The sequence below is a fragment of the Nocardioides zeae genome (assembly GCF_010686755.1).
Taxonomy (GTDB): domain Bacteria; phylum Actinomycetota; class Actinomycetes; order Propionibacteriales; family Nocardioidaceae; genus Nocardioides; species Nocardioides zeae.
In genome coordinates this window covers 152,746-209,169 of record NZ_JAAGXA010000003.1, presented here as the reverse complement: position 1 = coordinate 209,169, position 56,424 = coordinate 152,746, and the positions used below count along the sequence as shown (strand labels likewise).

The following is a 56,424-nucleotide window of genomic DNA, read 5'->3' as shown; positions in this document are numbered from 1 at the left end:
AGGGCGGTGCCTGGCGGGTCGGGCAGGTGGCCGGACGTGGCCGCGGTCGCGGTCGCCGCCTGCGGTTGCCGGACGTCATGCAGTGCGGCGCCTCGGGCGACCGGGGCGCATGACGTCCCGAGTCGGGGGGCGCCGGACGTCATGCGGAGCGGTGCCGCGGGCGGCCGGGGCGCATGACGTCCCGAGAGGGGAGAGCCGGGATCCGATTTCGGCCGCGCGCCCGGCGTCCGCTAATGTCTCCCGCGGTGGCGTGTCCGAGCGGCCTAAGGAGAACGCCTCGAAAGCGTTTGTGGGTGCAAGCCCACCGAGGGTTCAAATCCCTCCGCCACCGCCAGCACGGAAGAACCCCCGCCGAGACCCTCGGCGGGGGTTCTTCGCGTTGCGAGCGCCGCGCCAGCGGCAGCCAGACGGCGTGCCCCCTTCGCTGAAGCGTGAGACCGTGACCCTCGTCGATCTGATCGCCGGAGACCTCGCGCCCCTCGCACCCCCGTGACAGGGGGCGACGAGGTCTCCGGCCCGACCCGTGTTCCGGTGCCGACGAGGTGATGTCGCGACGAGCGCCGGATCCACAGGCGGGCACGCACGTCTTTCGATGGCCCGATCCGGTGGATCTCGACCCGCTGCCGACATCACGGAGTCATGGGGAGACGACGGACGTGGGTGATCGGTGTCGCGGTGGCGACGCTCGCCGTGGCACTGGTCGCGGGAGGGGGCGGCGCGGTGGCCACTCCGGCCGCGGTGGAGCGCCCACCGGTGCGCGGCGGGGTGGGGACGGCCGAGGCTGCGCTCGTGGCGGACCTGGCACGTGAGCCGGAGGGACGGGTCGTCGGCAACCGCGTCCACCGGCCGGACGGCACGGTGTTCGTCGCGGTGGACGTCGGCGTGTCCTCGTTGAGCCAGTGCGAGAGCGGGTGGTTCTGCCTGTGGAGCCAGACGTCCTACCAGGGCTCGTTCTACTACCGGTCGGTCGTCGGGGTGTACGACCTCTCCGGGACGATCCGCTCGGTGTGGAACAACCGCACGGCTGCGGCACGCCTCTACTCGAACACGGGGGCCTCGTCCCTTTGCTACCTTGCGGGCCAACGGTCGGCGTCGCTGAGCGCCTCGTACACCACCCCGCAGAAGGTGGCGCTGCTGTCGGGCAGCTGCTGAGGGTGCGCGTCACGGGCACAGCAGGACCGACGTCCGCCTGTCCGTCGTCGGAGGAGCCAGCCCGGAGTGGACGCTGCCTACTTCGAGGTGTTCTACGCCGACATGCGACCGAAGATCGCCCGCTTCATCCGCGCCAGGTTCCCCTTCGACCTCGCGGAGGACCTGGCCAACGAGACCATGCTGACGCTGTGGCGCAAGGACGCGCGGACGCCCACCACCGAGACCGAGGTCCGGCAGCTGCGGTCCTTCGCCTACGCCATCGCGATCGGCCACGTCCGCAACGCGGAGCGCAGGCTGGCGACGGAGGGGAAGCTGAGGGACGAGCTGGCTGCCGCGGCGGTCACCGGGGGCGTGCTCCGGATCCACGGTCCGGACCGTGACCCGACCTTCGAGGCCGTCGTCCCGAGCGGTGCAGCCGCCGCGATCCGGACGCTGCGCGCCGACGACCGGCAGGCGCTCAACCTCCTCGTCGCCGGCCTCACGACGGCGGAGATCGCTGACATCCTGGGCATCACGCCGAAGGCGGCCTCGATGCGGCTCAGCCGCGCCAAGGAACGACTGCGGAGCACGATGGCCGGCGCGAAGGAGGTGGTGGGCGATGCCTGAACGACCCGACCCCAGCGACGGGAACCGACCCGCCACGGACGCCGCCGGGCACGAGCACGCGGCGTACGACGCCGTCGAGTCCGAGCTGACCGCCCTCCTCTCCGAGCAGCTCGGCGTGCCGCGGCACGACCTCGGCCTGTCGCCCGAGCAGCGCGAGCGTTCCGAGCAGAACGCGGCGGCGGCGCTCGCCCGCATCACGGCGACCCCACCCACGGCGACCCCGGCGGTGCCGTCCGCCACCGTCCGCCGCCGGTCCCGGTGGGTGCCGTCGTGGAGGTCCCGGTGGACCTGGGGCCTCGTCGCGGCGCTCGTGGCCGTCGTCGTGGCGGTGTCCGTGACGATCGTCGACGTGCCCGGCACGCCGACGCCCGCGGCGTACGCCGCGACGCCCGCGCTCCTGGAGGTGCAGGCATCCCGGGAGGACGACTACCCCCTCACGGGCACGGATCCCTCGGCGGCGCTGGAGCGTCTGGCGACCACGGCCGCAGCACAGCCCGGTTTCGGCACCGGGGACACCCAGGTCGTCACCCGGGTCGGCTGGTGGCTCGACGTCGCCGCGGACCGTCCGGGCCGGCGGGTCGTGGTGCCCGTCCGGTCGGAGGTGCGCCAGCTCCCCGACGACACGACCCGGATCGTCGTACGACGCGGGGAGGCGCTGCGCGCCGGTGACACGACCGTCGACCCGGGCGACGGGCCGGTCACCAGCGACGAGGTCTTCCCCCGCGACCCGGGTTCGCCGCTCGAGCACCCCGAGCGCCTGCCGACCGACCCGGCGGCGCTCGCCGCGGTGCTCCTCGGCTCCGAGGACGCGTGCGTCGGCTTCCGTGCCTACTGCCTCGCGGAGATGGTCAGCACGCTGAACCTGGGCTTCGTGCCCTCCCCGGAGCTCGAGGCCGGCCTCATCCGCACCCTCGTCGGCAACGACGACATCACCTACGCCGGGACCGCCCGGGACCGTCTCTCCCGGGACGTCGACGTGTTCGCCGTCGAGGACCCGGACGACCAGCGGCAGTACCTCCTGATGTTCGACCCCCGCACCGGGTACTTCGTCGGACGGGAGACCGTGCTGCTGGTGGGCGATCCCGCCCTCGAGGACGTCGAGCCACCCGCGGTCGTCGAGTTCGACGCCGTCGTCGACCGCCGCCGGGACGACGACTCGGCGGGCTGAGCGCGGCACCCCCGCCAGCGCTTCACGCGCCGCTCGCGAGGGGTTCGCCACCGCGTCACCCGCACGCACCACGCTGCGCGGGGCGAGACGGTGCTCGGGCCCGGCCACGCCACGACCAGGCCGTTGCCCTCGAAAGGTGATCCCTCTCCGATGACGACCCTCCGAGCCCGGCGGCCGCGTGCCTCCGGGCGCATCGTCGTGACCAGTCTCGCGCTGCTCGCGCCGTTGACCTCCGCCTCCGCGCTGTCCAGCGGCGATGCGTCCGCCCGGACCCCCGACCGGTCGGCGAGTGCCGCGCTCGCCGCGGGCACCTCGTCCCTCTGGACCGACCCGGTCGGCGACGCCCGCCTCCTCACCGACCCCTTCCTGCAGGCACCGACCGCCGACGGCGTCTCCGTCGTGTGGTTCACCGAGTTCGCCGGCTCCGACCACACCGTCCTCGTCGGTGACGGCGTCAGCCGTCTCGGCGTCGCCGACCTGGCGGCCGCGTCGCGGGGCACGACCTACCCGGGCGTCACCGCGTTCGACGCCACCACCGGGACGCTCTCGCAGGTCGCCGAGGACTACCAGTCGAACATCCCGGTGAAGCCCGCGCAGTCCGACGGCATCGTCGACCGCGACGTCTGGCGGCACGAGGGCGTCGTCACCGGCCTCGCGGCGGGCGAGCGCGTGCCCTACCGCGTCGTCAGCCGTGACGGCGAGAAGGTGGCCGGGTCGGGCACCTTCAGCCTGAAGCCGGCCGCGCAGCCGGGCGAGGACCTCGACATCCTCCTGACCAGCGACCACCAGGCGATGGTCAACACCCCGGCGAACCTCCAGGTCGCGGCCGACACCATCGGGGACATCGACGCCGTCTTCCTCGCCGGCGACCTCGTCAACATCCCCGACCGCGCCTCCGAGTGGTTCGACGACACGCGCGGCTCGGGCTTCTTCCCGGTGCTCCAGGGCAACGGCGGCCGCACCTCGACCGGCGGGGTCTCCTACGCGGGCGGCGAGATCGTGCAGAACGCCCCGCTCTTCCCCGCGGTCGGCAACCACGAGGTCCAGGGCCGCCGTGCCGGCGCGACCGCGTTGGGCGCGTCGTACAACGCCCCGGTGCCGCGGGACGTCGCGACCGCGGCGTACGAGCGTGTCGCCACCGAGGTGAACCCGGGCAACGACCCCGCCGTGCGCGATCGGTGGATCCGGGACAACTCGTTCTCGACGACCACCTACGAGGAGATCTTCTCGCTCCCCGACTCCTCGCCGGGCGGCGAGACCTACTACGCGACCACGGTCGGCGACGTGCGGCTCATCTCGCTGTACTCCACCCGCATCTGGCGCGGCACCGGTGCCGTGCCGGACCCGGCGGCGCGCACGAGCACGACCCGCTACCAGGAGTCGCGGCAGGCGCTGGCCGACCCGCTGGCGCAGGGGTACGGCGAGCACGTCTTCGAGGCCGTCGACGCCGAGAGCCCGCAGTACGCGTGGCTGCAGGACGAGCTCGCCAGCGACGAGTTCGCCGCCGCGCGCTACCACGTGGTGATGCTGCACGAGGGGCCGCAGGGCCTCGGCGACAACGTCATGCCGCAGTTCGTCGACCCGCAGCGCATCGAGGAGCGCGACGCGGCGGGCAACGTCGTCGGCGTCCGCTACGAGTACCCGCCGAGCGAGAACAAGCTCCTCACCGACCTGCAGCCGCTGCTCGAGGACGCGGGCGTCGACCTCGTCCACAACGGCCACAGCCACCTCTGGAACCGGTACGTCGCCGCCAACGGCACGACGAACTTCCTCGAGACCTCCAACACCGGCAACTCGTACGGCGCGTACCACCCCCTCAGCGGTCGCAGCCGCCCGCTGCCCCCGGCGCCGTGGGACGCCTCGCACTACCTCGCGCAGGGCAACCCGGGCGGGCTGGAGCCGGTGGTCCCGAACGTCGCGCCGTACACGGACGCCCAGGGCACGCCGCTGCCGTTCGTGCAGGACAACAACCTCGCGGTGTTCACGAAGCTCGACACGGGCTCGGGCGAGATCACGACGTACTCCTACGACGTGCGCACCCCGAACGTGCGACCGAAGGTCATCGACGTCTTCACCATCGGCGACCCCGACGACTCCGAGGCGCCCGCGGTCACCCGCCAGCCGGGGCACGTGACGGTGACCGCGGGGGAGACGGCGACCTTCACGGCGGAGGCCTCCGGCGTGCCCGCGCCCGAGGTGCGCTGGCAGCGCCTGGTCGACGCGGAGTGGGTCGACGTGCCGGGCGCGACGGCGACGACGCTGCGGCTCCCGGCCGTGAGGACCGCGCAGAACGGTGAGCAGTACCGCGCCGTCTTCACCAGCTCCGCCGGCTCGGTGCCCACCGCGGCCGCCGTGCTCACCGTGCGGGCCGCGCCGGTGCCGCCGACCGAGCCGGGGCCCGGCTCGATCGGTCTCGGCAGCCGGGTGGTGCCGGGTGCGCCGTCGGCGTACGGGCGCATCGGCAGCGGGAAGCCGATCTCGACCTTCTTCGTGGGCGACGACGGGCGCCGGGTGACGGGCACGACCTACGTCAGCATCCGCAAGGCCGGCACCGGGAACGTGACCGCCACGGCGTGGGCGTACGTCGGGCGCACGACCACCGTCGCCACGCCGCGCATCCCGAGCAAGGGCAGCTGGCGCGTCACGGTGACGTTCGTGCCGGACGACCCGCGCTACCGCCCGACGACGCGCGCGTGGTGGCTCTGGGCGACGCCGACGGGTCGGTGACTCCCCGTCGCCGCGGGGGCGGTCAGCGCGTGCCGTCCGCCTCCGCGGTGACGACGGGTACCTCGCCCGTCGTGCCGAGCCGGTCGTCGACCCGGTCGTCGATGCGCTGGTCGACCTGCTCGCCGAAGTGGTCCTCGAAGTTGGCGACGAGGTCGCTCGTCACCGTCTCGCCGACCTCGTCGGCCAGCACCTTGCGGCGGGCCTTGAGGTCGAGCCGCCTGATCTCGGTGTACTCCGCCTTGAACGCCTTGTAGAGCGCGACGCACATCGCCACCATGATGACGCTGAACGGCAGCGCGGTCAGGATGGCGCCCGTCTGCAGGGCGCCGAGGCCGCCCGCGACCAGGAGGCCGATCGCGACGAGCGCCTCGATGACGCACCAGAGCACCCGGCTCCACCGCGGCGGGTCCGTGTCGCCGCCGGAGGCCAGCATGTCGACGACCAGCGAGCCGGAGTCGGACGAGGTCACGAAGAAGATGGCGACGAGCACGATGGCGAGGCCCGACAGCAGGGTGCCGCCCGGCAGGTCGCCGACGAGCGTGAAGAGCACCGACTCCGAGGTGACCGAACCGTCGGCGTCCAGCAGCCCGCCGTCGCCGAACTTCTCGCGGTAGATCGCGGACCCGCCGAGGATCGAGAACCAGACCGCCGAGACGGTGGTCGGGACGAGCAGCACGCCGGCGACGAACTCACGGACGGTGCGGCCGCGCGAGATGCGCGCGATGAAGACGCCGACGAACGGGGCCCACGACATCCACCAGCCCCAGTAGAAGGTCGTCCAGAGGCCCTGCCACTCCTGGCCCTCGGCGCCGAAGAACGCCGAGGTGTCGAAGCTGTTGGGCACGATCGTGAAGAGGTACTCGCCGATGTTCTCCACGAACGAGCGCAGCACGAAGAGCGTCGGACCGAGGAGCAGCACGGCGACCGCGAAGATCCCGGCCATCCCGAGGTTGATGTTCGAGAGCCACTTGATGCCCTTGTCGAGGCCGGAGACCACCGAGGCGGTGGCGGCCACGGAGATGACGACGATCAACCCGACGAGCAGCGGGGTGCCCGCCTCGTCGACGACGCCGAGGTGCTCGAGGCCCGCGGCGATCTGCGAGACACCGAGCCCGAGCGACGTCGCCACGCCGGCGATGGTGCCCACGATGGCCACGACGTCGATCGCGTCGCCCAGGCCGCCCTTCACGCGGTCGCCGAGCAGCGGCTCGAGCACCCAGCGCAGCGAGACCGAGCGGCCCTTGCGGTGGATCGCGTACGCCAGGGCGAGCCCCACCACGACGTAGATCGCCCACGCGTGGAGGCCCCAGTGCAGGAACGTCTGGCTCATCGCCTCGTGGGCGAGCTCGACGTCGTCGCCCTCCACGCCCGGCTTCGGCGACGTGTAGAAGTTGAGCGGCTCGGCGGCGCCCCAGAACACGAGGCCGATGCCCATGCCCGCGGCGAACAGCATCGAGAACCAGACGAGGAACCCGTACTCGGCGCCCTCCTCGTCCGGCCCCAGCCGGATGTCGCCGAAGCGGCCGACGGCGACCCAGATCGCGAAGATCACGAAGCCGGTGACGATGAGGCTGTAGTACCAGCCGAAGACGCCGATCACCTCCTCCTGCGCGGCGGAGAAGGCGTCGCCCGTGCGTTGGGGGAAGGCGATGCTGACGACCACGACCACGGCGAGGATCGTCAGCGCGGGCCAGAAGACGGTGGGGCGGACGGACTGCAGGCGCCGCCGGGACGGCGGTGCGTCGGCGGTGCTGGGGGTGTCGCTCACGGGTGGGGTTTCCCTCTCCAGGTCTCGACGGGGGACCCGCCACGCTCTCCTCTTCCGGGAGCGTGAGTCAAAGCGGGGGTTCCGCTCAGGTCGACCTCGCGCGCGCCGAAGAGGGACGCAACGGACTCGACCTGACTCGGAAAGTGGTGCTCACCGATGCGCACAGTGCTCAACCGCCGCAGGGCCTCGGCCCTCGTCTCGGCCGTCGTCGTCACGGGCGGCCTCGCCCTCGCGGCCCCGGCCCCGGCGCAGGCGGCCTCCGGCCTGTCCGTCGTCGGCGTGCAGTCGTTCTACTACGCCGGCGACACCGTGTTCGACACCGAGCGCGGGCTCACGGTCGTCAACTGGAACGACGCCACGCCGGACACCTCGCACACCTACCGCCTCAAGCTGGACCCGACCGGGAAGACCAGCACCTTCGACCCGCGTTCGCTCAGCGAGGACGTCGACGGTCCGTGGGACGGCTTCTACACCGACTACACCATCGGCCGGCACATGCAGCCGGGCGGCACCTACCAGATGGTGCTGGAGGAGTGGGACGGCAACCGCCTCGTCGAGTCGAGCCCGACCTTCGACTACACCTTCACGGAGGTGCAGGCGCCGAGCGCGATGACCGTGGGCACGTCGCTCGTCGGCGGTCGTCAGGCGGTCGTCGCCGGACGCTCCACCTCGATCGGGTTCACCGGTCAGTGGGAGGCGGGCACCCGCTACCGCACGATCGTGGGCGTCGAGGGTGCGACCGCGGCGAAGGACTTCGTCCTCTGCCAGGCCTCGGACTGCGTCGACGCGGGCCTCGGCACGGTCGGGGACTCGGCCACGCCGGTCACCTCGTTCACGGCCCCGTCCTCGCTCGTCGGCACGACCCTCCGCATCCAGGTGACGGGGGTGAAGGACGGCCGCCTGCGCAGCACGTTCGACGTGGAGTACCCCGTCGTTGCCGACCCGGACATGCGCACCGTGCCCGGTGGTTGGATCGTCTCCCCGGGCAAGAAGTCCGGCGTCGTCCAGACCGGGAAGACGGTCGGCGTGAGCGCGCCGGTCCTCACCGCGACGGCGAAGCAGGAGGGCGTGAAGACCTACTACCAGTGGTTCGCCGACGGCAAGAAGATCCCGGGTGCCACCACGTCCACCTACGTGATCCACCGCAGCCTCAAGGGTCGCAACCTGACCCTCGGGATCCAGTTCTCGGCGCCCGGCTACAAGCCGCTGACCGGCGGCTTCGGCTTCGGCAAGGTGCGCTGAGCCGCACCTCTCCTCGCAGCGCCAGCCTGACGGCGCCCGGTCGGACCACCCCGACCGGGCGCCGTCTCGCGTTTCGTCGGACGCGTCCGCTACGGTGGTGCCGACCCAGTGACCTGGGTCACAACAGGTGAACAGATCGACGGTTCCGGTCGGCGCCCACCCCCGCGCCGCGACGACCCGTCACGACGAGCCCGAGCGCGGTGACCCCGCGCTCGTCGCGAGGAGCGTGCGATGACGATCCTGACCGGGGCGCCCACCGCCCACGAGTCCGCCGGGTGCGAGCCCGACTACGTGCAGCTGCTGACGCCCGAGGGCCAGCGCGTCGAGCACGACGACTACCACTTCGACGGCGACGACGACCTCGTGCGCACGTTCTACCGCGACATGGTGCTCGCCCGCCGCGTCGACACCGAGGCCACCGCGCTGCAGCGCCACGGCGAGCTCGGCATCTGGGCCCAGCTGCTCGGCCAGGAGGCCGCGCAGATCGGCGCCGGCCACGGCTCCCGCCCGCAGGACTTCATCTTCCCGACCTACCGCGAGCACGGCGTCGCCCTCGTCCGGGGCCTCGACCCGGGCCGGCTGCTCGGTCTCTTCCGCGGGGTCGACCACGGCGGCTGGGACCCCGCCGAGCACAACTTCGGGCTCTACACCGTGGTCATCGGCGCGCAGACGCTGCACGCGACGGGCTACGCGATGGGGCTCACCGCCGACGGCCTCGTCGGCTCCGGCGACGTCACCCGTGACGCCTGCACGATCGCGCACTTCGGCGACGGCGCCTCCAGCCAGGGCGACGTGCTGGAGTCGTTCGTCTTCGCGGCGACCTACGACGCCCCCGTCGTCTTCTTCTGCCAGAACAACCAGTGGGCCATCTCGGCGCCCATCGAGCGCCAGTCCCGCACGCCGTTGCACTGGCGGGCGCCCGCCTTCGGCTTCCCGGGCGTGCGGGTCGACGGCAACGACGTGCTCGCGACGTACGCCGTGACCCGCGCCGCGACCGACCGCGCCCGCGCGGGGGAGGGGCCGACGTTCATCGAGGCCTACACCTACCGGATGGGGGCGCACACGACGACGGACGACCCGACGCGCTACCGCTCGGGGGCCGACGTCGACGCCTGGCGCCGCAAGGACCCGATCGCCCGCGTCCTGGCCTACCTGCGCTCCCGCGACGCCGTCGACGACGCGTTCGTCGCGGCCCTGGAGGCCGAGGCCGACGACCTGGGTGCCCACCTGCGGCGCCAGTGTCGGGAGATGCCCGACCCGAGCCCGCTCGCGATGTTCGACCACGTGTACGCCGAGGCCTCGCCCGAGGTGGAGGCGCAGCGGGAGGGGTACGCCGCGTACCTCGCCCAGTTCGACCTGACCGGTGCGGAGGGGGAGCGATGAGCAAGGTGACGCTGGCGAAGGCGCTCAACGCCGGTCTGCGGACCGCCATGGAGGCCGACGACAAGGTCGTGCTGATGGGGGAGGACGTCGGCCGGCTCGGCGGCGTCTTCCGCATCACCGACGGCCTGCAGAAGGACTTCGGCGAGCGCCGGGTCATGGACTCGCCCCTCGCGGAGTCGGGCATCGTCGGCACCGCGATCGGCATGGCGATGCGCGGCTACCGGCCCGTGGTGGAGATCCAGTTCGACGGGTTCGTCTACCCGGCCTACGACCAGATCGTCACCCAGCTGGCGAAGATGTCCTACCGCTCGCAGGGCAAGGTGCGGCTCCCGGTCGTCATCCGCATCCCGTTCGGCGGCGGCATCGGCGCGGTCGAGCACCACTCGGAGAGCCCCGAGGCGCAGTTCGCGCACACGCCCGGCCTCAAGGTCGTGGCCTGCTCGAACCCGGTCGACGGCTACTGGATGATCCAGCAGGCGATCGCCTGCGACGACCCGGTGATCTTCCTCGAGCCGAAGCGGCAGTACCACGGCGACAAGGCGGAGCTCGACCTCGACGCCACGCCCGACCCGCTCTTCACGTCGACGGTCGTGCGTCGCGGCGAGGACGTCACCCTCGTGACCTACGGCCCGATGGTGCGCACGGCGCTCGCCGCCGCGGAGGCCGCGGTCGCCGACGGCCGTTCCATCGAGGTCGTCGACCTGCGCAGCCTCTCGCCGCTCGACCTCGGTCCCGTGATCGCGTCCGCGCGCCGCACGGGCCGGGTCGTCGTCGCGCACGAGGCGCACGTCAACCTCGGCCTGGGCGCGGAGGTGGCGGCGCGCGTCACGGAGGAGTGCTTCTACTCGCTCGAGGCGCCCGTGCTGCGCGTCGGCGGGTTCGACACGCCCTACCCGGCGGCCCGCAACGAGCACCACTTCCTGCCCGACCTCGACCGCGTCCTCGACACCGTCGACCGCGCCTTCACCTTCTGAGGAGGGACATGCCCGAGTTCAAGCTGCCCGACGTCGGCGAGGGTCTGACCGAGGCGGAGGTCGTGGCCTGGCACGTCGAGGTCGGCGACGTCGTCGAGGTCAACGACCCGATCGTCGACATCGAGACCGCCAAGTCCGTCGTCGAGCTGCCCTCGCCGTTCGCGGGCGAGGTCACCGCGCTGCTCGTCGACGTCGGCGTGACCGTCGAGGTCGGCACGCCGATCATCCGCATCGGGGAGCCGGCGGCGGCGCCTGCGCCTGCTCCGGAACCCACGCCCGAGCCCGCGCCGGCCGCCGCGGAACCGACGCCGGCACCGGTTGAGGAGGAGCACAAGACCCTCGTGGGGTACGGGCCGCGTGCCACCGGCACCACCCGTCGTCCCCGGCGGGCCACGGCGGAGCCCGCGGTGGCCCCGGCTGCCGGCCCCGCAGCCGTCGGGGTGCTCGCCAAGCCGCCCGTGCGCAAGCTGGCGGCGGACCTCGGCGTCGACCTGGCGACCGTGCCGCCGACCGGTCCCCACGGCAGCGTGTCGCGCGCGGACGTGGAGCAGGCGGCGGCCCCCGCCTCCGCCGCACCGGCGGCCCACGTCGAGGCCCCCGTCGTGGCCCCCTCCGTGGCCCCCTCCGTGGCCCCCGTCGGGACCGCCGGGGCCGAGCGCCGCCAGCCCGTCAAGGGCGTCGGCAAGGCGATGGCGCAGGCGATGGTCGCCTCGGCGTTCACCGCCCCCCACGTGACGATCTGGACGACGGTCGACGCCACCGCCACGACGCGGCTCCTCGACGGGTTGCGCGGGCGCGCGGCGTACGCCGACCTCCGGCTCTCGCCCCTCGTCGTCGCCGCCCGGGCGGTGACGCTCGCGCTGCGGCGCTCGCCGCTGCTCAACGCGCGGTACGACGCGGGCACCGCCGCCGACGGCGGCGACGAGCTCGTGCTGCGCGACGAGGTCAACCTCGGGATCGCGGCGGCCACGCCGCGGGGGCTGGTCGTGCCCAACGTGAAGGGCGCGGAGCGGATGTCCCTCGCCGAGCTCGCCGGCGCCATCGGCGAGCTGACCGCGACGGCGCGGGAGGGCCGCACGGCACCGGCCGACCAGGCGGGCGGCACCTTCACCATCACCAACGTGGGCCCGCTGGGGATGGAGGGCGGCACGCCGATCATCAACCCGGGCGAGTCCGCGATCCTCTGCCTCGGCGCGGTGCAGCGTCGGCCGTGGGTGGTGGGCGAGGGCGCCGACGAGCGTCTCGAGGCGCGCGACGCGGTGACGCTGACGCTCAGCTTCGACCACCGGCACGTCGACGGCGCGACGGGCGCGGCGTTCCTCCACGACGTCGCCCAGGTGCTCGCCGACCCGGTCAACGCCCTGCTGCTCTGACCCCACCCGGGACGTCATGCGCCCCGGCGGGCGGGGCGACCGGCGCGCATGACGTCCGCGGTGGGATCAGCCCGCCTGCTCCTCCGCCGGCCGGATCACGCAGAACTCGTTGCCCGCCGGATCGGCCAGCACGACCCACCCCTTGCCGTCCGGCTGCCGCAGGTCGTCGACCACCGTGGCGCCGAGGGCGAGCACCCGCTCGACCTCGGCGTCGCGGCTCGCGCCGACCCGCGTGGGGTCGACCTCGGGCGGGGCGAGGCAGAGGTGCAGGCGGTTCTTCACGACCTTGTCCTCGGGCACGCGGAGCATGATCAGGTCCTGCCCCGTGGGCAGGGCGATCCCGACCTCCTCGTCGCCCGACGCGCTCCCCGGGTCGACCGGCAGGTCGAGCGCGGCGCTCCAGAACGTCGCGAGGGCGAAGGGGTCGGCGCAGTCGATGCAGATGTTGGCGATGGCGAGGCTCACCCCGACCACACTGCCACCCCCACACCTCCGGAGCACGTGTTGAGCGGTTCCGATCGGTTGGGCACCGCGGTCTTTCGTCGGGGGGCGGCCCCTCCTAGCGTCGAGGACGTCACTGCTGATCAGGCCCGCCCGGCCCCATCTCTCGAGGAGCGAAACATGAACGCGCAGTCCACCCCCAAGCGCAAGATCACCGTCCAGTCGAGCGGGTCGCGTGCCCGCGGCGAGCTCCGCGTCGCCGGCGAGACCCGCGAGGCCAAGGTCGTCTCGCCGGAGCGGAGCTTCTCCTACAGCTCCTACTGAGCCGCCGACGCACCGAGAGCCGGGAGGGCAGAGCCGCCTTCCCGGCTCTTCGCCGTCCTGACGAGGACCGATCCGAGGGGGAGCCGCCGTGCGGGTGGTGATGACGGCCCTGGGGGAGCGCACCCACGTGCTCCCGCTCGTCCCGGTCGCCTGGGCACTGCGCGCCGCCGGGCACGAGGTGACCGTGGCGACGCCCCCGCGGGTGCTCGACGTCGTGACCGGGGCGGGTCTCCGGGGTGCTCCCCTCGGCCGCGACCACCGCGCCTACCGCGCGCTCGAGCGCCTCGATGCCCTCGAACGCGGCGAGGACGCGTCGCCCGGGGGCACGACCTCCGGGTTCGCCCCCGCGGCGGTGCGCCGCCGCACGTGGCCGGAGTGGCAGGCGTTCTACCGCGAGAACGTCGGGCTCTGGTGGCGGCTGATGAACGACCCGCTGGTGCCCGACCTCGTCGCCCTCCTCGACCGCGAGCGCCCCGACCTCGTGCTCTGGGAGGGGTTCACGTGGGCGGGGTCGATCGCCGCGACGGCGGCAGGGGTGCCCCACGCCCGCGTCCTGTCGGGCTCCGACCTGCTCACGCCGGCGCGGCGGCGCTACCGCGAGCTGGCCGCCGCCGCGGGCCCGGCGCCCGACCCCGTCCTCGGCTGGATCGGCGGCCGCCTCGCCGCCCTGGGCTACCGGGGCGGCGCCGACGAGCGCCTCCTCACGGGGCTCGCGACCGTCGACTACCTGCCACCCGCGTTGAACCCGGGGATCGGAAGCGCCACCGCCGCTCCCGCCACGACGACGCTCCCGGTGCGCTACGTCCCGTCGAACGGTCGTGCGGTGCTCCCCGCCTGGCTGCGGTCGCGGCCGCGCCGCCCCCGCGTCTGCGTCACGCTGGGGCAGTCGTCCATCACCAACCACGGGCGGTACGGCGTGGCGCTCCGTGACCTGCTCCTCGGGGTCGCCGAGCTCGACGTCGAGGTCGTCGCCACGGTGCCGGCAGACCTGCACGCGTCGGTGGGGCCGCTCCCCGCTCACGTGCGTCTCGAGTCGTTCGTGCCGCTCGACGCCCTGGCCGCGACGTGCAGCGCCGTGGTCGACCACGGCGGCGCCGCGACGATGTGCACGGTCGCGCGCCACGGCGTACCGCAGCTCGTCGTGCCCGACGACACCTACGACGAGGCCCTGCTGGGCGACCTCCTCGCGCGTTCCGGGGCGGGCCTGACCTGTCCGCCGGAGCGGGCCGGAGCCGCGGCGGTGACGGCCGCCGTCGACCGGTTGCTCCACGACGGCGCACTGCGCGCGGGGGCGGCGCGGCTCGCCGGCGAGATGGCGGGGATGCCGCCGCCAGCCGGCCTCGTCCCTCAGCTCGAGGCGCTCGCGGCCCGACCTGTCGCGGCCTGAGCGGCGGCCACCCCCGCCCCGAGGTCCGCCGCCACCCGGCGGGCGCTGGGCATCGCGAGCAGCTCCCGCCGCAGGGCGGCGGCGCCCGCGCGGAACCGCTCCTCCTCGAGGAGGCGTTGCACGGCGTCGTGCACGGCCGCGGGTGTCGCGTGCTCCGGGGCCAGGGCGAGCCCCGCCCCCGCGCGCTCGATCCGCGCCGCGAGCACCGGCTCGTCGTAGTGCTGCGGCACGACGAGCTGCGGTACGCCGTGGCGCGCGACCGTGCACACCGTGCCGCCCCCGCCGTGGTCGACCACCACCTGGCAGGTGGCGGCCAACGCGTCGAGGGGCACGAACGGCTCGACGCGCACCGCCTCGGGCAGCGGGCCGAGCGCGCGCCGTACCTCCGCCGGCGCGGTCGCTACCACCTCCAGCCCCCCGAGCCGCGCCAGCCCCGCCAGCAGGTCGCGGAAGCGGGCGGGGTCGTCCGCCGAGGAGTGCCCGAGGCTGACGCCGACCCGCGGTCGCCTCGGCGGTCGACGCAGCCAGGCGGGGAGCGTGCCGTCCCCGTTGAAGGGCACGAAGCGCAGCGGGTGGAGCGGCCCCGTCGACCCGGCCCGCTCGCCGTCCGGCCGCCCGAGGGACGGCGGCAGCGGGTCCACGGTCGGAGCGGCGAGCACGTCCCCGGCGTCGAACCCCGTCCCGAGGCGGTCCGCGGTGCGGCCCAGCCAGTCCACCAGCGGGTCCTCGCGCACCGCGGGCGGACGACCGCGCCGGTACGCCGCGTGCAGGCGCCCGGCGAGGTCGACGCCGAAGAGGACCCGGGCGTGGGCGGCTCCCGCCGCGCGGGCGGCCAGCACCCCGGCGAACGTCACCGCCCCCCACAGCACGAGGTCGGGACGCCAGCGCCGCGCGAGCCCCACGAGGTCGTCCACCATGGGGTCGTTGACGAGGCGCCACCACCACGGCACGACCCGCTCCAGCTCCTCGCGCAGCACCGGCCAGTCGGCCGGGCCCGGATGAGGGCCCGACCCGAGGCCCAGCCCCGGCACCCGGTCGCTGCCGCCGACCGCCCCGCGCACCCGCCACAGCTGCGAGTCCCGGCCGACGGCCGCGACCGGCAACCCCGCCGCGTGGCCCGTCGCCGCGAGCCGCGGCTGCACGGCGACGAGCACCTCGTGGCCCTCGGCCCGCAGTGCCCAGGCGAGCGGCACGAGCCCGAGCAGGTGGGTGCGCTCGGCGTGGGTGGTGACGAGGACCCGCATCGAGGTCGCGGGCGCTCAGAGGTCGCGGAGCACGTCGAGGAGGTTCTCGATGACGGTGTCCTGGATCTCGGGGGAGAGGTGGGGATACATGGGCAGCGAGAAGATCTCCTCGGCCGCCGCCTCGGTGACGGGGAGGCTGCCCCGCGGCACGCCGAGGTGCGCGAAGCCCGACATCGTGTGCACGGGCCACGGGTAGCTGACGGTGAGCGCGATCCCGCGCTCGGCCAGGTGCTTGAGCACGAGGTCGCGCTCGGGGTGCCGCACGACGTACAGGTAGTAGGAGTGCTCGTTGCCCGGCGCCACCGCGGGCAGCACGAGGTCGGTGCCGGCCAGTGCCTCGTCGTAGCGACGGGCGACCTCGCGGCGCGCCGCCACGTAGTCGTCGAGGCGACCCAGCTTGCGCCGCAGGATCTCGGCCTGCACCGCGTCGAGCCGGGAGTTGAGCGCCGGCCGCTCGACGACGTAGTAGGTGCGCTCCATGCCGTAGTAGCGCAGCCGCCGCGTGCGCGCCGCCGCCTCGTCGTCGTCGGTGAGGACCGCGCCGCCGTCGCCGTAGGCCCCGAGCACCTTCGTCGGGTAGAAGGAGTACGCCGCGGTGCGCCCGAACGTGCCCGCCAGCCGCCCGTGGTGCCGCGCGGCGTGCGCCTGCGCGCAGTCCTCGACGACGGCGATCCCCGCCTCGGCCGCGAGCGTCGTGAGCGGCTCCATCTCGACGCACTGGCCGTAGAGGTGGACGGGCAGCACCGCCCGCGTGCGTGGCGTGATCGCGTCCCGCACCTGCGCCACGTCCATGAGGTAGGTGTCGTCGTCGCGGACGTCGACGAACACCGGCACGGCGCCGATCGCGTCGATCGCGACGACCGTGGGCGCCGCGGTGTTCGAGACCGTGACGACCTCGTCGCCGGGGCCGACGCCGGCGCTGCGCAGCGCCAGCTCCACCGCGTTGGTGCCGTTGTCGACGCCGACGGCGTGCCGCACGCCGTGGAAGTCGGCGAAGGCCCGCTCGAACCCCTCGACGGCGGGGCCGAGCACGAGCTGGCCGGAGGCGAACACGGTGCGGACGGCGTCGAGGAGGTCGGCCTCCTCCGCGCCGTACTCGGTCAGGTAGTCCCAGACGCGGATGGTCATCGCTCGGCTCCTCGGGTGGTCTCCGGACAGGGGGCGGGGTGCTCGACGAGGCGCTCGAGGGCGTCGACGAGGTCGTGGGGGCTCGGCGTGGCGAGCAGGGCGTCGCGCAGGCGCGCGGTCTCCTCCCGGAGCACGGGGTCGTCGAGGAGCCGCCGTGCGGCCTCCGCCACGGAGGCCTCCGTCAGCTCGTCGAGGCCGAGGCGCAGCGCGGCCCCGGTGTCCGCGAGCAGCCGGGCGAGCACGGGTGCGTCGAACTCCTCGGGCACGACGAGGGCCGGGATCCCGGCGGCGACCGCGGTCATCGCCGTGCCGGGGCCGCCGTGGTGCACGACCAGGTCGCAGGTGCGCAGCACGGCGTCGAGCGGGACGCGGCCCACGAAGCGCACGTGCCCGGGCACCTCGGCCGGGTCGAGACCGGCGTCCTCGGGACCGTCGAGGGTGACGAGCACCTCGGCGGCCACGGCGGCGACGCCCCGCACCACGGTCGCCGCCGGCACGACGAGCCGGCCGAAGCGGTCGAGCGCCGAGGTCCCCAGCGTCACGCAGGCGCGGGGGGCGGTGGGCTCGTCGTGCACCCAGTCGGGCACGACGACGGGACCGGCGTAGGGCACGAACCGCATCGGCAGGTAGGTCAGGTCGGGGTCGTCGAGGCGCCGCAGCGCCGCGGGGAGGAAGGTGATCGTCGCGTCCCCGGTCACCGCCGCCGGGTCCAGCTCGACTCCGAACCGCGCCGCCACGGTGGTGAGCCAGGCGGTCAGCGGCTCGGTGGCGCCGGGCGGCTGCACGTCCCGGAGCCGCCGCAGCACCGAGGCGAGGAAGTCGTAGGTCCACAGGAACCGCACGTGCGGCACCCCGCAGGCGCGGGCCGCCACGGCGCCCGCGACGGTGACCGTCTCCCACACGACGAGGTCGGGCTCCCACTCCCGGCACAGGGCGACGAGGTCGCCCACCAGCGGCTCGTTGGCCGTGCGGAACCACCACTGCACGAGGTCGGCGAAGGCGGGGGCGGCGGTCTCCCAGGCGAGGGGCACCGTCGGGTCGACGAGGTCGAGGTCCCCGTCGGCGTCGCCCTCGTGCTCCGCGTGGTCCCACAACCGGTAGAGGGGCAGCGACCGGCCGACGGCCACCACGGGCAGCCCGCTGTCGGCCATGGTCTCGACGAGCTCCGGCTGGGTCGCGACGAGCACGTCGTGGCCGGCGCAGCGCAGCGCCCAGGCCAGGGGCACCAGGGGCTCCGCCTGCGTGCGCTCGGCGTAGCTGACGAGGAGGACCCGCACCTCAGCCCACCCCCGGCCGGCTCGCGTGGTCCACGTCGGCGTCCACCTCGATGCCCACCGCGCGGAGGTAGCCGTCGATCACCGTGCGGAAGTAGTCGGGCGGGAAGTGCAGCTCGACGTCCGGTGGCAGCAGGCCGAGCATCTTGTCCGTCGACATGCAGTGCCGCGCGCCCTCGTCGAGGCGCACCCACTGCGCGCGCATCCCGAGGCGCCGCTCGACGTGGCGCACGATGCGGTCGATCAGCACGCACTGCCCGGAGGCGACGTTCACGACGTGGTCGGTCACGCCGTTGCGCAGCAGCCCGTCGGTGATGGTGACCATGTCGCCCACGTCGAGCAGGTCGCGGTAGGCGTGGCGGTGCAGGGTCACCGTCCCGGCGCGGACCTGGCGCACGAGCGAGGGCACGAGCCGGTGCGGGGGCGCGTCGCGACCGAGCACGTAGCCGAGCCGCAGGCTGAGGTGACGCACCCCCGAGTCGCGGATCAGGGCCTCCAGCGAGGCCTTGTGGTGACCGTACGGCGTGGGTGGGTCGGGCGGCTCGTCCTCGCTCCCGCGCTCGTCCGTGCGGCCGTAGACCGCCGCGCTGCTCATGAACACGAGCTTGCGGTCGTCGCGCAGGCACTCCTCGACGACCGACTCCACGAGGCTGCGCTCCCGCACGTAGGACTCGACGGGGTTGGTGGGGAAGGAGACCCCGGCGGCGAGGGCGACCACGTCGTCGTGCTGGTGGGCGATCCGCTCGAGGTGGGTGGCGATGAAGCCGGTCCCGATGATCTTCATGCTCGTGCCACCTCCGGCTGCGGACGGGGGGCGCGACGGCGCGCCGCCATCCAGGTCGACTGTCCGATCCCCCAGAGCAGGCTCGTCGTCAGCGACAGCACGATCGCGAGGGGGAGGTTGAGGGCCAGCGCCCCCGCCAGCACGGGCAGCGCCGCCAGCCGCAGGCGGCGACCGGTCGGGGTCACCGCCGCGGGATCGGGACGCGCTGCGAGCGCGCGTCGCTGCCCGACGTGGACGAGGACGACGGCGACGAGCACCGTCGCCAGCACGACGGCACGACCGTCGTCGTGGTGCAGGAACGTGGTGGTCGGTGCCGGGACGGCGGCCCAGGTGGCGGGGTGCAGGTCCGCCGTGCGGTCGGCGCTGCCGAAGAGCCGGAGCACCGCGACGACGGCGGGGATCTGCACGAGGGCGGGGAGGAAGCCCACCCACCACCGCACGCCGTGCTCCTTGAGCAGCGCGTCCTGCTCCTCCTCGGCGCGCACCCAGGCGGCGGCGGCCTTGCCCGGCCGCTTGACGAGCGGCGTCGAGCCGACGCCGTGGCGCTCCCGGATCTCCTGCAGCTGCGGCTCGAGGGCGTCCATGCGCCGCGTGAAGCGCAGCTGCAGCGCCAACGTGGGCAGCAGCGCCGCGCGGACCAGCAGCGTGAGGGCGACGACGGCGAAGCCCCACGACCACCACCGGGTCGCGCCGAGCGCGGCGAAGGCGCCGTCGAGGGCGAGCAGCACGAGCTGCAGCACCGACTCGACCGCGTCCCAGGCCCCGCTCATGACCGGGCGGCCGCCTCGCCGCGCGAGCGCTCGACCTGCGCCACGACGAAGTCGGTGACGTCGTCGAACGTGGTGCCGCGGAAGTCGCCGAGCTCCTCGAGGAGCTCGACGTCGAAGGCGGCCTCCACGGAGAGGAGGAGCTGGATGAAGGTGAAGGAGTCGAGGTCCTCGAACGCGACGGACGTCCCGCCCGCCTCACCCTCGGCGTCCGACTGGATCCAGGTGAGCACCCCGGCCTCGGTCTCGACGTGGTCGCGGACCTCGGTCCACAGTGCGCTGCGCGTGGTGCTCATTGCCGTTCCTCCCGGAAGTAGGTCTGACCGGACACGACCTTGCCCGTGCTCGAGGTGACGAGCTCGGTCACGAGCCGCACCCGGCGGGGGTGGACGCCCACCACGTCGATGGCCCGCCGCAGGTCGTCGCCGATGTCGACGAGGCCGGCGGTCGGCTCGACGACGTAGAGCTCGAAGTGCTCGCCCACGTCGGGGTCGACCACCCCGATGCAGGCGACCTCGCGGCGCAGCTGCGCCCCGAAGCGCGCCGCGACCTCGTCGAGGTGGTGGCGCACGCCGTTGACCTTGACGAACCGACCGGCGCGGGCGACGAGACGGAGCCGGTCGGGCCCATGCCGCTCGACGACGTCGTCGAGCCGGTGCACGACGCGGTCCTCCGCGCTGCCGGGCGCCCGGGCCAGCCAGGGGCTGCGCACCACCAGCCGCTCCTCGGGACCGGCGGTCTCCTCGCGCGGACCCGCGAACGACACCCCCGGCAGGAGGGTCCACAGGTCGTCGCCCCGGCGCCGCGTGGCGACGGCCCCCGACTCCGTGGAGCCCAGCAGCTCGACGACGGTCAGGTCCGCGCCGGGGGCGGCGAGCGCCGCCTCGTCCTCGAGCGCACCGGCCGCGGCCGGCAGCGTGGCCGAGCTGTGCAGCACGGTCACCGCGGCGGCGGCCTCCAGCCACGCGAGGCGGTGCCGCAGGATCGCGAAGGTGCTCGGGATGCCGACCACCAGCACCCGGCCGCGCAGCGGTGGCAGCGCGCCCATCGACCGGGGCCGCACCCAGGCGGGTACGCCGAGGGCCGCGGGCAGCAGCACGGAGCAGTGCGCGCCGTACCGGTGGCGCGGCGGCGCGAAGGCGACCACCGCGTCGATCCCGCCCCCGGCGGCGAGGACGTCACCGAGGGCCAGCACCTCGGCCAGCATCTGCTCGGGCCGCATCTCCCAGGGGCGCGGTGGGCCCGTGGAGCCCGACGTGTGGAACGCGCAGCGCGGCGGCATCCGCTCCTCCACGAGCCGCTCGAGGTCGGCGAGCCGCGTGCCGCTCCAGTCGACGTGCCATGGTCGGGAGTTGAGGAGGTCGGCGTCGTGGGGCCACGCCAGCACCTCCTCGGGGGTCAGCGTCACGTCCTTCACGGGCTCACCTCCTGCGACCCGGTGCGGGGGGTCAGCCGCTCGAGGAACGGCGCCCCCTCCGCGCTCCAGGAGTCGCGCTCCATCGAGTACCAGTGGGCGTCCCAGTGCCGGCCCTGGAACCAGAAGTGGTCGGGGATGACGGCCTCCCGGCGCTCGTCGGCGAAGGCCACGCCGAAGTCGGAGCTGCTGTGCTCGGTCGTCACCGACCACACCTTGCGCACCCCGAGGGCGGCGAAGGCGTAGTTGACGACGAGCAGGGTGGCCTCGGCCCCGGCCCCCAGCGGGGTGCGCTCCGCGTCGGTGTAGATGCCGACCTCGACGTGTCGACCCGTGCGGAGGTTCTGCAGCATCGCGAAGCCGACCGGGTCCTCGTCCCGGCCGACGTGCACGGTGAAGAGGGCGCTCACGTCGGCGGTGATGCCGCGCGCGAAGACGTCCGGGTCGCCGAGCGCCGTGGTGCCGAACGCGGTGAGGAAGCGGTAGACCGTGCGTCCCACGTCGTGCCCGCCCTGCCGCAGCGAGACCCGGCGGGTGCGCAGGTGCGGGGTGAGGGCGGTGCTCATGCGGGCACCTCCGGCGCCCTACCCACGAGGATCCGGCGGGGGAAGGGGCCCGAGGGTGCCCGCTCGACGGCCAGGCCCGCGGTGCGGAAGGCCTCGGCGTACTCCTCCTCGGTGAACAGGCCGAGCGCGTGGTGCTCCACGACGTGCTCGATCCCCGACGCCGCCGACCCGATGAGGTACTGCAGCTCGACCTCCGCGACCCGCCCGTGCCGCGTCGACGACCCCATCCGCACCGCGGAGAAGCCCGGCCGCTCCACGACGACCGTCCCGACCAGGTCGGTGCTCCACTCCGTCGGCGCGTTGCACGTCTCGACGACGAGCAGCCCACCGGGACGCACGTGGCGGGCCATGGTGGCGATCGCCCGGCCCAGGTCATCGAGCGTCAGCATGTAGCCGACGGAGCCGAAGAGGCAGGTCACGATGTCGAACGTGCGGCCGAGGTCGAACGTGCGCATGTCGCCGACCACCAGCTCGGCCCGGGGGCAGCGCCCCGTCGCCACGGCCAGCAGACCGGGGTCGAGGTCGACGCCGGTGCAGCTCAGCTCGTCCGCCAGGAGCGCCAGGTGCTTGCCCGTGCCGCAGGCGACGTCGAGCAGCGTCCGCGCCCCCGGGAGACGGTCGCGGAGGAGCCCGAGGAGGTGCGCGAACTCGGCCTCGTAGTCCTTCCCCGCGCCCTCGTAGACGAGGTCGTAGAGGTCAGCCGACTCGGAGAACACGGCCCGGTCACCGTCCCCTCGTGGCATAGGGTCGGCCACCGACGGTCCCCACCCACGAGGCGCAGGAGCAACCGTGACCCTCTTCCCGGCGCTGGCGACGGCGCGTGTCGAGCTCGAGCCCACGTCCTTCCGATCGGCCCTCGACCTGCAGGAGGAGCTCGGGCTCGCACCGGCCGACGCGGCCGGGATGCCCGACCTCGACCTGGTCACGGAGCTGGCCTGCCCGGCGGAGCCGGGCCGCATCGCGCTCCAGTACGACGTGCGCCCCGGTGGTGCGGACGGCGGCGACCCGGTCGGGGTCGCGACCCTCTGGGACCTCGACCCGCACGCCGGCCACGTGCGGGCCGGCCTGCAGCTCGCTCCGGGCGTGGCCGACGCGGTGGCGCACGAGACGCGGCTGCTGCTGCTCAACGTCGCCTTCGCGACGTGGCGCGTGGCCAAGGTCTACGTGCACGAGGTCCACGGCGCGTGGGCGTGGGACGCGCCGGGGGCGCGTCTCGAGGGGACGCTGCGCGACTACCTGCACGATGGCTCCCGAACGCTCGACATGGACGTGGTCGCGGTCTACCGGTCGGACTGGGACCGCGAGGGCCGTGAGGTCCTGGGGGCGCTCCTCGGCGACTGAGCGCCGGCACGGCCGGCGACCCGCGGCAGTTCGCCACGCTAGGTGAGGACCGCCGCGAGCGGTCGTCCCCGACCCCCGGATTGACCGGCTCCGCTCAGGGGCGACCCGGCCCGCGCACCCGGCGGACCGGTTCCGCTCGCGTGGCCTCCCGAGCCTTCCGAGGCGCGTCGGCGCCTGCCTAGCGTCCAGGGCACGACGAGGTCGCAGGGAGCCTGCGACCGTGGCCGGGAGGACGACGTGATGACCGACGAGCGCATCGGGCCGGACACCGCCGCGGGGCCCTCCGCCCCGCCGCCGGCAGCCGCAGGAGCCACGCCCCGCCGTACGGCGCGGGTGAGCTTCGTCGGCGGCACCAGCCACAGCCGGGCCTCGGTCGACGTGCGTGGCACGGAGCGCGAGGTCGTCGACCGCACCGGCCCCGACGGGGAGACCCCGCCGCCGGCCGGATGCCCCTGCTCGTCGGGCTTCTGAGCCCGCCCCCAAGCCCTGTTCTCGGAAAGGAGCGCCGCCATGACCGTGACCGACACCCCCGCGGAGCAGGAGGCCGGCTTCGCCGAGCGGCTCACGCAGTCGCTGCTGCCGGTCTTCGAGGGCGAGGAGCCGCTGCTGCTCACCGACTCGCGGGCCCTGCTCCGGATGCTCCACGAGCGCGGGGTGGGCGCCCTCCACTTCGAGCACCTCTCCGGGCTCTCGCCCGACGAGCGCCGCAACGTCGTCGCCATCCCGACGACACCGCTCGACGTGTCCAACCACGACGTCTGGCGGGAGTACTTCGCCGACTCGCGGGTGCTCATCGTGGCGGGGGTGGCGTTCGACCCCGCCCCGGAGGCCGTGCTCTACACGCTCGAGAAGATGGCGCGCTCGTCGTTCGTCGACGCCGCCGAGCGCAACAACGTGCTCCTCGAGGCAGTGGCGGGCTCGTCCACGATGGTCGTCTCGAGCGCCGACGCCGAGCTGCGGTGCGAGCTCGACGAGATCACCATGCTCCGGCCCAAGATCGAGCCCGAGCTCGCCCCGGGCGAGTGGGAGAGCGTGGGCGCCTACTTCGAGGTCGGGCTCGTGTCGGTGCCCGACGAGTTCATGGCCGGCATCAAGCCGGGCTTCGACGTCAACGGCGAGTTCGTCGCCGACGGCGTCTCCGTGGCGGTGCACCGCCACGTCGGCGACGACGTGCGCGCCATGCAGGGCGCGGCCTGGGAGCTGCTGCGCTCGCTGGCCCGCGCCGGCGAGTTCCCGCTGCGGCTGACGGTCGAGCACTCGGTGCTCCGCAGGGTGCTGACGACCTCGGGCCGCGACATCGCCCCGGAGCTGCTGGAGCACACCAACGCCGGGCTGGGCGGCATGCTCACCGAGCTGGCCTTCAGCTCCAACGCGGCGATGAAGCCCGACGAGGTCGACTGGTCGGTGAACTCGCAGCTCAACGAGGGCGCCATCGGGGTCCACATCGCTGTCGGCGAGGGGCTCACGGGGGCGCACGTCGACTTCATCGCCATCGACGCCACCACCGACTTCCAGGCCTGAGCGGTCATGACCTCCGTCGACGAGCTGGCCCCGCGGCGGACCACGCCACCGGGCGTGGCCGCGGTGCAGTCGTGGCTGGCCGACGTCGCGGCGCGGCACACCATGACGGTGCGCCAGGTCGACCTCGACGACATCGCGCCGTGGCGCGCCGACCCGGACACGGGCGACCTCGTCCACCCCAGCGGCGGATTCTTCCGGGTCACCGGCCTGCACGTGGGGCCGGTCGCCGACGCCGACGCCCACCCGGGCACGCCACGGCCGGAGGGGTGGAGCCAGCCGATCATCGACCAGCCCGAGGTCGGGATCCTCGGCTTCGTCGCCGCTCGCGCCGAGGGACGCCTCCACGTGCTCGTGCAGGCGAAGGCGGAGCCCGGCAACCGCAACGGCGTGCAGCTCAGCCCGACGGTGCAGGCGACGTGGAGCAACTACACGGGCAAGCACGGCGGCGCGTCGGTGCCCTACCTCTCGTGGTTCACCGACGCCGGTCGGGGCCGGGTGCTCGTCGACGTGCTGCAGTCGGAGCAGGCGGCGTGGTTCTTCCAGAAGCGGAACCGCAACATGCTCGTGCTCCTCGAGGACCGGGAGGTGCTCGAGGTGCTCCCCGGCTTCCGCTGGGTGCCTCTCGAGGACCTCTACGGCTGCCTGCTCGAGGCCGACCTCGTCAACATGGACGCACGCACTGTCCTCTCCTGCCTGCCCCTGCACCTGATCGGTGGGTGGGAGGAGCCGGTCCCCGGCCTCGACGACCGGCTCGCCCGCACCGTGCGGGCATCGCTGGCGCCCACGACCGAGGCGCTGCACCCCTACGCCGACCTGCTGAGCTGGCTCACCGGCCTGCGGAGCCGCCCGCTGCGTCGCGCCGCGCTCGTGCCGCTGCGCGAGGTCGGCGACGGCTGGCACCACGTCGACGGCGAGCTGCGCCACGTCGACGGCGACCGCTTCGCCATCCGGGGCGTGCAGGTCGAGGCCCACGGCCGTGAGGTGCGCACCTGGCGCCAGCCGCTGCTCGCGCCCCGCTCCGAGGGCCTGGCGGTCTGCCTGGCGGCCGCGGTCGACGACGTGCTCCACCTGCTCGTGCGGGCCAGCCCGTCGCCCGGTTACCGCGACGGCGTCGAGCTGGGCCCGACCCTGCAGGACGCGACCGACGCCGCCGTGCCACCGCCGCTCCGGACGCTGGCCGTCGACGCGCCGCCCGCCACGGTGCTCTTCGAGTCCGTGCTCTCGGAGGAGGGCGGCCGGTTCTGGGACGCCCGCACCCGCTACCGGCTCGTGGCGGTCGACGACGCCGCGGTCGGCACCGAGCCGCCCGGCTTCCGCTGGATGAGCCTGCACCAGCTCGGCAGCCTGCTGCAGCACAGCCACTACGTGAACGTCGAGCTGCGCACCCTCGTGGCCGCGGCCCACGGCCTGGCGGCGACCCCGGGGGACGCCGCATGAGGGTCCTCCTGGTCTCGCAGGCGGAGTGGAGCCACGCCGCCGGTCTCGTCCCAGTGGGGTGGGGCCTGCGCGCGGCCGGCCACGACGTGCTGTTCGCGACCCAGCCCGACCTCGTCGACGCGCTGGCGACGAGCGGGCTGCCGACGGTGGGCGTCGGCCGGGACCACCGGCTGGGGGCCCTCCTCGAGCGCGTCCCGCCCCGGCGTCGCGTGAGCGGCGGGATGGACACCGCCTGCCTGCGCCCCGGCGTGGACGGGGAGGTCGTGACGCGCAGCTACACCTACCTCGTGCGCTGGTGGTGGGCGCTCGTGAGCGACCCCATGTGCGCCGGCCTCGTCGCGCTGGCCCGCCGCTGGCGGCCCGACCTGGTGGTCTGGGAGACGACCACCTTCGCCGGGGCCGTCGCCGCCGAGGCGGTCGGCGCGCGCCACGTGCGCTTCGCGTGGAGCCTCGACCTCGTCGCGCGCTTCCGCCGGCAGTTCCTGCGGCTGCGTGCCGACGGTGCCCCGGGCCCCCGGCCCGACCCGCTCGAGGAGTGGATCGGGCGGTCGGCCGCGCCGTACGGCGTGGAGTTCAGCGAGCGCCTGGTGCACGGCGAGGCGACGATCACCCAGCTGCCCGCCGCCCTCCGGGCGGAGGACCCGGCGGACGTGGCCTACCTGCCGGTGCGCCACGTGCCCTACAACGGGTCCCGGCCGGTCCCGTCCTGGGTCCTCACGGAGCCGCCGGAGCCGACCGGTCGGCCGCGGGTGAGCGTCTGCCTCGGGTCGTCGTCGGTGGCGCGCTTCGGCCGCTACGTGTGCTCGGCCGCGGAGGTCGTCCACGGTCTCGCCGCGCTCGACGTCGAGGTCGTGGCCGCGCTCGCGCCGTCCGAGCACGCGTCGCTGGGGTCGCTGCCCGGCAACGTGCGGCTCGAGGAGCACGTGCCGCTGGACGCCCTGCTGCCCACCTGCGCGGCGGCCGTCAACCACGGCGGACCCGGCACCGTGGCGACCGCGGCGGTGCACGGCGTGCCGCAGCTCGTGCTGCCCGCCGAGTTCGACGCCCCCCTGCTGGCCGCGGGGCTGGTGGCGCAGGGCGCCGCCCGCTCGGTGCCCGCCGAGGAGGCCGACGCCGCCACGGTGCGCGACCACGTGACCGCGCTGCTCGACGGCCCGTCGCACCGGAGGGCCGCCCGCGCCCTGCGCGACGAGGTCCGCGCGATGCCCGACCCCTACGAGCTCGGCACCACCCTCACCGACCTGGTGCGGGGCACGCCCGCCGCGCCCCTCGCCACGGCAGGAGCCGCCCGATGACGACGACCGCCCCGACGCCCTCGACCACCTCCGACGCGTCCTCCTTCCCCACGTCACCCTCACCCACCCCGCCGCTCACCTCGCTGCGCGCGCTCGTCGCCGGCGGCGACGTCGCGACCCCCGTGCCCCCGCTCACCGCGGAGGAGCGGGCCGCGATGGACCAGAGCGTCGCCGTCATGGAGGGCGCGCTCGCCGCCGACGTGCAGGTGTACGGCGTGACGAACGGCTTCGGCGCCCTCGTCGACCACCCGGGGGCCGGGGACGGGACGCGCACCGGGATGGGCCTCATCCACCACCTCGGCACCGCCCAGGGGCGCCACCTCGACCCGCGGGTCTGCCGCCTCGCCGTGCTCCTGCGGCTGCACGGCATGCGGCAGGGCTTCTCCGCCGTGACGCCGGAGCAGTGGCAGTCGCTCGCCCGGCTCCACGACCGCGGCTTCGTGCCCGCCGTCCCGGGCGCCGGGACCGTGAGCGCGAGCGGCGACCTCCAGCCCCTGGCCGCCGCGGCGCTGGCCATGGCCGGCCGGGGCGAGGCCTGGGTCCGGGACGCCGCGGGTGCGTGGGAGGTGGTCGACTCCGCCCGCGCCCTGGCGGACATCCGCTGTGCCCCCGTCACGTGGCCGGCCCGCCTCGCGCTCGCCTTCGTCAACGGCACGAGCGTCAGCCTCGCCGCCGCCCTCGTCAACCTCCACGAGCTCCAGGCCCACGTGCGCGCGGCCGCCCTGCTCACGGCGCGCCTCGTCGAGGTCGTGGGGATCGGCAGCGAGTCGCTCGACCCGGCCATCGCCGCGGTCCGGCGCCAACCGGGCCAGGCGGAGGTCGCCGCGTGGATCCGCGACGCGCTCGACCCCGACCGGCCCGCGCGGGTGGAGGGGCGTCCGCTCCAGGAGGTCTACAGCATCCGCGCCGCGTCCCAGGTGCTCGGCGCCGTGCTCGACCAGGCCCGGTCCTGCGAGGAGATCCTGCTCGGCGAGGCGAGCGGGGTGACCGACAACCCCGTCTGCGTGGACGGCCGGGTGCTCCACGGCGCGAACTTCCACTCGCTGCCGGTGGGCCTCGCCTCCGACCAGACCGGTCTGGGCCTGCAGCAGGTGGCGTTCCTGCTCGAGCGCCAGCTCGGCGTGCTCTGCGCGAGCGAGCTGAACGGCGGGCTGCCCCCGATGCTGACGTCCTCGCCGGGGCTGAGCAGCGGCCTCGCCGGCGTGCAGATCAGCGCGACCTCGTTCGTGTCCTCGATCCGGCAGCGGGTGCAGCCGACGACGCTCACCTCGCTGCCCACGAACGGGGCCAACCAGGACCACGTGCCCATGTCGCTGAACGGGGCCATCGCCGTCGGCGAGGCGCTCGCGACGGCGCGCTGGGTGATCGGCTCGCTCGCCGTCGGCCTCGCCCAGCACGCCGCGCTCGGAGGGCGGCCGGCCACCGGCCTGTGGGCGCGCGTCGCGGCGGCCTGCCCGCCGCTCGTCGAGGACCGGCCGCTCGCCGCCGAGGTGCGGGAGTGCGCGCGGCTGGTGCTCGACGCCGTGGAGGAGCACGACGAACCCGGGGGAGACGACCCCCTCGCCGAGGAGCTCGGGAGACGACAGTGAACGTTGCCACGCCAGCCATCGAGGTCCGGCAGCTGCGCAAGACCTACCGCGGGACCACGGCCCTCGACGGTGTCGACCTGACGGTCGGGACCGGGGAGATCTTCGGGATCCTGGGTCCCAACGGAGCCGGGAAGACCACCACGGTCGAGATCATCGAGGGCCTCACGAGCCCCGACTCCGGCTCCGTCCACGTGTTGGGGATCGACCCCTTCGCGGACCGGGACGCACTGCGGCAGGTGCTCGGCGCCCAGCTGCAGGAGAGCCGTCTGCCCGCCAAGCTGCGGGTGCGCGAGGCGGTCAAGCTCTACGCCTCCTTCTACCCGGATCCGGTGCCCGTCGACGAGATGCTCGAGCGGGTGGGGCTGACCGACAAGCGGTCGACCCCCTTCGAGGGCCTCAGCGGCGGGCAGCAGCAGCGGCTCTCCATCGCGCTGGCCCTCGTCGGCCGACCCAAGGTCGCCATCCTCGACGAGGTCACGACCGGTCTCGACCCGACCGCCCGCCGGGCGATGTGGCAGACGATCCTCGACCTGCGCGACAGCGGCCTGACCGTCGTGCTCATCACCCACTTCATGGAGGAGGCCGAGCGCCTCTGCGACCGGGTCGCGCTCATGCGCGGCGGCCGCATCGTCGCCACGGACACCACCGGCGGGATCATCGAGAGCACCGTCGGGGGCCAGCGGGTCACGTTCGACGTGGCCGGTCGGGTGCCCGTCGCCGACCTCGAGCGGCTCCCGGGGGTCACGGGGGTGGAGGTCGACGGGTCCACCGTGCACGTGCTGGGCCGGGGCGACCTGGTCACGGCGATCACGGGCGCCCTGCACGGCTGGGGCGTCGGCTACGAACGGGTGCGAGTCCACCAGGGGACGCTCGACGACGCGTTCCTCCAGCTGACGGGCACCGCCGCGGGTCGCACGGAGGAGGACCGATGAGCACCGCCACCGCAGTCCGCCAGGTCGTCGCCACGGAGGCCAAGCTGGTCTGGCGCGACCCCGCCGGCGTCTTCCTGCCGCTGGCCCTGCCCGGACTCATCATCGTGATGAGCGGCCTCACCGCCGAGGAGGGCGGGGTCGACGGCACCGGGATCCCGGCCGCCAGCGCGATCGGCATCCCCAACGGGTTCGCCACGATCGTCGCGATCCTCGCGCTGGTCAACATGCCGTCGTTCCTCGCCTCCTACCGCAGCGAGGGCGTGCTCCGCCGTCTGGCCGTCACCCCGGCGCGACCATCCTGGGTGCTCCTCGGCCAGGTGAGCGTGAACGCCGTGCTCGGCATCGTCGGCACCATCCTGTCGCTGGTGGTGGTGGCGACGGCCTTCGAGCTCGTCCCGCCGCGCCTGCTGTTCTGGACCGTCCTCGCGGCGCTCCTCACCACGGCCGCGATGTACGGCATCGGCCTCGTCCTCGCCGCCCTCGTGCCCTCCTCGAGCAGCGCGACGGCGGTCGGCCTCGTCGTCTTCCTCGGCATGCTCACGCTCGGCGGCGGCACGGTGCCCCCCGACGTGCTGCCCGGCGTGCTCACCGAGATCGGGCGCGTCCTGCCCTTCGGTGCGGGCACGCAGGCCATGCAGTCCGCCTGGCTCGGTGACGTCCCCGAGGCCCGCGACCTGCTGACGCTGGCCGCCACCGCCGTGGTGCCGACGCTCGTCGCCACCCGTGTCTTCCGTTGGAAGTGACCCGATCGAGAGGGAGCAATCGATGAGCGAACCGGCACGGTGCCGCGTCTGCGGCGAGGGCCTCGCGCCCTTCCTGGACCTCGGCGAGCAGCCATTGTCCAACGACTTCGCCACCGCGGAGGAGTCGAGCGACTTCAGGTTCCACCTGGAGATCGCAGCCTGCACCGGCTGCACGATGGTGCAGATGGTGCACGAGGTGCCCCGCGAGCTGATGTTCCGCGAGGACTACCCCTACCTCTCGTCGGGCTCGACCCACATGGCCGAGCACTTCGAGGCCGCGGCCCGCGACGCCCTCGAGCGCGAGCTGCGCATCGACGACCCCTTCGTGGTCGAGCTCGGCTGCAACGACGGGGTCTACCTCAAGCACGTCGCGGCGGCCGGGGTCCGCCACCTCGGCGTCGAGCCGTCCGCGGCGGTGGCCCGGCGCGCCGCGAGCCTGGGGGTCGACGTGCGGGTCGACTTCTTCGACGAGGAGCTTGCGCGGGAGGTGCGGGCCAAGGAGGGGCCGGCGAAGGTCGTCTTCGCGGCGAACACCCTCTGCCACATCCCCTACATCGGCTCCGTGCTGGCGGGGGTGGAGGCGCTGCTCCACGACGACGGCGTCTTCTGCTTCGAGGACCCCTACCTCGGCGACATCCTCGCGACCACGGCCTTCGACCAGTTCTACGACGAGCACTTCTACTACTTCAGCGTCCACTCGGTGCAGGCGATGGCCCGCCGCCACGGCCTCGAGCTCGTGGACGTCGCGCCCCAGGCCGTCCACGGCGGCGAGCTGCGCTACACGTTGGCGCGCGCCGGCGCCCGGACCCCCGCCCCGGCCGTGGAGGCCGCGCTCGAGCAGGAGCGTGCCGCGGGCGTGACCGACCCGGCCCGGCTGCGGGAGTTCGGCGAGCGGGTGCGCACCAACGCCGACGAGCTGGTGGCGGTGCTGGAGGAGGCGCGGGCCGCCGGGCGCAGCGTCGCGGCGTACGGGGCGACGGCGAAGAGCGCGACCGTCCTCAACTACTGCGGCATCGGGCCCGACCTCGTCCCCGTCGTCTACGACTCGAGCCCGACGAAGCAGGGACGGGTCACTCCCGGGTCGGGCATCCCGGTGGTGCCGAGCGAGGGGTTCCGCGCCTCCTACCCCGACATCGCGCTGCTGTTCGCCTGGAACCACGCGACCGAGATCCGCGCCAAGGAGCAGGGCTTCGCCGACGCCGGGGGCTCGTGGCTGACCTACGTGCCCCGGGTCCAGGTCGACTGAGCCGTGCGGGTCCTGCTCGTGGCCTACGCCGAGCGCACCACCACGCAGCCGCTGGTGCCGCTCGGCTGGGGGCTGCGGGCGGCCGGGCACGAGGTGCTCGTCGCGACCCAGCCGGCCGCTGCCGCGCAGGTGGCCGCCACGGGGCTGCCGGTGGCCGCGGTCGGTCGTGACCACGGCTTCTGGCGGGTGATGCGGCACGTGGGGTTCGAGCGCGACACCGACGTGCCCGGCTTCGCGTCGGTGCTCGGCCGGGCGCGGTCGGCCGCCCCGCCGGACGAACGCCTGCGCGCCGACTACGCCGAGGTCGTGACCTGGTGGTGGCGCACGGTCAACGACCCGATGCTCGACGCGGTGGTACGCCTCGCGCGCCGCTGGCGCCCCGACGTCGTGGTCTGGGAGACGTCGACCTACGCCGGGGCGGTCGCCGCCGCGGCGTGCGGCGCGGCGCACGCGCGCTTCGTCTGGACGGTCGACGTGTTCGCCCGCCTGCGCGCCCGGGTGCACGCCGCCGAGCCCGGACCCGACGCGTTGCGGGAGTGGCTCGAGCGCTGCGCGCGCCGGTACGGCGTGGCCTGGGCCGAGGAGCTCGCCGTCGGCCAGGCGACGATCACCTTCCTGCCCGCTGCGCTGCGGGGGCCGTCGTCGGTGCCGTCGTCCGCGCCCACGTCGGGGAGCGGCGCCGTCTTGCCGGTGCGACCCGTGCCCTTCCCGGGACGCTCGGTGCTGCCGCGGTGGCTCACCGAGCGGCCCCGGCGCCCCCGCGTGGTCGTGTGCTTCGGCACGACGGGGGCGGAGCACTTCGGCACCGACGGCGCCCACCTCGGTGACGTGGTGCGCGGGCTGGGCGGGCTCGGCGCCGACGTGGTGGTGGCGACCGCGGCGCCGGAGACCCTCGACGGCGTGGACCTGCCCGACGGGGTGCGGGTCGAACCGTTCCTCCCCCTCGACGCCCTCATGCGGTCGTGCTCGCTGCTGGTCAGCCACGGCGGGCCCGGGACGGTGACGACCGGCGTGGCCCACGGCGTACCCCAGCTCGTCGTGCCCGGGGAGTTCGACAGCCCGGAGCTCGCCGCCCACCTGGCGGCCACGGGAGCGGCCGCGGTGCTGGAGCGGGCCGCGGCGTCGCCGGCGGCCGTGACCGCCGCAGCGGACGGGCTGCTGCGGTCGGGGACGGCGGCGGCCGCCGCCCGACGACTGCAGGACGAGGCACGGGCGATGCCCGGGCCGGCCGAGCTGGCTGCCCCGCTGGGGGCGCTGTGCCGGTGACCACGAACGACGACGATCGAGGAGACGAGGCAGCGGTGACGACGTACGAGAGCACGCCCGGGGCGGTGCGTCCGTTCACGGGCGCGGAGTACCTCGACAGCCTGGTCGACGGCCGGGAGGTCGTCATCCACGGCGAGCGGGTGAAGGACGTGACGACGCACCCCGCCTTCGCCGCGAACGCGCGCGTGATCGCCGGGCTCTACGACGCCCTGTGGGAGGAGCCGAGCCGGTCGGACCTCACCGTCCCCACCGACACCGGGAACGGCGGGTTCACCCACCCGTTCTTCCGGCCCCCGCGGTCGAAGGAGGACCTGGAGACCGCGCGCACGGCCATCGAGGCGTGGCAGCGCCGTTGCTACGGCTGGCTGGGTCGCACCCCGGACTACAAGGCGTCGTTCCTGGCGACGCTGGGCGCGAACGCGGACTTCTACGGCGAGTACGCCCCCAACGCACGCCGCTGGTTCACCGCGGCGCAGGAGCGGGTGCTCCACGTCAACCACGCGCTCGTCCACCCGCCCGTGGACCGCCACCTGCCGCCCGACGAGGTGCGGGACGTCTACGTGCACGCGGAGGGCGACAACGACGCCGGGGTCATCGTGTCGGGCGCGAAGGTCGTCGCGACCGGGTCGGCGCTGACCCACCACAACTTCATCGCGCACCACGGGATGCCGGTGCAGCGGCCGGAGTTCGCCCTCGCGTTCATGGCCCCCGTCGACACCCCGGGCTGCACGATCCTGTGCCGCACGTCCTACGCGCAGTCGGCCGCCGCCAACGGCTCGCCCTTCGACTACCCCCTGAGCAGCCGCATGGACGAGAACGACACGATCATCGTGTTCGACAAGGCACTCATCCCCTGGGAGAACATCCTCGTCTACCGCGACGTGGAGATGGCGAACGGCTTCTTCCACCGCTCGGGGTTCCTGCCCCGCTTCGCGCTGCACGGGGCGACGCGCCTCGCCGTGAAGCTCGAGTTCATCGCCGGCCTCATGCTGCGCGCGATCGAGGTGAACGGCACCGGCGACTTCCGGCGCACGCAGGCCGCGGTCGGCGAGGTCATGACGTGGCGCCACACCATGCGCGCGCTGTCGGACGCGATGATCCACTCCGCGGGCCCGTGGACGGGGCCCTACGTGCAGCCGCCGGCGGAGTACGCGCTCGCCTACCGCGTGCTCGGCCCCATCGCCTACGCCCAGGTCCGCAGCCTCGTGCTGAGCACCGTCGGCAGCGGGCTCATCTACCTCAACTCGGGCGTCGAGGACTTCGCCGCGCCCGAGGTCCGGGCCCTCCTCGACCGCTACCTGCGGGGCTCCGGGGGCCACGACGCCGTCGGGCGCGTGAAGGTGATGAAGCTCCTCTGGGACGCCGTCGGCACCGAGTTCGGCGGCCGGCACGAGCTCTACGAGCGGAGCTATGCCGGCAACGAGGAGGACACCCGCATCCAGGTGGCGCGGGGGGCCGCCGGGTCCGGCCTCGCCGACCGCATGCTGGCGCTGGTCGACGACTGCATGGCGTCCTACGACCTCGACGGCTGGGTGGAGTGACCGGGGAGGTCGTAGTAGCCGTGGGCACCCGCCCACGCCGCCAGCTCGACGCGCCGGGCGGTGTCGGTCCGCTTGCGCAGCGCGGACACCCGGCGCCGTACGGTCGCCTCGCTCACGTAGCAGCTGCGAGCGATCTCGAGGTCCGAGAGACCCTGCGCCACCATGCCGAGGAGCTCCCGCTCGTCAGAGCTGAGCGAGGGCACGGCGGCGGTCTGCGCCCCGCGCAGCAGGAGCGACTGCAGGAAGCGGCCGGTCTCGCCCGCGCGGTCCAGCTGCACGATCATGTGGCCGCACTGGATCATCTCCAGCGCTGACACGAGCTCCTCGGGGGCGAGCCCGGCGCCGAGCACGCCGGAGGGCCGGCACTTCAGCAGCTGGGCCAGGGCCGACTTGCTGACGGAGCGCTCGCAGGTGATGAGCAGCACCAGGTGGGTCGTGGCCGGCGGCAGCGCGCGGCACCACCGCACGGCGGCCGCGGGATCCCCGCAGACGTCGACGACGACCCAGGTGCTCGCGGCGACCAGGGCGGGGTCGATGGGTGACTCGCCGAGGACGACGCGGGTGGAGGTCAGCCCGCGGGCGGCCGCCTGCTCGGCGAACGTGGAGGCGATGAAGGGCCGGTTGCTCAGCACCAGCAGCTCGGCCGGTGCGTCGCCGGCGTCCGTGGTGCCGGCGCCCGGGATCGCGCCGGTGTCGTCGTCGACGCCGAGGTGCGGACGGGGCGCCGGTGGCGCTTCGGTCATCGCGCGGACACCCCGGCGACCGGACGAGCGTCGCCGCCGCCCTCGTCGTCGTCGTGCCGTCTGCCCGAGAACCTCATGCGGTGCCGCCCCCTCGTCGGAGCGCCAGGACCCTTCTCCCATGGTGTCCCAGCACTCGTGGTCGTCCGATCCCCTAGGAGAATACGGAAAGGAGGAACCCAGATTCCAGTATCAGAAACGACCGGAATCGTCCAGAATTTGTGGCGAATGACGGGAACTCGTGAGGTCGGCTGATCGTTGTTCGAGAAGGTCCGTCGCGCCCTCACGTGCGCCGTCCGCCGCGCCGTACGACGGCAGGAGACCGGCGGCGAGGGCCTCCTCGAGCGTGGGTGCTCCGGAGTCGCGGGCCGACATCACGGGCTCGATGTCGGCGGGGATCGGCAGCCCGAGCGCGGGGTCGAGCGGGCTCACCGTCCGCTCCCGCTCCGGTGCGTAGACGCTGGAGCAGAGGTAGAGCACCGTCGAGGCGTCCTCGAGCGCGCAGAACGCGTGGCCCAGCCCCTCGCCGATGAGCACGGCGCGCCGGTCGACGCTGTCGAGCCGCACGCTCTCCCACGTCCCGAAGGTCGGCGACCCGACCCGCAGGTCGACGACGAAGTCGAGGAACGACCCCGTGAGGGCCGTGACGTACTTGGCCTGCCCCGGCGGCACGTCCGCGAAGTGCACGCCGCGCACCGTGCCCCGGCCGCTGACCGACACGTTGGTCTGCCACACGTCGAGGTCGTGGCCGGTCAGCTCCGCGATCGTGTCGCGACGGAACGACTCCAGGAAGACGCCACGCTCGTCGGGGATCTGCACCGGGGTCACCGTCCAGGCACCCTCGATGCGGGTCGGCACTACCTTCATGGCCTCTCCCTGTCGCCGCGGCACGTCGGGGTCGGTAGAGACCCTAGCGCCGGGGAACGGACGCAGCCGACGCCCGCCGCGCAGGTTGAGCGGAGCCGCTCCGGGTCGACCCGGAGCGGTCGGGGTCGTGGCGGCGGCGTGTTCCCCGGTCGACCGGGGAACACGCCGCTTTGACCATCAAATTTGATGGTCAAAGCGGTCGGTTCCCCGGCTGACCGGGGAAAGTTGTCAACTCCTGTGACTCGCCCCGGTCCTCAGAACGCGTAGCGACGGGCGCGCTGCGACACCGACCCGGCGCCGGCGACGAGCAGGCGCGACAGCTCGTGCTCGAGCACCCCGCCGACGCGCGCGCAGAACGCCTCGGGCTCCTCGGCGGCGTCGGGCAGCTCGGGCACGACCACGTCGACGACCCCGCGGGCGGCGAGGTCGAGGGCGCGCACCTGCTGGGCGCGGGCCATGTCGGCGGCGTGGTCGAGGTCGCGGTGCACGATCGCGCTCGCGCCCTCGGGCGGCAGCGGCGAGAGCCAGGCGTGCTGCGCGGCGACGACCCGGTCGGCGGGCAGGAGCGCGAGCGCCCCGCCGCCGTTGCCCTCGCCGAGCATGAGGCACAGCGTGGGGGCGTCGAGGGTGACGAGGTCGGCGAGGCAGCGGGCGATCTCGCCGGCGAGACCGCCGTTCTCCGCGTCGGCCGACAGCGCCGCGCCCTGGGTGTCGATCACCGTCATGAGCGGCAGCTTCAGGTCGGAGGCCAGCCGCATCCCCCGGCGGGCCTCCCGCAGCGCCTCGGGTCCCATCGGGTGCTCCCGGGTCTGGCCCCGCCGGTCCTGGCCGAGGAAGACGCAGGGCGCGTCGCCGAAGCGCGCCAGCGCGATGATGAGGCCCGGGTCGGCCTCGCCCTCGCCGGTGCCGTTGAGCAGGACGACGTCGCTCGCGGCGTACTTGAGCAGGCGCCGCACCCCCGGGCGCTCCGGGTTGCGGGAGCGCGTCACGGCGTCCCAGGTGTCGACGTCGGGGACGTGGGCGAGCTCGGGGGGCGGGACCGTGCCGACGCCCCGGCGGCGGGCGAGCAGGATCGTGAGGGCCCGGTCGACGATGTCGACGATGTCCTCGGGCGCGACGACGGCGTCGATGATGCCGCGGGCGTAGAGGTTCTCCGACGTCTGCACGCCCTGGGGGAACGGCTGGCCGTAGAGCGCCTCGTAGACCCGCGGCCCGAGGAACCCGACGAGCGCGCGCGGCTCGGCGACGGTCACGTGGCCCAGCGAGCCCCACGACGCCATGACGCCGCCGGTCGTGGGGTGGCGGAGGTAGACCAGGTAGGGCAGCCCGGCCTTCTTGTGCGTCGCCACGGCCGCCGAGATCCGCACCATCTGCACGAACGCCGGCGTGCCCTCCTGCATGCGCGTGCCGCCCGACACCGGAGCCGCCAGCAGCGGGAGCCCCTCGGCGGTGGCGCGCTCGACCGCGGCGACCACGCGGTCCGCGGCGGCGCGCCCGATCGAGCCGGCGAGGAACCGGAACTCCCCGACCATCACCGCGACGCGCCGTCCGCGGACGAGGCCCTCGCCCGTCACGACGGACTCGTCCGTGCCGGCCTTCTCGGCCGCGGCGGCGAGCTCCGCGGCGTACGCCTCCGGGACGTCGCCGCGCACCGGGGGCGTGTCCCAGGAGCGCCACGTGCCGGCGTCGATGACGAGGTCGACGAGGTCGTGGGAGGTCAGCCGCGTGGTCACGCCCCGACGCTAGCGCGGGGGGCGCTGCCGGGGGAGGGGTACGGCGCGGTCCGGCCCACCCCGACGGGTGAGTCCCGTTGGGGCGGGGGGCTAGAACCTCTCCCATGGACCTCGGCATCGCAGGACGCACTGCACTCGTCACCGGCGGCGACTCCGGCATCGGCTGGCACACCGCCCGCATCCTCCTCGCGGAGGGCGCCACCGTCGTGCTCAGCGACAAGGACCCCGACTCGCTCGCGGAGGCGGCGGCCAAGCTCGACGCCCCGGAGGGCCGGCTGCACCACGTGGCCGCCGACCTCACCTCGGAGGCGGCGGCGCTCGAGCTGCGCGACGCGGTGCTCGGGCTCGTGCCCACGATCGACGTGCTCGTCCACGCGGCCGGCGTGACCGGCGCGCAGGGCAAGTTCCACGAGATCGACGACGACGGCTGGGTCGACACCCTCACCATCGACCTGCTCGCGCCGGTGCGCGTGACGCGGGCGTTCCTGCCCGCGCTGCGCGACGGCGGTTGGGGCCGCATCGTCTACCTGACCAGCGAGGACGCGCTCCAGCCGTACGACGACGAGCTGCCCTACTGCGCCGCCAAGGCCGGCGTGCTGTCGTTCGCGAAGGGCCTCTCCCGCTCGTACGCCGAGGAGGGCCTCCTCGTGAACTGCGTGTCGCCCGCGTTCATCTCCACGCCGATGACCGACGCGATGATGGAGAAGCGGTCCGACGAGCTCGGCGTGTCGTTCGACGAGGCCATCGAGAGCTTCCTCGACGAGGAGCGGCCCTACATGGAGCTCGGCCGACGCGGGAAGCCCGAGGAGGTCGCCAACGTGGTCGCCTTCCTCTGCTCCGACCTGGCGTCGTTCGTCAACGGGTCGAACTACCGCGTCGACTCGGGGTCGGTCGCGACGATCTGAGGGGTGCGGCGCCCGGGGGGAAGGAAAACGCGGACCGGCGTAGGGCGCGCCGTCGACCCGAGAAAAGAAAACGCGGACCGGGGCAGCGCCCGCCGTCGACCCGAGAAAAGAAAACGCGGACTCGCAGGCCCGACACGCCGAGTGCCGGTGCCTCCGGGTCCGCGTTTTCTTTCACCCCGTCGATCCGGCCGCGCACTTTCCTCGACCGGGGAGCTCCGGTCCGCGTTTTCTTTCCCCGCCGCGGCCCCCGCCAGCAGCCCCGCCCGCGGCCCCGCCCGCGCCCCCGCCGGCTCAGGCCAGCAGCCCCGCGCGTCGAGCCAGCACGACGGCCTCGAGCCGCGTGCCGGCGCCGAGCTTGGCCATCACGTTCTTCACGTACCCCTTGACCGTGTGCAGCGTCAGGCCCAGCTCCTCGCCGATCCGGGCGTTGCTCGACCCCAGCGCGACGAGGGCGAGCACGTCCCGCTCGCGCTCGGTCAGGTGCACGCCGGCCAGGGCCTCGGTGGAGGACGGCGCCTCGGGCGCGAGGTGGTCGGCGGCGCGCACGAGCGCGTCGCGGAGCAGCGGGTCGTCGAGGTCGGCGGCGAGGCGGCGCAGCTCGGCGTACGTCGCGCGCACCCGTTCGCGGAGGGCGGCCGCCCCGTCGTCGCCGCCGGTGTCGAGGGCGCGCGCCACGGCCAGCTCCTGCTCGAGGGCACGGGCCTCCGCCGTCAGCACGTCGAGCGTGCGGCCCCCGAGGTCGCCGGGGGAGTGGAGCGCGCCGTACAGGACCGCGACGGGGCGGCGGGCGACCACGACGGGCACGGCCGCCATCGCGTGGAGCCCCTCGGCGGCGATGATCGCGTCGTACCGGTGGGAGATCGAGCGGCTGCTCAGGTAGTCGCTGAACGCGTGCGCCCGTCCCAGCGCGATGACCCGGCCGCCGAGGCCGTGGCCCGGTTGCAGCGTCGTGCCGGCGAGCCGCCCGACCGTGCGGCCCTCGAAGCGGTCGAGGGTGACCCGGCCGTCCGTCACGGTGCCGGCGAAGGCGAGGGAGACGGCGGCGCCGCGGCGCACCCGTCCCAGCGTCTCGTCCACCGCTCGACCGTCCACCCGACCTCCTCCGCACCCCTCCTCGGAGGGTGGCGGGAGGCGACCAGCGCCCGCACCATGTGACCTCCGTGACAACCACCGTCATTCTAGGAGGACCCGTGACCGCCGTCGCCGCCGATCGCGTCGCTGCCGAGCTGGAGGGCTGGCTGGCCGCCTATGCCGCCCCCGACGCCTGCGCCGCCACCCTGCTCAACGACGGCCACGCCCCGGACGCCGTGGCTTTCCGGCTGCTCGACGCGACCTACGGCGAGCGGGTGCTCACCCACGGCGAGCTGCGCGACCTGTCCTCCCGCCTCGCCACGGGCCTCGCCGAGCGCGGCATCGGCCGGGGGGACCGGGTCGGGGTGCTCATGGGCAAGCGGGCGGAGTACGTCGTCACCCTCCTCGCGCTCTGGCGCCTCGGCGCCGTGCTGGTCCCGCTCTTCACCGCGTTCCAGACCGGGGCGATCGAGACGCGCATCAGCGGCAGCAACGCCCGCCTCGTCGTCACCGAGCCCTCGCAGCGCGCCAAGCTCGACCCCATCGAGGGTCTCGACGTGCTCGTGACCGGCGAGGAGTTCGACGCCCTCCTGACCCGCGAGCCGCTCGCCGAGCCGGTCGCGGTCGGCGGCGACGGCCTCCTCGCGATGCTCTTCACGAGCGGCACGACGGGCAAGCCCAAGGGCGTGCCGATCCCGGTGCGGGCGCTGGCGGCCTTCCGTTCCTACATGCACTTCGGGCTCGACGTGCAGGCGGACGACGTCTTCTGGAACGCCGCCGACCCGGGGTGGGCCTATGGCCTGTACTACGGGATCCTCGGTCCGCTGGTCACCGGACGGCCCAACATCCTCCTCGACGCCGGCTTCTCGCCCGACGCCACCCGCGAGGTGTTCACCCGCTGCGGCGTGACGAGCTTCGCGGGCGCCCCGACGATGTACCGCGCCATGTCGAAGGACCCGTCGTTCACGGGCTTCTCGCTGCGTCGGGCCTCCTCGGCGGGCGAGCCGTTGACGCCCGACGTCGTGGCGTGGGGCCGCGACGCGCTCGGCGTCGAGGTGCGCGACCACTACGGCCAGACCGAGCACGGCATGTGCATCGTCAACGCCTGGCACGACGAGGTGCGCGAGCCCGTGCGTACCGGCTCCATGGGACCGGCCCTGCCCGGCTTCGCCGCCGGGGTGGTCGACGGCCAGATCGCCCTCGACGTGCCGGGCTCGCCGCTGATGTTCTTCTCGGGCTACCACGACGCCCCGGAGAAGTCGGCGGAGCGGTTCACGCCGGACGGGCGCTGGTACCTCTCCGGCGACCTCGGCCGCGTCGACGAGGACGGTCACTTCTTCTTCGCCTCCCGCGACGACGACGTCATCCTCGCGTCGGGCTACCGCATCGGCCCCTTCGACGTGGAGAGCGTGCTCGTCACGCACCCGTCCGTCGTCGACGTGGCCGTCGTCGGCAAGCCCGACGAGGTGCGCGGCGAGGCGGTGACGGCGTACGTCGTGCTCGCCCCCGGCACGCCGGCGAGCGACGAGCTCGCGGTCGAGCTGCAGCAGCTGGTGCGCAACCAGTACTCCGCGCACGCCTACCCCCGCGTCGTGCACTTCGTCGAGGAGCTGCCCAAGACGCCCAGCGGGAAGGTGCAGCGCTACCTGCTGCGCCAGCGGCAGGACTGATCTCCCCGGGCGGTCGGGGCATGGACGTCGGCCGCCCGGGGTAACCAGCCGCCCGTGGGAGACGAGACGCTGCGCATGCTGGTCGGGATCGGCGTCGTGCTGCTGCTCGGCTTCGTGGTGCTGGCCATGATCTACCGGTTCCGACGCCTCCCCTTCGCGCACCGCGCGCTGTTCCAGCCGGCGCCGCGGGTGCTCGGCGACGCCGACGGGCAGCGCTTCCTCGCGGTGCCGACGGTGTCCACCCACCGGGGCCGGCCGGGCCGCATGCAGCCGGTGCGCGGCCACGTCTCCCGCGCCGACGAGGTGGTCGTGGGGCCGGCCGGCGTGGACCACCACCGCCGCAGCCTCGTCCGTCCGCTCGCGCGGCAGGTGCTGCCGTACGACGAGGTGCGGTCCGTCGAGGCCCGCAGCGCCCACGGCGCGGCGCAGGTGGCCGTGCTCCTCCAGGACGGGAGCGAGCTGCTGATCAGCGCCGCGTCGCCGGCGGCCCAGCAGGCTGCGGTGGCCGAGATCCGGTGGCGGTGCGGCGACGGGGACGCGCCGCCCGGGACGTCATGAGCTGACGGTTGGATCCGTCGCGCCGGTCTCGATGGCGCGACGGACGCGACGTTCGATCGACCACGCGACCCCGGTCGCGCACAGCACGCTCGTCAGCGCCCAACCGGCGTCGTACAGGGGCGGGACCACGGCGGGGTCGCCCCACACCAGCCGCCACACCGGGAACGCAGCCTGGGCCAGCATCACGACCACCAGCCAGCGCTCGGCGCGGGTCCAGTGGGGCGTCTTCCGCGCGTCGTACCCCTGCTGCCCGTCCACGGGACGACCGTAGCCGTCGCCAGACCTCCGGCGCGGGCTACAGCTCCACGCCGTCGGCCCGCAGCGTCTCCTGCGCGACGCGGAAGGCGGCCGCGGCGGCGGCCGTGCCGCAGTGGACGGCCGTCTGCAGGATGACCTCCGCCAGCTCGTCGGTGCTCATGCCGTTGCGGAGCGCGGCGCGCACGTGGGTGGCCAGCTCGTCGTGGTCGCGCTGCGCGACGAGCGCGGTGAGCGCGACGACGGACCGCGTGCGGCGGTCGAGGCCGGGTCGGGACCAGACGGAGCCCCACGCGTACTGCGTCACCAGGTCGTCGAAGTCCCGCGTGAACGACGTCGGCGCGGCACCGGCGCCGTCGAGGTGCTCGTCGCCGAGCACCTGACGGCGCACGACCGCGCCGGCCGCCGTGCGCTGCGACTCCGTGATGACCGCGCCCTGCTCGAGGTGCGCGCGCAGCAGGTCGGCGACCTCCGCGGGGGCCTCGGCGGGAGCGAGGTGGGCCACGTCGTCGAGCACGACGGCCCGGCCGTCCGGCACCCCGTCGGCGATCGTCTGGAGGTCCGACGGCGGCGTCGCCTCGTCGGCCACGCCGGCCACGGTGAGCACGGGGACGCGGATGGTCCCCAGCCGGTCCCGCACGTCGAAGGTCGCGAGGGCCTTGCAGACCGCGGCGTAGCCGGTCGTGTCCGCCGCCTCCAGCGACGCCAGGAGCGCGCGGGCGACCTCCGGCTCACGCTCGAGGAAGCCCGGCGCGAACCAGCGCTTCGCCGAGCCCTCGACCATCGTGGCGGTGCCGAACGCCCGCACCATCGCGGCCCGCTCGTGCCACCCGTCGGGCGTGCCGATCCGGGCGCCGGTGCAGAGGAGAGCCGCTGCGGCGACCCGCTCGGGGGCGTCGAGCAGCAGCTGCAGGCCCACGGCACCGCCGACGGAGACGCCCGCGTACACGAACGTGCCGCTCGCCTCGCCCCGGTCCCGCAGGGTGCGCTCGGCGAACGCGAGGACGCCGCGGCCCAGCTCCGCCATCGTGAAGCCGTCGTCCGGCGCCGGGCTCGTGCCGTGGCCCGGGAGGTCCCAGCCGACGACGTGGTGGTCCTCCGCGAGCAGCGCCGCGCTCCCCTCCCACAGGGCGGCGGCGGAGGTGCCGAGGGACGGGCCGAGCAGCAGCAGCGGGCCGTTGCCGGCCTCGCTCAGCTCGACGCCGTTGATGACGGGGACGCTCATGGGCGGGTCCTGTTCTGCACGATCCGGTCGGTGATGCCGAGGTACGACGAGGGGTCGCCGCCATCGGCAGCATTGTCCCTGCCGGTCCCGTCGGCGTCGACGAGACCCCGTACGGCGTCGCGCTCGGCGAGCAGCGCCCCGGCGCCACGAGCGCGCTCCCGCATGGCGACCACGTCGACCTGCAGGCCGGCGACCAGCTCGGAGGTGTGGGCCGCGGCGACGACGGTGCGCCGCGCGAGGTCCCGCAGGGTCGCCCACTCCGCGTGCCAGGCGCCGTCGGGCCGCTCGTCGTTGGCGAACGCCGCGGCCGTGTGCAACGTGCTCGCCAGCCCGGGCGCGGTGATCGCGGCACGCCGCACGAGCACCGCCAGCACCGGGTTCTGCTTCTGCGGGATCGTGGACGAGCCCCCGCGGCCGGTGCCGACCGGCTCCGCGACCTCCGCGACCTCGGGGCGGGCCAGCGTGAGGACGTCGGCGGCGATCCGGCCCATGGCCGAGCTCGCCGTCGCGAGCGCATCGCCGACCCGGGTCACCGGGAAGCGGGTCGTGTGCCAGGGCGCCGCCGGCGCGAGGCCGAGCGCCGCGGCGGTCTCACGGGCGAGGGCCAGGGTCACGCCTTCGGGGTCGCGGAGGCCGCGCCGCCGCCCCAGCTCGACGGTCACGGCGAGGGTGCCGGCGGCGCCGCCCACCTGCGCCGGGAGCACGGAGTGCGCGAACGCCACCGAGGCCCGCGCGTCCTCGACCCCCGCCAGCCAGCCGCTGGCCTTGAGGCCGAACGTGATGGGGACGGCGTGCTGCGTGAGCGTGCGTCCCACCATGACGGTGCCGCGGTGGGCACCGGCGAGCGCGTCGAGGGCCTGCGCCTGGGTGCCGAGCTCGATCTCGAGCCGACGCAGGGCCGTGCCCGCGCACAGCATGAGCGCCGTGTCGACGACGTCCTGGCTGGACAGACCCTGGTGGAGCCACTGCGCGGTCTCCTCCCGCCCGGCCTCCACGAGCCGGTTGCGCAGGGTCGAGACGAGCGGGATGACGGGGTTGCCGCCGCCCTCCGCGTCGAGCGTGATGCGGGCGACGTCGCTGCCGTCCAGCAGCTCGAGCAGCTCGTCGGCGCTCACGGCGACACCGCGGGGCGCCAGCCCGTGCGCCACGAGGCCGGCCGACCAGGCCGCCTCCAGCGCCACCATCCCCTCGAGGAGTGCGGAGTCCGCGAAGAGGGCACCCGCCCGCTCGTCGCCCGGCCAGAAGAGGTCGCTCACGCCCCCAGTGTCCAGGGTGGTCCAGGAGCGGCACCCCGGCGTACGGCGACGGCCCCGCCTCCACGAGGAGACGGGGCCGTCGACGGTGCGGTGCTGCGGGCGGGTCAGTGCCGCGGCGGGTCCTGCGGGCGCTCGAACTGCGACGTGTCGCCCGCGGGCGGGCGCACGATCGTCTGCTCGCTCGGGTCGTCCTGCGGGGCCGGGGGCTGCTGGCCCGGCTGGCCCTGCGGGGCCCCCCACGCCTGCTGGCCCGGCTGGCCCTGGGGCGCGCCGTACTGGCCCGGCTGACCGGGCTGACCGGGCTGACCCTGGGGCTGGCCGTAGCCACCCTGCTGGCCCGGCTGACCCTGCTGCGGCCACTGCTGGCCGGGCTGGCCCTGGGGCGCGCCGTACGGGCCCGGCTGACCGGGCTGGCCCTGGGGCTGGCCGTAGCCACCCTGCTGGCCCGGCTGACCCTGCTGCGGCCACTGCTGGCCGGGCTGGCCCTGGGGTGCGCCGTACGGGCCCGGCTGACCCTGGGGCTGGCCGTAGCCACCCTGCGGGCCGGGCTGGCCGTACTGGCCGGGCTGACCCGGCTGGCCGTAGCCGCCCTGCGGGGCACCGGCCTGCTGGTTGCCCTGCGGGAGGATCGAGCCGAGCACGTTGCGGATCGACGGCGGAGCCGTCAGCGCGGCGATGGCCAGGCCGGAGAGGCCGAGCCAGGCGCCGGCCTGGTAGACCGACAGGCTGTAGCCGTTGAACACGTCGGAGCCGTTGAGCACCGCCACGTAGACGATGCCGAGGACGAAGTTGCCGGCGACCATGCCGACCACGACGAGTCGACCCTTGCGGGGGTCGGACAGCATCGTCGTCGGGATGATCGCGAGCGCGATCGCGATGACGCCGAACACCAGCGAGACGATCGTCGAGCCGGTGAAGCCGTCAGGTGCGAAGTCCTCGGTCTGGAAGTAGATGAGCACGAGGAGCGTGGCGACGACCGTGAGCGCGACGACGGCGGCGTTGACGTAGAGCGCCAGCTTCGCGGCGCCGACCCAGGCCCAGAACGGCTCCTGGGGCGTGGTCGCCCGCTGCACCGGACGCGTCACGAGGAGACCGGCGAGCAGGCCGACCGTGAAGAACGTCGAGCCGGGCACGTTCCAGCCGTGCAGATCCGCGTCGAAGATCGAGCCGTCCTCGCCGGCGAACATGGCGGTCACGAGACCCACGAGGAGCAGCGTGGCCAGCACGAGCCGGGCCTCCTCGCTGCGCTTCATGAGCGTCAGGGTCGGCCACGCGATGGCGACGACCGGGACGACGACCGCCACCAGGACGAGCGCGGCGAACGCCAGGAACGGGTCGAAGATCTCGGCGTCCTCGGCGAGGCCCCAGACGATGTAGAGCAGGAACGTCAGCACGGCGAGACCGACGGTCACCCATGCGAGGATCCACGTCGCCTTCCACCAGATCGCCTCGCCGGCGGCCTGGCCGTTGGTCTCCTCCGACTGGCGCGGGGAGATGGCGATGACGGCACCTGCCATGGCGAGCGCCACACCAGCACCGATCTTGCCGTCGAAGCTGCTGCCGCCCGAGATGAGCTCGTTGATGAGCGCCGCCAGCACGCTGCCGAGGTAGGGCAGGAGGAGCGCGGCCTTCGCGAGCGTCACCTGCACCGGCGGGATGGGCAGGACGTTGGACTTGACGAGGTAGGGCACCGCGACGGAGAAGATGCCGATGAGGGCGGAGACCCACACCCACCAGCGCTCGGCGCCCACGCCGTTGGAGTCCCACAGCGTCCACAGCGGCGCCAGCAGCAGCAGGAAGGCCCCGCCGTCGCGCACGTAGTCGCTGATCGGCGTGCCCGCGAACGGGTTCACCTTGGGGACGGAGGGCCGCGGCGGGGCCTGGGGCGCGCCGTACCCCGGCTGCCCGTAGCCCTGCTGGCCCCACTCCTGCTGGCCCTGCGGCGGGCCCTGGGGGTAGCCCTGCTGGGGGTAGCCACCGGGCTGGCCCTGCGGCGGCGGAGCGCCCCACGGCTGGCCCTGGGGACCGGGCTGGCCCGGCTGACCGGGGGGCGGGGGCGGCTGCTGGCCCCAGCCCGGCTGGCCCTGGGGCGCGCCGTACCCGGGAGCACCCGGCTGCGGGGGTTGGCCGCCCTGCTGCGGATAGGGATCGGACGGGTTCGACATTCGAGTGCTCCTCGCATCGACTCGGTGCGGGCCTGGGACCCGCAACGTAGCAATTCAGGCACCACACGAGGACGGGACGTGCCCGCGTGGACCGGCGGGTCCTGCTTCCCCACTTATCCACGACTTACTCCTGTGACCGGGCACGGGTGTGGACGGCGATACGATGCGGCCCGTGACGGACGCTGCTGCTCCCGCTGAAACCATCTCGGTCCTCGACACCGTCGAGCGCGCGGCGGGCGACCCCGACCGCAGCCAGCCCTGGGCCGACCTCGGCCTCAAGGAGGACGAGTACACACGGATCCGCGAGATCCTCGGGCGTCGTCCGACGTCGAGCGAGCTGGCGATGTACTCCGTCATGTGGAGCGAGCACTGCTCCTACAAGAGCTCCAAGGTGCACCTGCGCCAGTTCTCCGAGATCCCGCAGGAGACGCGGGCCGGGAAGATGCTCGCCGGCATCGGCGAGAACGCGGGCGTCATCGACATCGGCCAGGGCTACGCGGTCACGTTCAAGGTGGAGAGCCACAACCACCCGTCCTACGTGGAGCCCCACCAGGGCGCCGCGACCGGCATCGGCGGCATCGTCCGCGACATCCTCGCCATGGGCGCCCGTCCCGTCGCCGTCATGGACCCGCTGCGCTTCGGCCCGCTCGACGCCGAGGACACGTCCCGCGTGCTGCCCGGCATCGTCGAGGGCGTCGGCCACTACGGCAACTGCCTCGGCCTGCCCAACATCGGCGGCGAGGCGGTCTTCGACGCGACGTACCTCGGCAACCCCCTCGTCAACGCCCTCTGCGTCGGCGTGCTGCGCCACGAGGACCTCCACCTCGCCAAGGCGAGCGGCGCCGGCAACCAGGTGATCCTGTACGGCGCGCGCACCGGCGGCGACGGCATCGGGGGCGTCTCCGTGCTGGCGTCGGAGACGTTCGACGCCGACGGGCCCGCGAAGCGCCCGAGCGTGCAGGTCGGCGACCCCTTCATGGAGAAGCTGCTCATCGAGTGCACGCTCGAGCTGTTCGCAGCCGGTGTGGTCGCCGGCATCCAGGACCTCGGCGGCGCCGGGCTCTCGTGCGCCACCTCCGAGCTCGCCAGCGCGGGCGACGGCGGCATGCACGTCGAGCTCGACAAGGTGCTGCTCCGCGACTCCACGCTCGCCCCCGAGGAGATCCTCATGAGCGAGAGCCAGGAGCGGATGATGGCCGTCGTCGAGCCCGACGACGTCGCCGGCTTCCTCGCGATCTGCGCCAAGTGGGACGTGGAGGCGGTCGTCATCGGCGAGGTCACCGACACCGGTCGCCTCGAGATCGACTGGCACGGCGAGCGCGTCGTCGACGTGCCGCCGCGGACCGTCGCGCACGACGGCCCCGTCTACGAGCGCCCCTTCGCCCGCCCCGACTGGCAGGACGGCCTCCAGGCCGACGCCGCCGAGGCGCTCCCGCGCCCGAGCGGCGGCGACGAGCTGCGGGAGACGCTGCTGCGCCTCGTCGCGTCGCCCAACCTCTGCGACAAGTCGTGGATCACCGACCAGTACGACCGCTACGTGCGCGGCAACACCGTGCTCGCCCAGCCGTCCGACTCCGGCATGGTGCGCGTCGACGACGAGACCAACCTCGGCGTCGCGGTCTCCACCGACTGCAACGGCCGCTTCGCGAAGCTCGACCCGTACGCCGGCGCGCAGCTCGCGCTCGCCGAGTCCTACCGCAACGTGGCGACCGGCGGCGCCGTGCCCCTCGCCGTGTCCGACTGCCTCAACTTCGGCTCCCCCGAGGACCCGGCCGTCATGTGGCAGTTCGCCGAGGCGTGCCGCGGCCTCAAGGACGCCTGCCTCGAGCTCGGCGTGCCGGTCACGGGCGGCAACGTCAGCCTCTACAACCAGACCGGGGAGACGGCGATCCTGCCGACGCCGGTCGTCGCCGTGCTCGGCGTCGTCGAGGACGTCACCCGCCGCACGCCCACCGGGTTCGAGTCCGCCGGCGACCAGCTCGTGCTGCTCGGCACGACCCGCGAGGAGCTCTCCGGCTCCGAGTGGGCGCACGTCGTCCACGGCCACCTCGGCGGTCGCCCGCCGGCGCTCGACCTCGCGGGGGAGCAGCGTCTCGCGGCCCTGCTCGCCGACCTCGTCGGCGTGGCGTCCTCCGCCCACGACCTCTCCGACGCCGGGCTCGCCCAGGCGCTCGCCGAGTCGACCTTCCACCGCGGCATCGGCGCGACCGTGTCGCTGGCGGAGGTGCACGAGGACCCGTTCGTGGCGCTCTTCGCCGAGTCGACCGGCCGCGTGCTCGTCTCCGTCTCGTCCGACGCGCTCAACGAGCTGCTCGCCCGCGCGTCGGCGCACGACGTGCCGGCGGCCGTCATCGGTCGCACCGGCGGCGACGACCTCGTGGTCGAGGGCCAGTTCACGCTGCCCGTGGCCGAGGCCCGTGCCGCGTGGGCGGCGACCCTGCCGGCCGTCCTGGGCTGAGCGCACCCGTCAGGGCGGGGCCGCTTGCGGCCCCGCGCCACGATGGGGCCATGAGCGAGCAGAAGCACGACGACCAGCAGTCCGAGGGCCAGGTCTCGGAGGTCAGCGGCATGGACCCCGCCGACGCCGACACCCCGATCGCGCCCGACCAGGCCGTCGCGGGCTACCCCGACTCCGAGAGCGGCCAGCCCGACGAGGGACCGGCCGGTCCCGACGCCGTCCCCGACCACGAGCACGAGAACAAGCCGCACGTCTGAGGTCGATCCTCGGGGTCTCGGCCATGTAACGCGGTGTCCGAGTCACTGTGGAGGTGGTCTACCCCTTCCACAGTGGCCCGGACACCGCGTTACATGGGGGCGGCCCCTCGCCCACCCCCCACTACGAGGGGGCTCAGGCCGCCCTCGCCCACTCCCGCGGGCGCGGCACGCGGCGCACGCTCGGGCTGCAGGTGACCACCAGGGCGGTGAGCAGGCAGCCGCCGAGGAGTGCGGCGGTGGCGACCGCCCCGCCGTACGCGGCGAGCAACGCCCCGCCCAGCAGGGGCGCGAAGGGCATGAGCGACCACGACAGGAACGCCGTCGTCGCCGCGACCCGCCCCTGCAGGTCGGGCGGGGTGAGGGACATCCGGTAGGCGCCGATGCCCGCGTTGCCGATCGGGTTGAGCAGCACGAGGGCCCCGACGCACGCCGCGGCGGTGGCGGGCGTGGCCCACCAGACGAGCGGCACGAGCGGCACCGCGCAGGACCAGCCGACGGCGACGGTCAGCCGTCCGGTGCGGGTGCGGTCGATGACGAGCGGCGCGACGGCCGCCCCGGCGATGCCCGCCGCGCCCACGACCGCCATCGCGGCGCCGATGGCGGCCGGGCTGTGGCCCGCCTCCGCCATCCGCACCAGCACCACGAACAGCAGCCCGTTGACGACGAGGTTGCCCAGGGCCGACCAGACGGCCAGCACGCGCATGACGGGGTGGCGCGCGACGTACCGCGCCCCCGCCACCACCTCCCGCCCCGCCCCCCGCAGCAGCGGCCCCTCGCGCCGGGCGACGGGCGCGAGGTCGGTGCGGATCCGGCCGAGGGTGAGGAACGAGACGAGGTACGTCGCCGCGTCCAGCGCGAACGGCACCCACCGCCCGACGCCGAGCAGCACGCCCCCGAGCGGACCGCCCGCGAGGCCCGCCACGTGGCCGCGGGCCTGGTTCTGCGCCAGCGCCGTCGGGAGCTGCTCGGTGGTGACGACGGAGCGCACGGCGGACACCTGCGCCGGCTCGTAGATCCCCGCGAGCCCGCCGGCGACGAGCGCGCCGAGCACGAGGCCGACCGCCGGGAGGGTCCCGGTGGCGAGGGTGGCGGCGAGCGCGGCGTACACGCAGAAGCCCGCCAGCGAGACCGCCCGCAGCAGCCGACCGCGGTGGACGCGGTCGACGAGCGCGCCCGCGGGGAGGAGCACGAGGACGATGCCGCCGAAGTACGCCGCCTGGACGAGCGCCGCCGTGCCGGCCGAGCCGGTGAGGGCGAGCGCGACGAGGGGGTAGGCGAAGGCGCTGGTGCGGTTGCCGAGCTCGGAGACGGTCTCGCCGACCCACAGCACGGTGAAGTCGCGGTTGCGGGCGAGCTGGCGGTATCCGGTCATGGGTTGACGGTAGATGCGCACGTAGTATTGCGCAAGCAGTGGTGCGCAATGGTGCGTGCGCGTCGGCGGTAAGGTCGCGTCCATGACCGACCGGCCGTCGATCACCGACCCGCGCGCGCTCCGCGCCTTCGCCCACCCCGTGCGCTCCCGCATCCTCGAGGAGCTCAACGCGCGCGGCCCGCAGCGCTCCGCCGACCTCGCGCGGCTGCTCGACCTGCCCGCCAACCAGGTGAGCTTCCACGTGCGCAACCTCGCGACGTACGGGCTCGTCGAGGAGGCCCCCGAGCTCGCCCGGGACCGGCGCGACCGCGTGTGGCGGGCGGCCGACGGCGGTGACGGGTTCCGGCTCGACCTGGAGGCGGTGGCGGCGGCACCGGGGGGTACGGCGGTCGCCGCGGCCTGGCGCGGACGCGCGGGCGCGCGGGCCCACCGGGCGGTGGACGCGGCGTACACGGCGGCTCGCGACCCCGCGGTGCTGCGCAGCATCACCGAGGCCACGTTCCTCCTGACCAAGGACGAGGCGACGGAGCTCGAGGGCGAGCTGACCGCGGTGCTGCACCGGTGGACCGCGCGGAGCCGCGCCGCGGGGGAGGTGCGCGGCGACGGTGACGGCGACGGCGAGCGTGCGGTCTACGCGCTGCTCCAGGTCCTCCAGCCGCGGGTGCCGGACGAGGGGGAGCCGGGCGCGGGCCCGGAGGACTGACTCACCGGCCGGTCCACCGCGGCGCGCGCTTCTCGGCGAACGCCGCGACGCCCTCGCGCGCGTCGTCGCTGAGCACGACGGGGGAGGCCAGCTCGCTCTGGCGGGCGAAGCCCTCCGCGGGGCTCCAGGTCGGGGCGGCGTCGACGAGCTGCTTGCCGACCCGCACCGAGAGCGGTGCGTTCGCGGCGATGCGGTGGGCGAGGTCGAGTGCCCGGGCGAGCGCCTCGCCGGGAGCGGTGACGGCGTTGACCAGCCCGAGCTCGGCGAGACGCCCGGCCGGGAGCGCGTCGCCGACGAGCGCGAGCTCGAGCGCGACGGGACGGGGCAGCCGGGTGCCGACCCGCCAGAGGCCGCCGGCGGCCGCGAGCAGCCCGCGCTTGGCCTCGGGGAGCCCGAAGGTCGCGTCCTCGGCGGCGACGACGAGGTCGGCGCACAGCACGAGCTCGAACCCGCCGGCCAGGGCCGCGCCCTCCACCGCGGCGACCGTCGGCTTCGTCGGCGGCTCCGCCGTGAGGCCGAGCGGGCCGCGGCGGTCGGTGACGGGCACCTCGCCACGGTGCGCGCCGGCGAGGTCCATGCCTGCGCAGAACGTGCCGCCGGCCCCGGTCAGCACGATCGCGCGCACGGTGGCGTCCGCCTCGGCGTCGTCCACCGCACGCTCCAGCTCGATCGCGGTGCGCCGGTCGATCGCGTTGCGCACCGCCGGACGGTCGAGCGTGATGACGAGGACGGCCCCGTCGCGCTCGGTGCGCACCGGTGCCGGCGGCGGGGCGGGGAGCGCGGTCCGCTCGCCGCTGACGACGATCCGGTCGCCCTCGAGCCGCACCCGACGGCGGAGGAGGTCCTCGTCGGCGAGCGCCGCGACCTCGGCCGGTTCCTCGCGGCGCAGCAGCACCCGGGTGCCGTCGTCCTCGACGACGGCGAGCACCACCGCCTCCCGACCGCCCTCGCGGCGGTGCGGCACCGTGACGGCCTCGACGACGCCGCTGCCGACGAGCTCGGTGCGGACCGGGCGACCCGGCGGCCGGTCGACGGTCGGGCGCAGGTGGACGTAGGGCTGCTCGGGCGGCGTCGCCGACCAGACGCCGAGCGCGTGCTTCGTGGCGTACCAGCCCAGCGAGCTCGTCAGCCCGTGCGCCGAGCGGTCGGCGCGCAGCAGGGGTGCCATGGTGGCCACCGCGTGGAGCCCGTAGGCGTTGCCCGGCCCGCCCGCGAACGTCAGGCCGCCGGTGACCGTCAGGGGGCGGTCCGGGTCGTCCCACGGCAGGCCGAGCGCTCGGGCGCCGAGCTGTACCGCCGCGGGGAAGCAGGAGTAGAGGTCGACCGGCCCGAGGTCCTCCGCCGCGATCCCCGCGTGGTCGAGCACCGCGCGTCCGGCCGTCGCGATGGCGGGGGAGTGGGCGAGATCGGCGCGCTCGGAGACGAACCACTCGTCGGTCGCGGAGGCGCCCGCGTGCAGGAAGACCCAGCGGTCCTGCGGCACGCCCGCCGCCTGGGCCGCGGCCACGCTCGTCACGATCGCGCCTGCGGCCAGGTCGACCTGGAGGTTGGCGCACAGGAGCTTCGTGTACGGCTCGCTCACCCAGCGGTTGTCCGGGCGCGGCTCGGCGATCTCCCGCGCCGTACGGGCCCGGGGGTCCCAGGCGTGGGGGTTGGCCGCGGCGGTGCGGCTCGCGCGCGCCCACAGGTCGGCGACGGCGGCGCGGTGGGTCGCTGCGTCGGTGCCGGCGGCCCCCTGCAGGGCCGACTCCAGCAGGGCGTAGACGTAGATCGGTGCCCCCAGGCCGACGGCCGTCTCGGCCTCGTTGTTCGCGGGCCGGTCGACGCCGATGACGCGGTCGGGCGCGGCGTCGGCGGGCTGGCGGGTCCAGTCCGGCTCGCGGCCGGCGCGCTGCAGCGCGGCGACCGATGCGCCGGCCTCCGCGCCGCTGACCAGCACCACGTGGGCCGCCCCGTCGGCCACCTGCTGGGCGGCGTCGTTGAGGGCGAGCTGCCCGCCGTCGCCGCCGTACGGCGAGGTCTGGAGCGTAGCGGCGTCCGCGGCCCCCACGCGCTCGGCGACCAGGCCGGCCTGGTCGGGATAGGTCCACGACGCGCTCGGGACGGCCGCGACGAGGTCGGCCGCGGCAAGGAGGTCGAGGCGGGCGCCGGCGTCCTCGGCGGCGGCACGGAGGGCGCGGACCGCGAGGTCGGCGGGCTCGGCGGGCTCGGCGGGATCGGCGGGATCGATGCCCGGGTCGCGCACCACGACCTGGCCGACGCCGACCAGCACGGGCGTGGCCGGGTCGAGCAGTCGGCCCGTCGCCTCGTGGCGCACCGGCTCGTCGGGGACGCGGAGGCGCGCGGGCCCGGAGCCGTCGAGGAGATCGGCGAGCTCGGCGAGGGAGGCCGCCAGGGCCGTCTCGACGCTGCGCACTGCCGTCAGGCCGACCGGTCCGCGCACCGGGGCGCCGTCGAGGGCGCCGTCGAGGCGGACGGCCGTGCCGCCGTCGGTCGCGACGAGGGTGCACCAGAGCCCGACGGTGATGCCCATCGGACCGGTGCCGCGGAGCGCGAACCCGCTCTCGTCCGCCCGCTCGACCTCCCAGCGGGCCTGCGCGGGGATGTCCATGAGGCTGATCTGCTGCGCGAACGACGCGCCCGCGACGAGCGTGGCCGGACGCTCGCCGCGCCACGCGACGTGGAGGGTCAGCCAGGCGTGCGTGCGGTCGAGGTCGTGGACGAGCGCGGCGACCTCGGCGGGCGGGGCGGCGACGAGGCGCTGCGCGCTGACCTGGCGGGCGTACGCCGCGACCCCGGCCGGTGCCGGCACGTCGAGGTCGACGTCGGTCGCGTCCCGGTCGCCCGAGGGGCGGTGGCCCGTGATCCGGCGGCGCGCCTCGTCGAGGTGGGCGCGGACGGTCTGCGCCACGGTCTGGGTGACGACGGGGACGAGCGTGCGGGCGGTGCGGAGCATCGGCGCCTCTTTCAGTCTGATCGGACTGTTTCAGTGTGCGGCCCCGGCGCGGGACGCGCAAGCGGGACTAGGGTGACCGGATGGTCCGACCCCAGCAGGAGCGCGCGGCCGCCACGCGGCAGCGGCTGCTCGACGCGGCGTACGGCTGCCTGCTCGACGGGGGGTACGCCGCCGCGACGGTCGGCGCCGTCCAGCAGCGGGCGGGCGTCGCCCGCGGGACCCTGCTCCACCACTTCCCGACCCGGGCCACCCTGATGGCGGGCCTCGTGCAGGACATCGTCGAGCACCGCCTCGTGGTGCTGGACCCGACCGCCGCGCCCGCCGGCTGGGACGAGCTCGTCGACCTCGTGTGGCGCGAGCTGCAGGGCCCGGCGTACGCCGTCGCCCTCGAGCTCTGGGTCGCCGCCCGCACCGACGCCGACCTCCGGGACGCGCTGCTGCCGCTCCAGGAGCGGGTGTTCGCGACCGTGCACCGCGGCGTCACGTCGCTCGTCGGCGAGACCCATCCCCGGGCGCCCCTGCTCGTGCAGTTCACCATCGACCTGCTGACCGGGTCGCACCTCGCGGGGATCCTGGCCCCGCGCGCGGGCACGACGACCGTGGTCGAGGCGTGGAAGCAGGTGCTCGCGACGCTCGCGGCGGGCTGAGGCCCGGGGCTGCGGGGAAGAAGACGCGGACGCGGCGGAGGAAAGTGCGCGGGCCGGGCGGGCCGGGGAAGGAAAACGCGGACCCGGAGCCGCGACACGCCGACCATCCGCGTCGTACGGTCCGCGTTTTCCTTCCCCGGCGCCCCGGCCGGTCCGCGTTTTCTTCCCCCCGGGTTCCGCCCCGGGTTCCGCCCCCGGGCCTCGTCCGAAGGGGCGAGATAACACGGCGTGATACCCCCGGGGGGCTTTGCGGGCCCCCTCCGGACCTTGGTAGACCGGAGGTGAGGCCTCTTCAGAGCACGACACAACCGAACACAGGAGTCGAACAATGAAGAGAGCACTGGCCCTCTCGGGTGCCGCTGCCGCCGTCATCGGAACGACCCTCTTCGTCGCCCCGCCCGCCGCCCAGGCGGACGAGTGCGTGGGTGGCAGCAGCTCAGGCAAGTGCGTGGAGGTGCTGAGCACCTCGGTGTCGACGACCGTCGTGGAGACGGTCCCGATGCAGAACAGCTCGGGCACGAGCGCGAGCTTCACCTGCGGGTTCTCGCAGACGATCACCCGTGGCGTGGAGTCGAGCGCCAGCGCGGAGATGAGCGTCTCGGCCCAGGTCGCCGCCGTCGGCGCGTCCGCGTCGGTCGGCGTCAGCCAGTCCGTCAGCCAGTCGGCGAGCGAGGCCTCGTCCGCCGGCGGGACCGTGACCCTCGCCCCGGGCGAGAGCATCCTCTGCGAGCGCACCTACAGCGCCGTGACGGCGCAGGTGCGGGAGTACAGCTACTCCGGCACCGGCACGACGGAGACCGCCCGCTACCAGGTCACCGTCCCCTCGAGCCTGGGCATCCGCCTCAGCTGACCCCACCGCACCTCGCACCACGCGGAGTCGTGGGGGGGGGGGGGGGGGGGGCCGGCGGGGGGGGGGGGGGGGGGCGGGGGGGGGGGGCGGCGGCGGGGGGGGG

The 56,424-nt window shown here is 74.6% G+C and carries 50 protein-coding genes and 1 tRNA gene; 30 read left to right on the top strand and 21 right to left on the bottom strand.

Annotation, left to right across the window (positions count from 1 at the left end):
• The first annotated feature begins 244 nt into the window (after positions 1 to 244).
• From G3T38_RS05990 to G3T38_RS05970, 5 genes are all read left to right on the top strand, one after another.
• Positions 245 to 334: transfer RNA gene (locus tag G3T38_RS05990), tRNA-Ser, on the top strand.
• 305 nt (positions 335 to 639) lie between these two features.
• The gene (locus G3T38_RS05985; RefSeq protein ID WP_163771187.1) at positions 640 to 1,152 is read left to right on the top strand and encodes a peptidase inhibitor family I36 protein; all 513 of its coding nucleotides are present in this window, start codon (positions 640 to 642) and stop codon (positions 1,150 to 1,152) included.
• Between the two features lie 66 nt (positions 1,153 to 1,218).
• Positions 1,219 to 1,758, top strand: coding sequence for a sigma-70 family RNA polymerase sigma factor (locus G3T38_RS05980; RefSeq protein WP_163771186.1), 540 nt, complete (start codon positions 1,219 to 1,221; stop codon positions 1,756 to 1,758).
• The gene (locus G3T38_RS05975; protein WP_163771185.1) at positions 1,751 to 2,926 is read left to right on the top strand and encodes a CU044_5270 family protein; all 1,176 of its coding nucleotides are present in this window, start codon (positions 1,751 to 1,753) and stop codon (positions 2,924 to 2,926) included. Before G3T38_RS05980 ends, G3T38_RS05975 begins: the two co-directional genes overlap by 8 nt.
• Positions 2,927 to 3,076: 150 nt before the next feature.
• Positions 3,077 to 5,653, top strand: a complete 2,577-nt coding sequence (locus tag G3T38_RS05970; RefSeq protein ID WP_163771184.1) for a metallophosphoesterase — start codon at positions 3,077 to 3,079, stop codon at positions 5,651 to 5,653.
• Positions 5,654 to 5,675: 22 nt separating this feature from the next.
• On the opposite strand, the gene G3T38_RS05965 is transcribed toward G3T38_RS05970, so the two are convergent.
• Positions 5,676 to 7,421 carry a BCCT family transporter gene (locus G3T38_RS05965; RefSeq protein WP_163771183.1) on the bottom strand — a complete coding sequence of 582 codons (1,746 nt, stop codon included), beginning with the start codon at positions 7,419 to 7,421 and terminating at the stop codon, positions 5,676 to 5,678.
• A 156-nt stretch (positions 7,422 to 7,577) separates the two neighbouring features.
• Between G3T38_RS05965 and G3T38_RS05960 the strand changes: the two genes are divergently transcribed.
• From G3T38_RS05960 to G3T38_RS05945, 4 genes are all read left to right on the top strand, one after another.
• The gene (locus G3T38_RS05960; RefSeq protein ID WP_163771182.1) at positions 7,578 to 8,663 is read left to right on the top strand and encodes a hypothetical protein; all 1,086 of its coding nucleotides are present in this window, start codon (positions 7,578 to 7,580) and stop codon (positions 8,661 to 8,663) included.
• 231 nt (positions 8,664 to 8,894) lie between these two features.
• Positions 8,895 to 10,046: a pyruvate dehydrogenase (acetyl-transferring) E1 component subunit alpha gene (pdhA, locus tag G3T38_RS05955; RefSeq protein WP_163771181.1), complete on the top strand. Its 1,152-nt coding sequence runs from the start codon at positions 8,895 to 8,897 to the stop codon at positions 10,044 to 10,046.
• Positions 10,043 to 11,020 (top strand): alpha-ketoacid dehydrogenase subunit beta, encoded by a 978-nt coding sequence (locus G3T38_RS05950; RefSeq protein ID WP_163771180.1) that lies wholly within the window; start codon positions 10,043 to 10,045, stop codon positions 11,018 to 11,020. The genes pdhA and G3T38_RS05950 overlap by 4 nt, the downstream gene beginning before the upstream one ends.
• 8 nt (positions 11,021 to 11,028) lie before the next feature.
• On the top strand, positions 11,029 to 12,393 hold the full coding sequence (locus G3T38_RS05945; RefSeq protein WP_163771179.1) for a dihydrolipoamide acetyltransferase family protein: 1,365 nt from the start codon (positions 11,029 to 11,031) through the stop codon (positions 12,391 to 12,393).
• A gap of 66 nt (positions 12,394 to 12,459) precedes the next feature.
• Here G3T38_RS05945 and G3T38_RS21445 read toward each other — a convergent pair whose 3' ends face one another.
• Entirely contained in the window at positions 12,460 to 12,858 is a 399-nt protein-coding gene (locus G3T38_RS21445) for a VOC family protein (RefSeq protein ID WP_163771178.1), read from the bottom strand.
• 156 nt (positions 12,859 to 13,014) lie between these two features.
• Here G3T38_RS21445 and G3T38_RS05935 point away from each other — a divergent pair, with 156 nt between their 5' ends.
• Together G3T38_RS05935 and G3T38_RS05930 are read left to right on the top strand one after the other, a co-directional pair.
• Complete coding sequence (locus G3T38_RS05935) at positions 13,015 to 13,158, top strand: hypothetical protein (RefSeq protein ID WP_163771177.1); 144 nt, start codon at positions 13,015 to 13,017, stop codon at positions 13,156 to 13,158.
• Positions 13,159 to 13,246: 88 nt separating this feature from the next.
• Positions 13,247 to 14,545, top strand: a complete 1,299-nt coding sequence (locus tag G3T38_RS05930) for a nucleotide disphospho-sugar-binding domain-containing protein (RefSeq protein WP_163771176.1) — start codon at positions 13,247 to 13,249, stop codon at positions 14,543 to 14,545.
• Here G3T38_RS05930 and G3T38_RS05925 read toward each other — a convergent pair.
• Genes G3T38_RS05925 through G3T38_RS05885 form a run of 9 tightly spaced genes read right to left on the bottom strand, consistent with a single transcriptional unit; the run spans position 14,506 to position 22,438 of the window.
• The gene (locus G3T38_RS05925) at positions 14,506 to 15,789 is read right to left on the bottom strand and encodes a nucleotide disphospho-sugar-binding domain-containing protein (RefSeq protein ID WP_163771175.1); all 1,284 of its coding nucleotides are present in this window, start codon (positions 15,787 to 15,789) and stop codon (positions 14,506 to 14,508) included. The genes G3T38_RS05930 and G3T38_RS05925 overlap by 40 nt on opposite strands.
• A gap of 15 nt (positions 15,790 to 15,804) precedes the next feature.
• Positions 15,805 to 16,917 (bottom strand): DegT/DnrJ/EryC1/StrS family aminotransferase, encoded by a 1,113-nt coding sequence (locus G3T38_RS05920; protein ID WP_163771174.1) that lies wholly within the window; start codon positions 16,915 to 16,917, stop codon positions 15,805 to 15,807.
• A complete protein-coding gene (locus tag G3T38_RS22130; protein ID WP_163771173.1) occupies positions 16,914 to 18,194 on the bottom strand; it encodes a nucleotide disphospho-sugar-binding domain-containing protein in 1,281 nt (426 codons plus the stop codon). The genes G3T38_RS05920 and G3T38_RS22130 overlap by 4 nt, the downstream gene beginning before the upstream one ends.
• Position 18,195: 1 nt before the next feature.
• Entirely contained in the window at positions 18,196 to 18,975 is a 780-nt protein-coding gene (locus tag G3T38_RS05910; protein ID WP_163771172.1) for an NAD-dependent epimerase/dehydratase family protein, read from the bottom strand.
• Complete coding sequence (gene yidC, locus G3T38_RS05905) at positions 18,972 to 19,745, bottom strand: membrane protein insertase YidC (RefSeq protein ID WP_163771171.1); 774 nt, start codon at positions 19,743 to 19,745, stop codon at positions 18,972 to 18,974. The genes G3T38_RS05910 and yidC overlap by 4 nt, the downstream gene beginning before the upstream one ends.
• Positions 19,742 to 20,038 (bottom strand): hypothetical protein, encoded by a 297-nt coding sequence (locus tag G3T38_RS05900; protein WP_163771170.1) that lies wholly within the window; start codon positions 20,036 to 20,038, stop codon positions 19,742 to 19,744. The genes yidC and G3T38_RS05900 overlap by 4 nt, the downstream gene beginning before the upstream one ends.
• Complete coding sequence (locus tag G3T38_RS05895) at positions 20,035 to 21,159, bottom strand: class I adenylate-forming enzyme family protein (RefSeq protein WP_163771169.1); 1,125 nt, start codon at positions 21,157 to 21,159, stop codon at positions 20,035 to 20,037. The genes G3T38_RS05900 and G3T38_RS05895 overlap by 4 nt, the downstream gene beginning before the upstream one ends.
• Positions 21,156 to 21,722: a GNAT family N-acetyltransferase gene (locus G3T38_RS05890; RefSeq protein WP_163771168.1), complete on the bottom strand. Its 567-nt coding sequence runs from the start codon at positions 21,720 to 21,722 to the stop codon at positions 21,156 to 21,158. The genes G3T38_RS05895 and G3T38_RS05890 overlap by 4 nt, the downstream gene beginning before the upstream one ends.
• The gene (locus tag G3T38_RS05885) at positions 21,719 to 22,438 is read right to left on the bottom strand and encodes a methyltransferase domain-containing protein (RefSeq protein WP_163771167.1); all 720 of its coding nucleotides are present in this window, start codon (positions 22,436 to 22,438) and stop codon (positions 21,719 to 21,721) included. The genes G3T38_RS05890 and G3T38_RS05885 overlap by 4 nt, the downstream gene beginning before the upstream one ends.
• 73 nt (positions 22,439 to 22,511) lie before the next feature.
• Between G3T38_RS05885 and G3T38_RS05880 the strand changes: the two genes are divergently transcribed.
• From G3T38_RS05880 to G3T38_RS22520, 11 genes are all read left to right on the top strand, one after another.
• The gene (locus G3T38_RS05880; protein WP_163771166.1) at positions 22,512 to 23,063 is read left to right on the top strand and encodes a hypothetical protein; all 552 of its coding nucleotides are present in this window, start codon (positions 22,512 to 22,514) and stop codon (positions 23,061 to 23,063) included.
• Positions 23,064 to 23,303: 240 nt separating this feature from the next.
• A complete protein-coding gene (locus tag G3T38_RS05875; protein WP_163771165.1) occupies positions 23,304 to 23,534 on the top strand; it encodes a hypothetical protein in 231 nt (76 codons plus the stop codon).
• A 39-nt stretch (positions 23,535 to 23,573) separates the two neighbouring features.
• Positions 23,574 to 24,584: a CgnE/CgnB domain-containing protein gene (locus G3T38_RS05870; RefSeq protein WP_163771164.1), complete on the top strand. Its 1,011-nt coding sequence runs from the start codon at positions 23,574 to 23,576 to the stop codon at positions 24,582 to 24,584.
• Between the two features lie 6 nt (positions 24,585 to 24,590).
• Positions 24,591 to 26,021 carry an NDP-hexose 2,3-dehydratase family protein gene (locus G3T38_RS05865; protein ID WP_163771163.1) on the top strand — a complete coding sequence of 477 codons (1,431 nt, stop codon included), beginning with the start codon at positions 24,591 to 24,593 and terminating at the stop codon, positions 26,019 to 26,021.
• A complete protein-coding gene (locus tag G3T38_RS05860; protein WP_163771162.1) occupies positions 26,018 to 27,316 on the top strand; it encodes a nucleotide disphospho-sugar-binding domain-containing protein in 1,299 nt (432 codons plus the stop codon). The genes G3T38_RS05865 and G3T38_RS05860 overlap by 4 nt, the downstream gene beginning before the upstream one ends.
• On the top strand, positions 27,313 to 28,905 hold the full coding sequence (locus G3T38_RS05855) for an aromatic amino acid ammonia-lyase (RefSeq protein WP_163771161.1): 1,593 nt from the start codon (positions 27,313 to 27,315) through the stop codon (positions 28,903 to 28,905). The genes G3T38_RS05860 and G3T38_RS05855 overlap by 4 nt, the downstream gene beginning before the upstream one ends.
• The gene (locus G3T38_RS05850; protein ID WP_163771160.1) at positions 28,902 to 29,837 is read left to right on the top strand and encodes an ATP-binding cassette domain-containing protein; all 936 of its coding nucleotides are present in this window, start codon (positions 28,902 to 28,904) and stop codon (positions 29,835 to 29,837) included. Before G3T38_RS05855 ends, G3T38_RS05850 begins: the two co-directional genes overlap by 4 nt.
• Positions 29,834 to 30,580 (top strand): ABC transporter permease, encoded by a 747-nt coding sequence (locus G3T38_RS05845; RefSeq protein ID WP_163771159.1) that lies wholly within the window; start codon positions 29,834 to 29,836, stop codon positions 30,578 to 30,580. The genes G3T38_RS05850 and G3T38_RS05845 overlap by 4 nt, the downstream gene beginning before the upstream one ends.
• 22 nt (positions 30,581 to 30,602) lie before the next feature.
• Positions 30,603 to 31,826, top strand: a complete 1,224-nt coding sequence (locus G3T38_RS05840; protein ID WP_163771158.1) for a class I SAM-dependent methyltransferase — start codon at positions 30,603 to 30,605, stop codon at positions 31,824 to 31,826.
• A gap of 3 nt (positions 31,827 to 31,829) precedes the next feature.
• Positions 31,830 to 33,092: a nucleotide disphospho-sugar-binding domain-containing protein gene (locus tag G3T38_RS05835; protein WP_163771157.1), complete on the top strand. Its 1,263-nt coding sequence runs from the start codon at positions 31,830 to 31,832 to the stop codon at positions 33,090 to 33,092.
• Positions 33,089 to 34,633, top strand: coding sequence for a 4-hydroxyphenylacetate 3-hydroxylase N-terminal domain-containing protein (locus G3T38_RS22520; RefSeq protein ID WP_163771156.1), 1,545 nt, complete (start codon positions 33,089 to 33,091; stop codon positions 34,631 to 34,633). The genes G3T38_RS05835 and G3T38_RS22520 overlap by 4 nt, the downstream gene beginning before the upstream one ends.
• Here the strand turns inward: G3T38_RS22520 and G3T38_RS05825 are convergent.
• From G3T38_RS05825 to G3T38_RS05815, 3 genes are all read right to left on the bottom strand, one after another.
• Positions 34,606 to 35,376 carry a helix-turn-helix transcriptional regulator gene (locus tag G3T38_RS05825; RefSeq protein ID WP_163771155.1) on the bottom strand — a complete coding sequence of 257 codons (771 nt, stop codon included), beginning with the start codon at positions 35,374 to 35,376 and terminating at the stop codon, positions 34,606 to 34,608. The genes G3T38_RS22520 and G3T38_RS05825 overlap by 28 nt on opposite strands.
• 189 nt (positions 35,377 to 35,565) lie before the next feature.
• Entirely contained in the window at positions 35,566 to 36,240 is a 675-nt protein-coding gene (locus G3T38_RS05820) for a dTDP-4-dehydrorhamnose 3,5-epimerase family protein (RefSeq protein ID WP_163771154.1), read from the bottom strand.
• 254 nt (positions 36,241 to 36,494) lie between these two features.
• On the bottom strand, positions 36,495 to 37,973 hold the full coding sequence (locus G3T38_RS05815; RefSeq protein WP_163771153.1) for a carboxyl transferase domain-containing protein: 1,479 nt from the start codon (positions 37,971 to 37,973) through the stop codon (positions 36,495 to 36,497).
• 104 nt (positions 37,974 to 38,077) lie between these two features.
• Between G3T38_RS05815 and G3T38_RS05810 the strand changes: the two genes are divergently transcribed.
• Positions 38,078 to 38,878 (top strand): SDR family NAD(P)-dependent oxidoreductase, encoded by an 801-nt coding sequence (locus G3T38_RS05810; RefSeq protein WP_163771152.1) that lies wholly within the window; start codon positions 38,078 to 38,080, stop codon positions 38,876 to 38,878.
• A gap of 291 nt (positions 38,879 to 39,169) precedes the next feature.
• Here the strand turns inward: G3T38_RS05810 and G3T38_RS05805 are convergent, their stop codons facing one another.
• On the bottom strand, positions 39,170 to 39,970 hold the full coding sequence (locus tag G3T38_RS05805; RefSeq protein ID WP_163771151.1) for a LuxR C-terminal-related transcriptional regulator: 801 nt from the start codon (positions 39,968 to 39,970) through the stop codon (positions 39,170 to 39,172).
• Between the two features lie 98 nt (positions 39,971 to 40,068).
• Here G3T38_RS05805 and G3T38_RS05800 point away from each other — a divergent pair, with 98 nt between their 5' ends.
• Together G3T38_RS05800 and G3T38_RS05795 are read left to right on the top strand one after the other, a co-directional pair.
• Complete coding sequence (locus tag G3T38_RS05800) at positions 40,069 to 41,619, top strand: AMP-binding protein (protein WP_206675793.1); 1,551 nt, start codon at positions 40,069 to 40,071, stop codon at positions 41,617 to 41,619.
• Positions 41,620 to 41,673: 54 nt separating this feature from the next.
• Complete coding sequence (locus tag G3T38_RS05795; RefSeq protein WP_163771150.1) at positions 41,674 to 42,177, top strand: hypothetical protein; 504 nt, start codon at positions 41,674 to 41,676, stop codon at positions 42,175 to 42,177.
• Here the strand turns inward: G3T38_RS05795 and G3T38_RS05790 are convergent.
• The 4 genes from G3T38_RS05790 to G3T38_RS20985 all read right to left on the bottom strand — a co-directional run bounded on the left by G3T38_RS05790 (position 42,172) and on the right by G3T38_RS20985 (position 47,078).
• Positions 42,172 to 42,435: a hypothetical protein gene (locus G3T38_RS05790; protein ID WP_163771149.1), complete on the bottom strand. Its 264-nt coding sequence runs from the start codon at positions 42,433 to 42,435 to the stop codon at positions 42,172 to 42,174. The genes G3T38_RS05795 and G3T38_RS05790 overlap by 6 nt on opposite strands.
• A gap of 37 nt (positions 42,436 to 42,472) precedes the next feature.
• Positions 42,473 to 43,657 carry a bifunctional 3-oxoadipate enol-lactonase/4-carboxymuconolactone decarboxylase PcaDC gene (pcaDC, locus tag G3T38_RS05785; RefSeq protein WP_163771148.1) on the bottom strand — a complete coding sequence of 395 codons (1,185 nt, stop codon included), beginning with the start codon at positions 43,655 to 43,657 and terminating at the stop codon, positions 42,473 to 42,475.
• A complete protein-coding gene (locus tag G3T38_RS05780) occupies positions 43,654 to 44,913 on the bottom strand; it encodes a lyase family protein (RefSeq protein ID WP_163771147.1) in 1,260 nt (419 codons plus the stop codon). The genes pcaDC and G3T38_RS05780 overlap by 4 nt, the downstream gene beginning before the upstream one ends.
• Positions 44,914 to 45,017: 104 nt before the next feature.
• Positions 45,018 to 47,078: a DUF7937 domain-containing protein gene (locus G3T38_RS20985; protein ID WP_163771023.1), complete on the bottom strand. Its 2,061-nt coding sequence runs from the start codon at positions 47,076 to 47,078 to the stop codon at positions 45,018 to 45,020.
• 163 nt (positions 47,079 to 47,241) lie between these two features.
• Between G3T38_RS20985 and purL the strand changes: the two genes are divergently transcribed.
• Positions 47,242 to 49,536, top strand: coding sequence for a phosphoribosylformylglycinamidine synthase subunit PurL (gene purL, locus G3T38_RS05770; protein WP_163771146.1), 2,295 nt, complete (start codon positions 47,242 to 47,244; stop codon positions 49,534 to 49,536).
• Between the two features lie 50 nt (positions 49,537 to 49,586).
• Complete coding sequence (locus tag G3T38_RS05765) at positions 49,587 to 49,793, top strand: hypothetical protein (protein WP_163771145.1); 207 nt, start codon at positions 49,587 to 49,589, stop codon at positions 49,791 to 49,793.
• Positions 49,794 to 49,926: 133 nt separating this feature from the next.
• On the opposite strand, the gene G3T38_RS05760 is transcribed toward G3T38_RS05765, so the two are convergent.
• On the bottom strand, positions 49,927 to 51,165 hold the full coding sequence (locus G3T38_RS05760; RefSeq protein WP_163771144.1) for an MFS transporter: 1,239 nt from the start codon (positions 51,163 to 51,165) through the stop codon (positions 49,927 to 49,929).
• Positions 51,166 to 51,247: 82 nt separating this feature from the next.
• Between G3T38_RS05760 and G3T38_RS05755 the strand changes: the two genes are divergently transcribed.
• A complete protein-coding gene (locus G3T38_RS05755) occupies positions 51,248 to 51,868 on the top strand; it encodes a winged helix-turn-helix domain-containing protein (RefSeq protein ID WP_163771143.1) in 621 nt (206 codons plus the stop codon).
• Position 51,869: 1 nt separating this feature from the next.
• Here the strand turns inward: G3T38_RS05755 and G3T38_RS05750 are convergent, their stop codons facing one another.
• The gene (locus G3T38_RS05750; RefSeq protein ID WP_163771142.1) at positions 51,870 to 54,824 is read right to left on the bottom strand and encodes a type II toxin-antitoxin system Rv0910 family toxin; all 2,955 of its coding nucleotides are present in this window, start codon (positions 54,822 to 54,824) and stop codon (positions 51,870 to 51,872) included.
• An 80-nt stretch (positions 54,825 to 54,904) separates the two neighbouring features.
• Between G3T38_RS05750 and G3T38_RS05745 the strand changes: the two genes are divergently transcribed.
• Both G3T38_RS05745 and G3T38_RS05740 read left to right on the top strand, forming a co-directional pair.
• Positions 54,905 to 55,471, top strand: coding sequence for a TetR/AcrR family transcriptional regulator (locus G3T38_RS05745; protein WP_163771141.1), 567 nt, complete (start codon positions 54,905 to 54,907; stop codon positions 55,469 to 55,471).
• Positions 55,472 to 55,799: 328 nt separating this feature from the next.
• Complete coding sequence (locus tag G3T38_RS05740; RefSeq protein WP_163771140.1) at positions 55,800 to 56,321, top strand: hypothetical protein; 522 nt, start codon at positions 55,800 to 55,802, stop codon at positions 56,319 to 56,321.
• Positions 56,322 to 56,424: the final 103 nt, after the last annotated feature.

Excerpts from the sequence above, each read along its gene's own strand:
- G3T38_RS05925 (WP_163771175.1), bottom strand. The coding sequence starts at position 15,789 with ATGCGGGTCCTCGTCACCACCCACGCCGAGCGCACCCACCTGCTCGGG.
- G3T38_RS05810 (WP_163771152.1), top strand. The coding sequence starts at position 38,078 with ATGGACCTCGGCATCGCAGGACGCACTGCACTCGTCACCGGCGGCGAC.
- G3T38_RS05765 (WP_163771145.1), top strand. The coding sequence starts at position 49,587 with ATGAGCGAGCAGAAGCACGACGACCAGCAGTCCGAGGGCCAGGTCTCG.
- G3T38_RS05840 (WP_163771158.1), top strand. The coding sequence starts at position 30,603 with ATGAGCGAACCGGCACGGTGCCGCGTCTGCGGCGAGGGCCTCGCGCCC.
- G3T38_RS05950 (WP_163771180.1), top strand. The coding sequence starts at position 10,043 with ATGAGCAAGGTGACGCTGGCGAAGGCGCTCAACGCCGGTCTGCGGACC.
- G3T38_RS05825 (WP_163771155.1), bottom strand. The coding sequence starts at position 35,376 with ATGACCGAAGCGCCACCGGCGCCCCGTCCGCACCTCGGCGTCGACGAC.
- G3T38_RS05985 (WP_163771187.1), top strand. The coding sequence starts at position 640 with ATGGGGAGACGACGGACGTGGGTGATCGGTGTCGCGGTGGCGACGCTC.
- purL (WP_163771146.1), top strand. The coding sequence starts at position 47,242 with ATGCGGCCCGTGACGGACGCTGCTGCTCCCGCTGAAACCATCTCGGTC.
- G3T38_RS05745 (WP_163771141.1), top strand. The coding sequence starts at position 54,905 with ATGGTCCGACCCCAGCAGGAGCGCGCGGCCGCCACGCGGCAGCGGCTG.
- G3T38_RS05945 (WP_163771179.1), top strand. The coding sequence starts at position 11,029 with ATGCCCGAGTTCAAGCTGCCCGACGTCGGCGAGGGTCTGACCGAGGCG.
- G3T38_RS05875 (WP_163771165.1), top strand. The coding sequence starts at position 23,304 with ATGACCGACGAGCGCATCGGGCCGGACACCGCCGCGGGGCCCTCCGCC.
- G3T38_RS05760 (WP_163771144.1), bottom strand. The coding sequence starts at position 51,165 with ATGACCGGATACCGCCAGCTCGCCCGCAACCGCGACTTCACCGTGCTG.
- G3T38_RS05935 (WP_163771177.1), top strand. The coding sequence starts at position 13,015 with ATGAACGCGCAGTCCACCCCCAAGCGCAAGATCACCGTCCAGTCGAGC.
- yidC (WP_163771171.1), bottom strand. The coding sequence starts at position 19,745 with ATGAGCGGGGCCTGGGACGCGGTCGAGTCGGTGCTGCAGCTCGTGCTG.
- G3T38_RS05845 (WP_163771159.1), top strand. The coding sequence starts at position 29,834 with ATGAGCACCGCCACCGCAGTCCGCCAGGTCGTCGCCACGGAGGCCAAG.
- G3T38_RS05855 (WP_163771161.1), top strand. The coding sequence starts at position 27,313 with ATGACGACGACCGCCCCGACGCCCTCGACCACCTCCGACGCGTCCTCC.
- G3T38_RS05870 (WP_163771164.1), top strand. The coding sequence starts at position 23,574 with ATGACCGTGACCGACACCCCCGCGGAGCAGGAGGCCGGCTTCGCCGAG.
- G3T38_RS05920 (WP_163771174.1), bottom strand. The coding sequence starts at position 16,917 with ATGACCATCCGCGTCTGGGACTACCTGACCGAGTACGGCGCGGAGGAG.
- G3T38_RS05960 (WP_163771182.1), top strand. The coding sequence starts at position 7,578 with ATGCGCACAGTGCTCAACCGCCGCAGGGCCTCGGCCCTCGTCTCGGCC.
- G3T38_RS05970 (WP_163771184.1), top strand. The coding sequence starts at position 3,077 with ATGACGACCCTCCGAGCCCGGCGGCCGCGTGCCTCCGGGCGCATCGTC.
- pcaDC (WP_163771148.1), bottom strand. The coding sequence starts at position 43,657 with ATGAGCGTCCCCGTCATCAACGGCGTCGAGCTGAGCGAGGCCGGCAAC.
- G3T38_RS05750 (WP_163771142.1), bottom strand. The coding sequence starts at position 54,824 with ATGCTCCGCACCGCCCGCACGCTCGTCCCCGTCGTCACCCAGACCGTG.
- G3T38_RS05865 (WP_163771163.1), top strand. The coding sequence starts at position 24,591 with ATGACCTCCGTCGACGAGCTGGCCCCGCGGCGGACCACGCCACCGGGC.
- pdhA (WP_163771181.1), top strand. The coding sequence starts at position 8,895 with ATGACGATCCTGACCGGGGCGCCCACCGCCCACGAGTCCGCCGGGTGC.
- G3T38_RS05860 (WP_163771162.1), top strand. The coding sequence starts at position 26,018 with ATGAGGGTCCTCCTGGTCTCGCAGGCGGAGTGGAGCCACGCCGCCGGT.
- G3T38_RS05755 (WP_163771143.1), top strand. The coding sequence starts at position 51,248 with ATGACCGACCGGCCGTCGATCACCGACCCGCGCGCGCTCCGCGCCTTC.
- G3T38_RS05820 (WP_163771154.1), bottom strand. The coding sequence starts at position 36,240 with ATGAAGGTAGTGCCGACCCGCATCGAGGGTGCCTGGACGGTGACCCCG.
- G3T38_RS20985 (WP_163771023.1), bottom strand. The coding sequence starts at position 47,078 with ATGTCGAACCCGTCCGATCCCTATCCGCAGCAGGGCGGCCAACCCCCG.
- G3T38_RS05740 (WP_163771140.1), top strand. The coding sequence starts at position 55,800 with ATGAAGAGAGCACTGGCCCTCTCGGGTGCCGCTGCCGCCGTCATCGGA.
- G3T38_RS05910 (WP_163771172.1), bottom strand. The coding sequence starts at position 18,975 with ATGAAGATCATCGGGACCGGCTTCATCGCCACCCACCTCGAGCGGATC.
- G3T38_RS05975 (WP_163771185.1), top strand. The coding sequence starts at position 1,751 with ATGCCTGAACGACCCGACCCCAGCGACGGGAACCGACCCGCCACGGAC.
- G3T38_RS05900 (WP_163771170.1), bottom strand. The coding sequence starts at position 20,038 with ATGAGCACCACGCGCAGCGCACTGTGGACCGAGGTCCGCGACCACGTC.
- G3T38_RS05890 (WP_163771168.1), bottom strand. The coding sequence starts at position 21,722 with ATGAGCACCGCCCTCACCCCGCACCTGCGCACCCGCCGGGTCTCGCTG.